The sequence below is a fragment of the Streptomyces sp. NPDC014889 genome (genome assembly GCF_043081205.1).
Taxonomy (GTDB): domain Bacteria; phylum Actinomycetota; class Actinomycetes; order Streptomycetales; family Streptomycetaceae; genus Streptomyces.
The window spans coordinates 1-56,406 of the sequence record NZ_JBIBWH010000004.1 but is presented as its reverse complement, the minus strand read 5'-3'; the positions used below and the strand labels follow the sequence as shown (position 1 = coordinate 56,406).

52 protein-coding genes and 1 pseudogene (1 of these 53 only partly in view) are annotated in these 56,406 nt (G+C 72.6%); 22 read left to right on the top strand and 31 right to left on the bottom strand.

Features of this window, described 5'->3' with window-relative positions:
• From ACF09J_RS09095 to ACF09J_RS09070, 6 genes are all read right to left on the bottom strand, one after another.
• Positions 1–640: the 5' portion of an RNA polymerase sigma factor gene (locus ACF09J_RS09095; protein ID WP_392304730.1), read on the bottom strand. The gene continues 23 nt to the left of window position 1, outside the view; the window shows 640 of its 663 coding nt (coding positions 1–640); its start codon is at positions 638–640; its stop codon lies beyond the left edge, outside the window.
• A 326-nt stretch (positions 641–966) separates the two neighbouring features.
• Positions 967–1,566, bottom strand: a complete 600-nt coding sequence (locus ACF09J_RS09090; protein WP_392304729.1) for an RNA polymerase sigma factor — start codon at positions 1,564–1,566, stop codon at positions 967–969.
• 129 nt (positions 1,567–1,695) lie between these two features.
• Positions 1,696–2,091 carry a hypothetical protein gene (locus ACF09J_RS09085; RefSeq protein WP_392304728.1) on the bottom strand — a complete coding sequence of 132 codons (396 nt, stop codon included), beginning with the start codon at positions 2,089–2,091 and terminating at the stop codon, positions 1,696–1,698.
• 192 nt (positions 2,092–2,283) lie between these two features.
• A complete protein-coding gene (locus ACF09J_RS09080) occupies positions 2,284–2,895 on the bottom strand; it encodes a hypothetical protein (protein ID WP_392304727.1) in 612 nt (203 codons plus the stop codon).
• 177 nt (positions 2,896–3,072) lie between these two features.
• The gene (locus ACF09J_RS09075; RefSeq protein WP_392304726.1) at positions 3,073–3,837 is read right to left on the bottom strand and encodes a DUF4328 domain-containing protein; all 765 of its coding nucleotides are present in this window, start codon (positions 3,835–3,837) and stop codon (positions 3,073–3,075) included.
• A gap of 107 nt (positions 3,838–3,944) precedes the next feature.
• Complete coding sequence (locus ACF09J_RS09070; protein ID WP_392304725.1) at positions 3,945–5,504, bottom strand: glycoside hydrolase family 20 protein; 1,560 nt, start codon at positions 5,502–5,504, stop codon at positions 3,945–3,947.
• A 232-nt stretch (positions 5,505–5,736) separates the two neighbouring features.
• Between ACF09J_RS09070 and ACF09J_RS09065 the strand changes: the two genes are divergently transcribed.
• The 10 genes from ACF09J_RS09065 (at position 5,737) to ACF09J_RS09020 (ending at position 12,827) form a co-directional block, all read left to right on the top strand.
• A complete protein-coding gene (locus ACF09J_RS09065) occupies positions 5,737–6,225 on the top strand; it encodes a 2-oxo-4-hydroxy-4-carboxy-5-ureidoimidazoline decarboxylase (protein WP_392305104.1) in 489 nt (162 codons plus the stop codon).
• A gap of 148 nt (positions 6,226–6,373) precedes the next feature.
• Entirely contained in the window at positions 6,374–6,754 is a 381-nt protein-coding gene (gene sdhC / locus ACF09J_RS09060; protein WP_388473617.1) for a succinate dehydrogenase, cytochrome b556 subunit, read from the top strand.
• A gap of 5 nt (positions 6,755–6,759) precedes the next feature.
• Positions 6,760–7,242, top strand: coding sequence for a succinate dehydrogenase hydrophobic membrane anchor subunit (locus tag ACF09J_RS09055; RefSeq protein WP_225078968.1), 483 nt, complete (start codon positions 6,760–6,762; stop codon positions 7,240–7,242).
• Positions 7,243–7,267: 25 nt separating this feature from the next.
• Positions 7,268–9,022, top strand: coding sequence for a succinate dehydrogenase flavoprotein subunit (sdhA, locus tag ACF09J_RS09050; RefSeq protein WP_392304724.1), 1,755 nt, complete (start codon positions 7,268–7,270; stop codon positions 9,020–9,022).
• Positions 9,022–9,783, top strand: coding sequence for a succinate dehydrogenase iron-sulfur subunit (locus ACF09J_RS09045; RefSeq protein ID WP_141359142.1), 762 nt, complete (start codon positions 9,022–9,024; stop codon positions 9,781–9,783). The genes sdhA and ACF09J_RS09045 overlap by 1 nt, the downstream gene beginning before the upstream one ends.
• Before the next feature lie 162 nt (positions 9,784–9,945).
• Positions 9,946–10,353 carry a VOC family protein gene (locus tag ACF09J_RS09040; RefSeq protein WP_392304723.1) on the top strand — a complete coding sequence of 136 codons (408 nt, stop codon included), beginning with the start codon at positions 9,946–9,948 and terminating at the stop codon, positions 10,351–10,353.
• A 102-nt stretch (positions 10,354–10,455) separates the two neighbouring features.
• Positions 10,456–10,863 carry a hypothetical protein gene (locus tag ACF09J_RS09035; RefSeq protein WP_392304722.1) on the top strand — a complete coding sequence of 136 codons (408 nt, stop codon included), beginning with the start codon at positions 10,456–10,458 and terminating at the stop codon, positions 10,861–10,863.
• A gap of 5 nt (positions 10,864–10,868) precedes the next feature.
• Entirely contained in the window at positions 10,869–11,363 is a 495-nt protein-coding gene (locus tag ACF09J_RS09030; protein ID WP_392304721.1) for a thiol-disulfide oxidoreductase DCC family protein, read from the top strand.
• Positions 11,364–11,372: 9 nt separating this feature from the next.
• Complete coding sequence (locus tag ACF09J_RS09025) at positions 11,373–12,128, top strand: TetR family transcriptional regulator (RefSeq protein ID WP_392304720.1); 756 nt, start codon at positions 11,373–11,375, stop codon at positions 12,126–12,128.
• 90 nt (positions 12,129–12,218) lie between these two features.
• Positions 12,219–12,827 (top strand): Uma2 family endonuclease, encoded by a 609-nt coding sequence (locus ACF09J_RS09020; protein ID WP_392304719.1) that lies wholly within the window; start codon positions 12,219–12,221, stop codon positions 12,825–12,827.
• Here the strand turns inward: ACF09J_RS09020 and ACF09J_RS09015 are convergent.
• Positions 12,799–15,231 carry an MMPL family transporter gene (locus ACF09J_RS09015; RefSeq protein ID WP_392305103.1) on the bottom strand — a complete coding sequence of 811 codons (2,433 nt, stop codon included), beginning with the start codon at positions 15,229–15,231 and terminating at the stop codon, positions 12,799–12,801. The two genes, ACF09J_RS09020 and ACF09J_RS09015, sit on opposite strands and share 29 nt — an antisense overlap.
• Positions 15,232–15,388: 157 nt before the next feature.
• Between ACF09J_RS09015 and ACF09J_RS09010 the strand changes: the two genes are divergently transcribed.
• Complete coding sequence (locus tag ACF09J_RS09010; protein WP_392304718.1) at positions 15,389–16,129, top strand: response regulator transcription factor; 741 nt, start codon at positions 15,389–15,391, stop codon at positions 16,127–16,129.
• Positions 16,126–17,580, top strand: a complete 1,455-nt coding sequence (locus tag ACF09J_RS09005) for a sensor histidine kinase (RefSeq protein WP_392304717.1) — start codon at positions 16,126–16,128, stop codon at positions 17,578–17,580. Before ACF09J_RS09010 ends, ACF09J_RS09005 begins: the two co-directional genes overlap by 4 nt.
• A gap of 3 nt (positions 17,581–17,583) precedes the next feature.
• Here ACF09J_RS09005 and ACF09J_RS09000 read toward each other — a convergent pair whose 3' ends face one another.
• The 3 genes from ACF09J_RS09000 to ACF09J_RS08990 form a co-directional block, all read right to left on the bottom strand.
• Positions 17,584–19,140, bottom strand: a complete 1,557-nt coding sequence (locus ACF09J_RS09000) for an ABC transporter substrate-binding protein (RefSeq protein WP_392304716.1) — start codon at positions 19,138–19,140, stop codon at positions 17,584–17,586.
• A gap of 169 nt (positions 19,141–19,309) precedes the next feature.
• Complete coding sequence (locus ACF09J_RS08995; protein ID WP_392304715.1) at positions 19,310–20,746, bottom strand: metallophosphoesterase; 1,437 nt, start codon at positions 20,744–20,746, stop codon at positions 19,310–19,312.
• Positions 20,747–20,818: 72 nt separating this feature from the next.
• Entirely contained in the window at positions 20,819–21,058 is a 240-nt protein-coding gene (locus ACF09J_RS08990; protein ID WP_392304714.1) for an SCO4848 family membrane protein, read from the bottom strand.
• A gap of 91 nt (positions 21,059–21,149) precedes the next feature.
• On the opposite strand from ACF09J_RS08990, the gene ACF09J_RS08985 reads away from it, so the two are divergent.
• Positions 21,150–22,403: a D-alanyl-D-alanine carboxypeptidase family protein gene (locus ACF09J_RS08985; RefSeq protein ID WP_392304713.1), complete on the top strand. Its 1,254-nt coding sequence runs from the start codon at positions 21,150–21,152 to the stop codon at positions 22,401–22,403.
• Here the strand turns inward: ACF09J_RS08985 and ACF09J_RS08980 are convergent.
• The gene (locus tag ACF09J_RS08980) at positions 22,351–23,313 is read right to left on the bottom strand and encodes a YihY/virulence factor BrkB family protein (RefSeq protein ID WP_392304712.1); all 963 of its coding nucleotides are present in this window, start codon (positions 23,311–23,313) and stop codon (positions 22,351–22,353) included. The two genes, ACF09J_RS08985 and ACF09J_RS08980, sit on opposite strands and share 53 nt — an antisense overlap.
• Positions 23,314–23,398: 85 nt before the next feature.
• On the opposite strand from ACF09J_RS08980, the gene ACF09J_RS08975 reads away from it, so the two are divergent.
• Positions 23,399–24,163: a decaprenylphospho-beta-D-erythro-pentofuranosid-2-ulose 2-reductase gene (locus tag ACF09J_RS08975; protein ID WP_392304711.1), complete on the top strand. Its 765-nt coding sequence runs from the start codon at positions 23,399–23,401 to the stop codon at positions 24,161–24,163.
• Positions 24,164–24,227: 64 nt separating this feature from the next.
• On the opposite strand, the gene ACF09J_RS08970 is transcribed toward ACF09J_RS08975, so the two are convergent.
• The 3 genes from ACF09J_RS08970 to ACF09J_RS08960 form a co-directional block, all read right to left on the bottom strand.
• Positions 24,228–24,809, bottom strand: coding sequence for a 2'-5' RNA ligase family protein (locus ACF09J_RS08970; protein WP_392304710.1), 582 nt, complete (start codon positions 24,807–24,809; stop codon positions 24,228–24,230).
• A gap of 163 nt (positions 24,810–24,972) precedes the next feature.
• Positions 24,973–25,986 (bottom strand): tryptophan--tRNA ligase, encoded by a 1,014-nt coding sequence (trpS, locus tag ACF09J_RS08965; RefSeq protein ID WP_392304709.1) that lies wholly within the window; start codon positions 25,984–25,986, stop codon positions 24,973–24,975.
• A gap of 109 nt (positions 25,987–26,095) precedes the next feature.
• On the bottom strand, positions 26,096–27,550 hold the full coding sequence (locus tag ACF09J_RS08960; RefSeq protein WP_392304708.1) for a glycine hydroxymethyltransferase: 1,455 nt from the start codon (positions 27,548–27,550) through the stop codon (positions 26,096–26,098).
• Between the two features lie 221 nt (positions 27,551–27,771).
• Between ACF09J_RS08960 and ACF09J_RS08955 the strand changes: the two genes are divergently transcribed.
• Complete coding sequence (locus ACF09J_RS08955) at positions 27,772–28,626, top strand: hypothetical protein (RefSeq protein ID WP_392305102.1); 855 nt, start codon at positions 27,772–27,774, stop codon at positions 28,624–28,626.
• Positions 28,627–28,657: 31 nt separating this feature from the next.
• On the opposite strand, the gene ACF09J_RS08950 is transcribed toward ACF09J_RS08955, so the two are convergent.
• Complete coding sequence (locus ACF09J_RS08950; protein ID WP_392304707.1) at positions 28,658–30,076, bottom strand: PLP-dependent aminotransferase family protein; 1,419 nt, start codon at positions 30,074–30,076, stop codon at positions 28,658–28,660.
• A 47-nt stretch (positions 30,077–30,123) separates the two neighbouring features.
• Between ACF09J_RS08950 and ACF09J_RS08945 the strand changes: the two genes are divergently transcribed.
• Positions 30,124–30,654 carry a carboxymuconolactone decarboxylase family protein gene (locus ACF09J_RS08945; RefSeq protein ID WP_392304706.1) on the top strand — a complete coding sequence of 177 codons (531 nt, stop codon included), beginning with the start codon at positions 30,124–30,126 and terminating at the stop codon, positions 30,652–30,654.
• A 75-nt stretch (positions 30,655–30,729) separates the two neighbouring features.
• On the opposite strand, the gene ACF09J_RS08940 is transcribed toward ACF09J_RS08945, so the two are convergent.
• The 12 genes from ACF09J_RS08940 to ACF09J_RS08885 form a co-directional block, all read right to left on the bottom strand.
• Entirely contained in the window at positions 30,730–31,683 is a 954-nt protein-coding gene (locus tag ACF09J_RS08940; RefSeq protein WP_392304705.1) for an ABC transporter substrate-binding protein, read from the bottom strand.
• A gap of 1 nt (position 31,684) precedes the next feature.
• Positions 31,685–33,628: an ABC transporter permease gene (locus ACF09J_RS08935; protein WP_392304704.1), complete on the bottom strand. Its 1,944-nt coding sequence runs from the start codon at positions 33,626–33,628 to the stop codon at positions 31,685–31,687.
• Positions 33,628–34,764: a glycine betaine/L-proline ABC transporter ATP-binding protein gene (locus ACF09J_RS08930; protein WP_392304703.1), complete on the bottom strand. Its 1,137-nt coding sequence runs from the start codon at positions 34,762–34,764 to the stop codon at positions 33,628–33,630. Before ACF09J_RS08930 ends, ACF09J_RS08935 begins: the two co-directional genes overlap by 1 nt.
• The gene (locus ACF09J_RS08925; protein WP_392304702.1) at positions 34,764–36,290 is read right to left on the bottom strand and encodes a GMC family oxidoreductase; all 1,527 of its coding nucleotides are present in this window, start codon (positions 36,288–36,290) and stop codon (positions 34,764–34,766) included. Before ACF09J_RS08925 ends, ACF09J_RS08930 begins: the two co-directional genes overlap by 1 nt.
• Positions 36,291–36,401: 111 nt before the next feature.
• Positions 36,402–37,928, bottom strand: a complete 1,527-nt coding sequence (locus tag ACF09J_RS08920; RefSeq protein WP_392304701.1) for an aldehyde dehydrogenase family protein — start codon at positions 37,926–37,928, stop codon at positions 36,402–36,404.
• Between the two features lie 192 nt (positions 37,929–38,120).
• Positions 38,121–39,047 carry a hypothetical protein gene (locus ACF09J_RS08915; protein ID WP_392304700.1) on the bottom strand — a complete coding sequence of 309 codons (927 nt, stop codon included), beginning with the start codon at positions 39,045–39,047 and terminating at the stop codon, positions 38,121–38,123.
• Between the two features lie 11 nt (positions 39,048–39,058).
• A complete protein-coding gene (locus ACF09J_RS08910) occupies positions 39,059–39,412 on the bottom strand; it encodes a hypothetical protein (protein ID WP_392304699.1) in 354 nt (117 codons plus the stop codon).
• A 24-nt stretch (positions 39,413–39,436) separates the two neighbouring features.
• Positions 39,437–41,185 carry a hypothetical protein gene (locus tag ACF09J_RS08905; protein WP_392304698.1) on the bottom strand — a complete coding sequence of 583 codons (1,749 nt, stop codon included), beginning with the start codon at positions 41,183–41,185 and terminating at the stop codon, positions 39,437–39,439.
• Between the two features lie 221 nt (positions 41,186–41,406).
• Positions 41,407–42,396: a malate dehydrogenase gene (locus tag ACF09J_RS08900; RefSeq protein WP_392304697.1), complete on the bottom strand. Its 990-nt coding sequence runs from the start codon at positions 42,394–42,396 to the stop codon at positions 41,407–41,409.
• A gap of 440 nt (positions 42,397–42,836) precedes the next feature.
• Entirely contained in the window at positions 42,837–44,267 is a 1,431-nt protein-coding gene (locus ACF09J_RS08895) for a helix-turn-helix domain-containing protein (protein ID WP_392304696.1), read from the bottom strand.
• Positions 44,268–44,762: 495 nt separating this feature from the next.
• Positions 44,763–45,266, bottom strand: coding sequence for a DUF3017 domain-containing protein (locus ACF09J_RS08890; protein ID WP_392304695.1), 504 nt, complete (start codon positions 45,264–45,266; stop codon positions 44,763–44,765).
• The gene (locus tag ACF09J_RS08885) at positions 45,256–46,110 is read right to left on the bottom strand and encodes a bifunctional methylenetetrahydrofolate dehydrogenase/methenyltetrahydrofolate cyclohydrolase (protein WP_392304694.1); all 855 of its coding nucleotides are present in this window, start codon (positions 46,108–46,110) and stop codon (positions 45,256–45,258) included. Before ACF09J_RS08885 ends, ACF09J_RS08890 begins: the two co-directional genes overlap by 11 nt.
• A gap of 252 nt (positions 46,111–46,362) precedes the next feature.
• On the opposite strand from ACF09J_RS08885, the gene ACF09J_RS08880 reads away from it, so the two are divergent.
• The 4 genes from ACF09J_RS08880 (at position 46,363) to ACF09J_RS08865 (ending at position 49,898) form a co-directional block, all read left to right on the top strand.
• Positions 46,363–46,959 (top strand): hypothetical protein, encoded by a 597-nt coding sequence (locus tag ACF09J_RS08880; protein ID WP_392304693.1) that lies wholly within the window; start codon positions 46,363–46,365, stop codon positions 46,957–46,959.
• Positions 46,960–47,083: 124 nt separating this feature from the next.
• Positions 47,084–47,830: an FHA domain-containing protein gene (locus ACF09J_RS08875; RefSeq protein ID WP_392304692.1), complete on the top strand. Its 747-nt coding sequence runs from the start codon at positions 47,084–47,086 to the stop codon at positions 47,828–47,830.
• Positions 47,827–49,416 (top strand): protein kinase, encoded by a 1,590-nt coding sequence (locus ACF09J_RS08870; RefSeq protein WP_392304691.1) that lies wholly within the window; start codon positions 47,827–47,829, stop codon positions 49,414–49,416. Before ACF09J_RS08875 ends, ACF09J_RS08870 begins: the two co-directional genes overlap by 4 nt.
• A 125-nt stretch (positions 49,417–49,541) precedes the next feature.
• Positions 49,542–49,898: a hypothetical protein gene (locus ACF09J_RS08865; protein WP_392304690.1), complete on the top strand. Its 357-nt coding sequence runs from the start codon at positions 49,542–49,544 to the stop codon at positions 49,896–49,898.
• 74 nt (positions 49,899–49,972) lie between these two features.
• On the opposite strand, the gene purH is transcribed toward ACF09J_RS08865, so the two are convergent.
• Both purH and purN read right to left on the bottom strand, forming a co-directional pair.
• Entirely contained in the window at positions 49,973–51,538 is a 1,566-nt protein-coding gene (gene purH, locus ACF09J_RS08860; protein WP_392304689.1) for a bifunctional phosphoribosylaminoimidazolecarboxamide formyltransferase/IMP cyclohydrolase, read from the bottom strand.
• Positions 51,535–52,164: a phosphoribosylglycinamide formyltransferase gene (gene purN / locus ACF09J_RS08855; RefSeq protein ID WP_392304688.1), complete on the bottom strand. Its 630-nt coding sequence runs from the start codon at positions 52,162–52,164 to the stop codon at positions 51,535–51,537. The genes purH and purN overlap by 4 nt, the downstream gene beginning before the upstream one ends.
• A 367-nt stretch (positions 52,165–52,531) precedes the next feature.
• Here purN and ACF09J_RS08850 point away from each other — a divergent pair, with 367 nt between their 5' ends.
• Positions 52,532–53,329, top strand: a complete 798-nt coding sequence (locus ACF09J_RS08850) for a hypothetical protein (RefSeq protein WP_392304687.1) — start codon at positions 52,532–52,534, stop codon at positions 53,327–53,329.
• Here ACF09J_RS08850 and ACF09J_RS08845 read toward each other — a convergent pair.
• Positions 53,319–55,151 (bottom strand): DUF6350 family protein, encoded by a 1,833-nt coding sequence (locus ACF09J_RS08845; RefSeq protein ID WP_392304686.1) that lies wholly within the window; start codon positions 55,149–55,151, stop codon positions 53,319–53,321. The two genes, ACF09J_RS08850 and ACF09J_RS08845, sit on opposite strands and share 11 nt — an antisense overlap.
• Before the next feature lie 96 nt (positions 55,152–55,247).
• On the opposite strand from ACF09J_RS08845, the gene ACF09J_RS08840 reads away from it, so the two are divergent.
• Positions 55,248–56,147 (top strand): RNA polymerase sigma factor, encoded by a 900-nt coding sequence (locus ACF09J_RS08840; protein ID WP_392304685.1) that lies wholly within the window; start codon positions 55,248–55,250, stop codon positions 56,145–56,147.
• Between the two features lie 126 nt (positions 56,148–56,273).
• Here ACF09J_RS08840 and ACF09J_RS08835 read toward each other — a convergent pair.
• A pseudogene (locus ACF09J_RS08835) lies at positions 56,274–56,406 on the bottom strand (succinate--CoA ligase subunit alpha); the annotation flags it as partial.

Below are 56,406 nucleotides of genomic sequence, written 5' to 3'. Positions count from 1 at the left end.
GACGCATATGCGTCACACCGGCGGACGTCACCGCGCGGCCCCGCGGTTCTCGCGGAGGCGGCAGCGCGTCGAGCGCGTGAGGGGATTGCGGACTGTCACCGAGGAGTTCCGCGAGCCGTTTCAGACCGCGGTGCGCGGCGGTGCGCACGGCGCCCGGGCGCTTGCCGAGCGTCTCGGCCGCGGTCTTCGCGTCGAGACCCACGACCACCCGCAGCACCACGGCCTCGGCCTGGTCCTGCGGGAGCCGGGCGATGAGGGAGAGGGTGCTTCCGGTGGCCAGGGCCTCCATCGCCTCGCCCGCGGTGTCGGACTCCGCGGCCCGGCCGGCCAGCTCCGTCTCGTCACCGCCGATCGCGGGACGGCGGCCGCGCATGCGTATGTGGTCCAGGGCGCGGTTGCGGGCTATCCGGGCGGCCCAGCCGCGGAACCGGTCGGCGTCCCCGCTGAACCGCTCCAGGTCACGGGCGATCTGGAGCCAGGCCTCGGACGCCACGTCCTCGGCGTCGAATTCGCCGACCAGCGTGCGTATGTATCCGAGCAGCCGCGGGTGCACGGCACGGTACACAGTCCGGAACGCGGTCTCGTCCCCGTCCTGCGCCGCAAGCACCGCGGCGGTCAGCTCCGCGTCGTCCCCCAGCACCCGTGGTGCCCTTCCTTGCGACTGAACCGGCACCGCTGGCGCGGACCGGGCGCTCACCGTCGTGATTCCTCAGTTGTGGTTGCGGTGTTCGAGGCGGCAGATCGTTGCGGTGTCCATGCCCGCCGCGCCTCGGCGCGAAAGGCACGTTACGGCCTGAAACCGTCTTCCGTCCATGACCGTACAACGTGCAACCACCCGGAGCGGGGTGAGGTGTGACAGAAACCGCACCCCCGGCGCTGTAAGAAGTACGGGCCGCGCGGCCCGTGCCGCGCGACGGCCGGGGCCTCTCCTGTGGGGGGTGGCGGCCCCGGCCGTTGCCTCGGTGCTCACCCCTCTCCCGCCCCGCCCCGGGCCTCCTCCTCGAGCTGTCGCGCCAGCCGTTTCAGACCCCGGTGGGCCGCGGTGCGGACGGCGCCCGGCCGCTTGCCGAGGACGCGCGCGGCGGCGGGGCCGTCGAGGCCGACCACGACCCGCAGGAGCACGGCCTCGGCCTGGTCGCGGGGCAGCCGGCGGACGAGGTCGAGAGCGCGCTCGGTGGTCATGGCCTCCAGGGCCTGGTCATGGGTGCTGTGCGGGCCGGGCAGCTCCAGGATGTCCTGCTCCAGCGTGGTGGCCCGGGGCCGTACCCGTTTCCGGCGCAGATGGTCGAGCGCCCGGTGCCGGGCGATGGTCGCCGTCCAGCCGCGAAAGCCCGCCCCGTCGCCCCGGAACCGGCCGAGGTCCCGCGCGATCTCCAGCCAGGCCTCGGAGGCCACGTCCTCGGCGTCGTCGCCGACGAGACCGCGCAGATACCCGAGCAGTCCTGGCTGCACCAGCCGGTACGCGACGGCGAAGGACTCCTCGTCGCCCTCCTGGGCCCGCGCGACGGCCGCACCCAACTCCCCGTCGTACGCCTGCGCGCGGCGGGGTTCCCCTCCGTGGCCCAAGAACCGTCCTCGTCCGTAGCGAGTCCCCAGGCGTGCGCACCGCCGACCGGCCGTGTCCACGCCCCCACGGTCATCAGCGTCGGCTCCCACAGAAATGTCACAGCTCGTCAGCGGCCCACCGGCCACGGCTCAGACGCGGTCGGCCCCCATGGCGTCCCGGCACAGCAACCGCAGCGACCCCTGGCCCGTGAAGCACCGGCCTGCCTCCTCGATGGGGTCCCACAGCCGTCCGTCCACGGTGCGCACCCAGTGCTCGCCGCCGCTCGCCCACCACTCGGCCCCGCCGCCGTGACGGACGATCACCTCTCCGGCGTACGCGCCGAAGCCGCGCAGCACGCTCCGCACGGCGGCGTGCGGCGTGCCCTCGCGCCGTATCTCCTCGATGGTCCGGTCGACGCGCCACAGGCTCTGCGCCGAGTAGTCCAGGCGCAGCCGAGCGCCCTCACGCATGGCCGTCACGGTGTCCGCCGCCCACCGCACCGGTTTGGTGGCGGCCTGCGGCCTGCTCTGCTGCTGAGTCGTCACATGCTGGACTGTCACATAGGGAAGAGCGCACTCCGCCCGCGGTTCGTCACCCGCGATCGCGGACTTCCCCACAACCGGCGCAGGACCGGCGCAGGACCGCCGCACCACGCCCGCAGGACGCTCACAGATGCCCGCCGCGGGCCCGTCCGCCCGGAGGCCTGGGCTCGCACCCGGTCCGTCCAGGGCTTGGGCTCACACCCGGCCGCGGGCCCTGCGGGAGACCACCGCGCGCAGGACGCGGCGCCCCTCCGTGGAGACCTCCAGGGCCTGGCGGAGTCCGGCACGGCCGTGCCCGGCGACCAGTTCAAGAACGGTGATCTGGCGGCGCAGTTCGCCGGCGACCAGCGGCGACATGCCCTCGGCGGAACCCGGGGCCGGGCTCTCCCCGGCGCGGACCGAGTCCAGCGCCTCGGGGAGGTGGTCGGTGGGGGCGCCGCCGTCCTCGGCCGGGTCGAGGAGCCGGTGGATCCGGAGCGAGGCGACCGAGCAGGCGTCCGCCCACTGCCGCACCTCCGCCGCCGACCGGGCGGCCGGCGCGGCGGACAGCATCCGGCGGGCCAGCACCGCGGCCTCGTCCCCGGTGCCCTCCTCGCCCATCGCCTCCAGCGCGCCGCGCGCCTGCTGGAGCCGCTCGGCCCAGTCGCCGTCCGAGGAGTGGGCCGCGTCCTCGGCGAGGCTCCCCCACAGCGGCCGCAGGACCTCGTCGTCGCCGCCGAGCAGGGGCACGCACCGATCCAAACAAGCCAGACCGCTGGCTGCCAGCCCGCGCTCGTCGGCCTGCGCGATCAGTTCCACCAGACTCATCAACGCCTCCTCAAAGGGCGCCGACCTCAACGGAGCCAGCACTTGCCCTTACTGCGTGCGATCGGCCGGTAGTGTCACACGGGTCGCCCACGGAGTCGAGCGAGTTGGCATAAGAAAGCTTTCGGCCAATGGCGGAGGTGGACGGCCGACGCGCGGGAAGCGGGGGTGAAGCGGGGGTCAGGCCGTGGCCGGCGCCGGCCCCCGCAGTGCCTTCTCGTGCTGCATGCGGGTCAGCCGGAGCACGACGAGTACGGCGAGCACGGCGGCGACGATGTCGAGGGCGTCGGAGAGCATCATCTGCCCGCCGGCCCTGTGCAGTTCCTCGGCCGTGTCGGCCCGGTTGTAGGCGGTGGCCGCGACTCGGTCCACCAGCAGCCCGATGAGCCACAACGCCCACCAGACGTCGACCAGCCGGTGCGACCCGGACCTGTCCGCCGGGCTGCTGGCGTCCCAGATGTCCGCGGTGATCCTGCGCGGGTACCACAGGTTGACGACCGGGGTGAACCACGCGCCGATCGCCCAGCCGCGGGACTTGCTGTGCGCGGAGGGATCGAACACATCGGCGTTGACCCGCACCCGGTGGAACCAGCACAGGAAGACGACACAGCTGGCGAGCAGCGTGAGCACCTGAACGACGCCCGCGACGGCGTAGAGCCGGTCGGCGTCGTCGGCCCGGCGCATCACGTCCCCGCCGACCGAGCCGTTCATGAGGTCGCCCGAGACGTCGTACATGAAGACGTCCGCGCCGATGGCGAACAGGTCGCCGGCGACGACGAGGAGAAGCATCGCGACGGCGGCCCGGCCGAGTCCGACCGGCGAGCGCAGCCGGAGGGACGGCACCCCCGGGTACGGCGGGGCGGCCGACGCCGAAGCTGCCGAGCAGCCGGCACACAGGGTGCCTCCGGGAACCACCGCGAAGTGGCGGCAGCGTGCGCAGATCATGGTGGGCCCCCCGGGTGTCGTGACGGAGCCGGCGCGGCTCCCCCGGAGTCCGGCCCGGCACCCGAAACCTACGGCGCCCTCTCTTCGCACGTCCACTCGATCGGGCGTCAACCCAGCTTGGCGGCAAGCTCCTTGAACTCAGCCCAGGACATCGCCGGTTCCTCGGGGTCCCACAGCTTCTGGACGGTCGCCCGCAGCGGCAGCCGGATGCCGGCCGCCACCTGGTCCTGCGTCTGGGAGTTCGCCAGGTCGCACCACACGGCGAACGAGCCGCCGAGTATCTGCGCGTCGTACCGGGCGGGCACCGCCTCGGTGCCGCGCAGCACGCGCGGGTTCCACTTCTCGTAGATCCGCCGGCCGTCCGGGTAGACGAAGGTCTGCGGCTCGCCGAGGACGTAGTAGAGGAACTCGTCGTTGTAGTTGAGCACCTTGCGGCCGGCGTCGAGGTACTCGCCCGGCCGGCGGGCGCCGTACTCCTTGCCCGTCCAGTAGGCGACCTCGATGTCCCGGGCGGGCGGCACCGACGAGCTGCGGAAGAAGCCGTCGTTCCACGCGCGCGGGGTGCGGTCGTGCTCTCGGACGGTGGTGGCGCGGTCGTTCAGCCAGCCCGTCGTCAGGTCGGCCACGTTGCCGCCGGAGCCGTGGGCCTTCCGCGCGGCGGCGGCCAGCTGCGGGTAGGCCGCCTGGGGGTCGCGCGCGGCCAGCGCCTGGTACTCGTCGCCGCCGAGGTGCCAGAGGCCGCCGGGGAAGAGGTCCGCGTACTCGTCGAACAGGTCGTCGAGGATCGCCGCCGATGTGGGCTCGGAGATGTCGACGGCGCCGCGCGTCGCCACGCCCTGCCCGTTGCGCAGCTGCGTCTCGGGATGCGCGGCGATCACCGCGCCGAGGTGGCCGGGCGAGTCCAGCTCGGGGACGACGGTGATGTGCCGGCTCGCGGCCAGGTCGACCATCCGCTTGACCTGGGCCTTGGTCAGGTGGTCCGAGGAGACGACCTCCGGGTGCGTGTCGGACTCGATGCGAAAGCCCTGGTCGTCGGAGAAGTGCAGGCCGAGCTCGTTGAACTTCAGGTCGCCGAGTTCCCGTATGCGGTCCTCCAGCCAGTCGGCCGTGAACGGCTTGCGGGCGATGTCCAGCATGAGACCGCGCCGCGGCTTGGCGGGCGCGTCCTCGACGACCCCCTCGGGGGCCGTGCCGCCGCCGTGCACCTCCTGCTTCAGGGTGCGGGTGCCGTAGAAGACGCCCGCGTCGGCCGGCCCGCTGATGGTGACCCGGCCGTCGCGCACGGTCATCGTGTACGACTCGGGGTTCCCGCCCGTGCCGCCCTTGCCCAGCGCCAGCCGTACGTCCCCCGGGCGGTCGTCGTCGCGCCGGCCGGCGTAGGCCAGACCGAGTTCGCCCGCGATCAGCTTCCCCTCGTCGGCGAGGGAGGCGTCGCTCACCACGACCCGGGAGCCGGACTCCGGGCGCCAGCCGGGACCGCGGGCCGCGGTGTGGGAGCGCACGGCGGGGATGGTCCGCGGTGCCTTCGACAGCGGGTAGCTGCGGGTGGGGCCCGGACTCGCCGAACCGGGGGACGCGTCCGGGCCGCCCGACGGGGAGCCGTCGCCCCCGAAGGTCCACGCGGCCACTCCCGCGCCCAGTACGACAACGGTGACTAATGTGCCCACGACGGCGGCACGCGTGCGTCGCGGCTTGGGTGCCGGAGCCCGGCGCCTGTGCTTGCTCACGCGGCCAACCTAACGGCCCATGACTGCCGCGGGCGTCCACCGCACGTTCTCAAACTCTGCCGTCCGAGTGAAATTCAACCACCCGTCGAACACGTCATGAGCACACCCGATAACGTACGGCACATCCTTCACGGATCCCCCTGCCTACCTCCCAGCCGACCTAGGACCCACGCTGCCCGCGCAGACCCTGGAGCGCTTCAACACCGCCCACGCCGCCGAGGCCCGCAGGACCCTCCTGACCTGCCTGCACAGCCCCCGCTGGGCCCACCGCGTCGCCGCCCACCGCCCCTATCCGGACCTGCCGTCCCTCCTGGCCGCGGCGGACGAGGCGACGTACGACCTGGGCCCCGAGGAGCTGGCCGGGGCCCTGGCGGAGGAGCCCCCGCCCAAGCTGCCCGCCCACCCGTACGCGGCCGCCTCCACGGCCCTGAGCGCCGCCTACGCCGCCTATGAGGCCAGATTCGGCCACACCTTCGTGATCTGCCTGGACGGCACCGACCCGGACGAGGCCCTGGACCGGGTCCTGCCGGCGATCAGGTCACGGCTGGCCAACGATCCGGAGGACGAGCGCGGCGTCGCCCGGGAGGAGCTGCGGGGGCTCGCGCACGGGCGGCTGCGGGGCCTGCTGGGCGCCGCCACCGAGCCGTCGGTGCACCTTTGAGAGCGGGTTCGATCACACGGGCGGACCCCCCGTAAGGCCCCCGCCAGCACCTCGGTACGATACTGGGGGCCGGTGGACCGTACCCGGCCGGGCCCGACCGACAGTGAAGCCGGCGCGGCCCTAGTCCCCGCTCCCGGAGGGTTCTTCCGTGCCGGCTGGAACGCTGTACCGCGGCCGGGAAGGAATGTGGTCCTGGGTGGCTCACCGAGTCACCGGCGTCCTCATCTTCTTCTTCCTGTTCGTCCATGTGCTGGACACCGCACTCGTGCGTGTGTCCCCGGAGGCCTACGACAAGGTCGTGGCCACCTACAAGACGCCGATCGTCGCCGTGCTGGAGTACGGCCTGGTCGCCGCCATCCTCTTCCACGCGCTCAACGGCCTGCGTGTCATCGCCGTCGACTTCTGGGCCAAGGGCGCCCGGTACCAGAAGCAGATGCTGTGGACGGTGGTCGGCGTCTGGGTCCTGCTCATGATCGGGGCGATCTACCCCGTCCTCGGCCACGCCGCTCGTGCAGTATTCGGGAGCTGACGCACATGTCCACCACTGAAACCACCGCTTCCGGCATCGGCCCGGTCGAGGGCGGCTCCGTCTACGGCGTGGACAACCCCGCCCCCCTTATCGAGGCCCCGCGTCAGCGCACCCGGAAGACCCCGAAGTCGACCCGGGGCAACTTCGAGATGTACGGCTGGCTGTTCATGCGGCTGTCCGGCATCGTCCTGGTCGTCCTCGTCATCGGCCACCTGCTGATCCAGCTCGTCCTGGACGGCGGCGTCTCCAAGATCGGCTTCGCCTTCGTGGCGGGCCGCTGGGCCTCCCCCTGGTGGCAGGTCTGGGACCTGCTCATGCTGTGGCTGGCGATGCTGCACGGCTGCAACGGCCTGCGCACCGTCATCAACGACTACGCGGAGCGCGCGAACACGCGACTGTGGCTGAAGGGCCTGCTCTACACCGCCACGGTATGGACCATCCTGCTGGGCACGCTGGTGATCTTCACCTTCGACCCGAACATCCGCTAGGCCCCGGGACCGAGGTATTTTCCTGATGAAGATCCACAAGTACGACACCGTCATCGTCGGCGCCGGTGGCGCCGGTATGCGGGCCGCCATCGAGGCGACCAAGCGCAGCCGCACCGCGGTCCTGACCAAGCTCTACCCCACCCGCTCCCACACGGGCGCCGCGCAGGGCGGCATGGCCGCCGCGCTGGCCAACGTGGAGGAGGACAACTGGGAGTGGCACACCTTCGACACGGTCAAGGGCGGTGACTACCTGGTCGACCAGGACGCCGCCGAGATCCTGGCGAAGGAGGCCATCGACTCGGTCCTCGACCTAGAGAAGATGGGGCTGCCGTTCAACCGGACGCCCAACGGGACGATCGACCAGCGGCGCTTCGGCGGGCACTCCCGCAACCACGGCGAGGCCCCGGTCCGCCGCTCCTGCTACGCGGCCGACCGCACCGGCCACATGATCCTCCAGACGCTGTACCAGAACTGCGTCAAGGAGGGCGTGGAGTTCTTCAACGAGTTCTACGTCCTGGACCAGCTGATCACCGAGGTCGACGGCGTCAAGAAGTCGGCCGGCGTGGTGGCGTACGAGCTGGCCACCGGCGAGATCCACGTCTTCCGGGCGAAGTCCGTGATCTACGCCTCCGGCGGAACCGGCAAGTTCTTCAAGGTGACGTCGAACGCGCACACCCTGACCGGCGACGGCCAGGCGGCCGTCTACCGGCGCGGGCTGCCGCTGGAGGACATGGAGTTCTTCCAGTTCCACCCGACCGGCATCTGGCGCATGGGCATCCTGCTCACCGAGGGCGCCCGCGGTGAGGGCGGCATCCTGCGCAACAAGGACGGCGAGCGCTTCATGGAGAAGTACGCGCCGGTCATGAAGGACCTCGCCTCCCGCGACGTCGTCTCCCGCTCCATCTACACGGAGATCCGCGAGGGCCGCGGCTGCGGTCCCGAGGGCGACCACGTCTACCTGGACCTCACCCACCTGCCGCCGGAGCAGCTCGACGCCAAGCTGCCGGACATCACCGAGTTCGCGCGGACCTACCTGGGCATCGAGCCGTACACCGACCCGATCCCGATCCAGCCCACCGCGCACTACGCCATGGGCGGCATCCCGACCAACGTCCAGGGCGAGGTGCTCGCGGACAACACCACGGTCGTGCCGGGCCTGTACGCGGCCGGCGAGGTCGCCTGCGTGTCCGTGCACGGCGCCAACCGCCTGGGCACCAACTCGCTGCTGGACATCAACGTGTTCGGCAAGCGGGCCGGCATCGCCGCCGCGGAGTACGCCGAGAAGGCCGACTTCGTGGAGCTGCCGGAGGACCCCGAGTCCCTCGTGGTCGAGCAGATCGAGCGGCTGCGGACCTCCACCGGCACCGAGCGGGTGGCGAACATCCGCCGGGAGCTGCAGGAGACCATGGACGCCAACGTCATGGTGTTCCGCACCGAGCAGACGATCAAGACGGCGGTCGAGAAGATCGCCGAGCTCCGGGAGCGCTACAAGAACGTGGCGATCCAGGACAAGGGCAAGCGGTTCAACACGGACCTCCTGGAGGCCGTCGAGCTGGGCAACCTGCTGGACCTGGCCGAGGTCATGGCGGTCTCCGCCCTGGCCCGCAAGGAGTCCCGCGGCGGTCACTACCGCGAGGACTACCCCAACCGCGACGACGTCAACTTCATGCGCCACACCATGGCGTACCGCGAGGTCGGCGCCGACGGGTCCGAAACCGTCCGTCTCGACTACAAGCCGGTCGTCCAGACCCGCTACCAGCCGATGGAGCGTAAGTACTGATGGCAACCCCCGTTCTGGACAAGGTGGAGGCGGAGTCCGCCGCCTCCCCCTACATCACCGTCACCTTCCGCGTCCGCCGGTTCAACCCGGAGGTCTCGGCCGAGGCGACCTGGGAAGACTTCCAGCTGGAGATCGACCCCAAGGAGCGCGTCCTCGACGGTCTCCACAAGATCAAGTGGGACCTCGACGGCACGCTGACCTTCCGTCGCTCCTGCGCGCACGGCATCTGCGGCTCGGACGCCATGCGGATCAACGGCAAGAACCGTCTGGCCTGCAAGACGCTGATCAAGGACATCAACCCCGAGAAGCCGATCACGGTCGAGCCCATCAAGGGCCTCACGGTCCTGAAGGACCTGGTCGTGGACATGGAGCCGTTCTTCCAGGCGTACCGGGACGTCATGCCGTTCCTGGTCACCAAGGAGACCAACGAGCCGACGCGGGAGCGCCTGCAGTCCGCGGAGGACCGCGCCCGCTTCGACGACACGACGAAGTGCATCCTGTGCGCGGCCTGCACCTCGTCCTGCCCGGTCTTCTGGAACGACGGCCAGTACTTCGGCCCGGCGGCCATCGTCAACGCCCACCGGTTCATCTTCGACAGCCGTGACGAGGCCGGTGAGCAGCGCCTGGAGATCCTCAACGACAAGGACGGCGTCTGGCGCTGCCGCACCACCTTCAACTGCACCGACGCCTGCCCGCGCGGCATCGAGGTGACGAAGGCGATCGCGGAGGTGAAGCGGGCGCTGATCACGCGCCGCTTCTGACCTTCCCGCGCACGCGACGCCGAGGGCCCCGTTCCGTCCGGAACGGGGCCCTCGGCGTGCGGTGCCGGCCGTCGCCGGGCCGTCCGGCCCGAACGAGTGACCCGGCGCCCGCTCCGCGCTCGGCCTCCCGGTCCGGGCGCGTCGCCCACCTAATCTGATGGCATGTCAGATGACGAGTCGTACGAGCTGCTCGGGTTCGACAACGTGCTGCTGCCCGTGGGGGATCTGAGCGAGGCCGTGGGGTTCTACGAGCGGGCCGGGTTCGCGGTGGCGTTCCACCTCCGGGAGGCCGGCATCGCACTGCTGAAGGTCGGGGGCGAGACACCGGGGATCCTGCTGCGCGAGGAGGAGTCCGGGCACCGTCCGCCGCCGTGGCCCTCGCCGCGGGTGTGGCTGGAGGTGCCGGACGCGCGCACGGCGGCGCGCGCCCTCAGGAAGGCCGGGATCGAACTGCTCGACGAGCCCTTCGCCGTGGCGACCGGCTGGACCGTCGAGATCGCCGATCCGTGGGGCAACATCCTGGGCTTCACCGACTACGGCAAGCGCCCGGAGCTGGGGCGCAGACCGTAGGTGGGACGCCCCCTGCGCCCACTGTGTTGAACGCGTTCAAAAATGGGTCTAGAGTCTCTCACGCCAGCGTTTTGAACGCGTTCAAAAGAAGGGGTGGGGGGCATGGACCGCACGGTCATCGCCTACGTCATCTATCTGTTCGTCAGCATCGGCCTGACCGTCTGGGTGGCCCGCACGCTCAGCAGGAACGGGCGGATCTTCCTCGCCGACGTGCTGCACGGCGACGACAGGCTCGCCGACGCCGTGAACCACCTGCTGGTGGTCGGCTTCTACCTCGTGAACCTCGGCTTCGTCGCGCTGTACCTGAGCGGCGACCAGCGCATCGACGACACGCGCGGCATCTTCGAGGCCCTGTCCACGAAGCTCGGCGTGGTGCTCCTGGTGCTCGGCGCGATGCATCTGGGCAACGTGTACGTGCTGAACCGGATCCGCCGCCGCGGGGTGCTGGAGCGCGAGCAGGTGCCGCCGGTCGCGCCGCAGGACTGGGCCGCCCCCTCGGCCGGGGTGTGAGCGCGATGACGGCCACCGCCGGCCGGGACCGGGACGCCTCGGGGGGCGTCCCGGTCCGCGGGCTCACCGTCCTGTACGACGCCGAGTGCTCGCTGTGCGCGTCCGTGCGCGACTGGCTCGTCAGGCAGCCGCAGTTGGTACCGCTGGAACTGGTCCCGGCCGGCTCCGAGCAGGCCAGGCGGCGTTTCCCCGGCCTCGACCACGGCACCACCCTGGACGAGGTCACGGTCGTCGGCGACTCGGGCCAGGTCTACCGGGGCGCCGCCGCCTGGATCGTCGTCCTGTGGGCCCTGCGCGAGCACCGGCCGCTCGCGCACCGGCTCAGCACCCCGGCGGGCGCGCGGCTCGCCAGGGGCGCGGTCCTGGCCGCCGCCAAGTGGCGCGGCGGCCAGTGGGGCGGGAGCGCGTACCGGCGCGGGGACGGGTGGTCCTACGACCCCCGCCTCGGCTGGACCTACGACCCACCCGGCTGCGACGGCGGCGCGTGCGCCACTGGCTAGGCTCTGTGCGTGCCCCTGAAGAACGACGACGACGGCCCCGGTGAGGGTGTGCCCGCCAGCAAGTCCGAGCAGACCCGCGCGCTCATCCTGGAGACGGCCATGCGGCTGTTCCAGGAACGCGGCTACGACAAGACGACCATGCGGGCCATCGCCAAGGAGGCCGGGGTCTCCGTCGGCAACGCGTACTACTACTTCGAGGGCAAGGAGCACCTGATCCAGGGCTTCTACGACCGGATCGCCGCCGAACACCGGGCGGCGGTCCGTGAGGTCCTGGCCCGGGAGACCGACCTGGAGGCGCGGCTGGCGGGCGTGCTGACGGCGTGGCTGGACGTCGCCACGCCGTACCACGAGTTCGCGGTGCAGTTCTTCAAGAACGCCGCCGACCCCGACAGCCCCCTCAGCCCCTTCTCCGCCGAGTCGGAGCACGCGCGCGCGGAGGCCATCGGCATCCACAAGGAGGTGCTGCACGGCGCGCGGACCAAGGTCCCGGCGGACCTGCGGGAGGCGCTGCCCGAGCTGATGTGGCTCTCCCAGATGGGGCTCGTCCTGTACTGGATCTTCGACCGGACCGAGGGGCGTGAGCGCAGCTACCGGCTGGCCGAGCGCGGCGCCCGGCTCACCGCCCGCGGGGTGTCCCTGGCCCGCTTCCGCGTCCTGCGCCCCCTGGTGCACGAGGTGCACGACCTGTTCACGGACTTCCTGCCTGGAATGACGAGGATGATGCCGGACCCGGCGAGCAGGGGGCGGGACGCTTCGGTCGAGTGATCACGTCCGGGTGAACGGGCGCGAAGGGGACACCCGGCGCGCGGCCTGCCTACGATGATGCTCTCGACACCAGCCCCTAGGAGGCACGCGATGTCCGCCGCATCCGTCGAGCAGTCCCATGGCGACCGTCCGTTGATCGCGGAAGCCAACCGGCTCATGGACCGCAACCCGGGGTACCGCGTCGAGATCATCGGAGGCCAGATCCTCGTGTCCCCGCCGCCCAACGCCGCTCATGCCCGTGCTTTGTCGAGGTTGAGGGCGGTCTTCATCGCCTCCGGTCTGGGCGACGGGGAAAGCGAGGTTTTCGAAGGCATCGGGCTCTGGCTTCCCACGGGAACCGAGGACTACGCGATCCCCGACCTGGTGGTCGTCGATGCCGATATCGACGACCACCTCGTCGAGAACAACTGCTACGCCCCCGTCTGCTTCCGCCTGGTCCTCGAAGTCACCTCCAGCAACTGGAAGACCGACCTGCGGAACAAGGTCAAGGCCTATGCAGGCGCCAAGATCCCGGTCTATGTGATCGTCGACCGCAAACACCAGCGCCTCCATGTCCTGACCGACCCCGTCGGCGACGACTACGAGAACCACCGCCCGTGCTCCCCCGGCGAGGACGTCACCCTGCCCGCCGTCATCGGCGCCGAGGTCACTCTGAGTGTCGACGAGATCCTCAAGGCCGGCCAAGTGCGGATGGGTTGACCGCGTCGGCCTCCTCCTCCGTGAGTTCCACGTCGTGGACCAGGGGGCCGTCGGTCACGACGACGTGGTGGGCGCGGGAGCCATGGAGGGAGGCCGTGGCCGCCAGCAGATAGGTGCCCGGGCCCGGTACCGCGACGATGTACGAGCCGTCGGCCAGGGACGCCACCCGGTCCAGTTGGCGACCGCCCTTGGACAGCAGGGTCACGGCCGCGCCGTGGACCGGCTCGCCCTCCTCGGTGCGGATGAAGCCGTGGACCACCGAAGCGGGGCCCGGCCGAGGCGCAGGTGCCTCCTGGGGCTCCTCCGCCGGCTCGACGGCCAGATGCGGCAGACGGCGCTCCAGCCAGGCCGGCAGCCACCAGTTGGCCCGGCCGAACAGGTGCATCGCCGCCGGCACCAGCGCCGTCCGCAGCACGAACGCGTCCAGCGCGACCGCCGCCGCGAGGCCCACACCCGCCATCGCCGCGCCCTGGTTGCCGCTCAGGACGAAGGCGAGGAAGACACAGACCATGATCAGGGCCGCGGAGTTGATGACCCGGCTGGTCTCCGCGAGGCCCACCCGGACCGCGCGCGCGTTGTCCCGGGTGTGCACCCACTCCTCGTGCATCCGGCTCACCAGGAAGACCTGGTAGTCCATCGACAGGCCGAACAGCAGGGACAGCATGATGATCGGCAGGAACGCCTGGATCGGTCCCTCCTTGCCGAGGCCGAGCAGTTCCAGGCCCCAGCCCCACTGGTAGATCGCCACCAGGACGCCGAACGACGCGGCGGCGGCGACCAGGTTCATCACGGCCGCCGTCAGCGGCACCAGCAGGGAGCGGAAGGCGACCAGCAGGAGCAGGAAGCCGAGGCCGACGATGGTCGTGACGAAGTACGGCAGCCGGTCGCCCGTGACGGACGCGAAGTCCTTGGAGACCGCCGTGACACCGCCGACGTGCGCCCGAGCTCCCGTCCCGGGGATCACCTCGTCGCGCAGGGTGTCGATGAGCCGGTCGGTCTGCTCGGACTGCGGCGAGGTGGTCGGGACGACCTGGATGACGGTGACGCCGTTCGCGGGCGGCAGCGGTGCCACCCGGGCCACCCCGCGGGTACCGGCGATGCCCTTGACCAGCGCGGTGGTGTCACCGTCGGCCGAGACCACCTGGAGCGGCCCGTTGAAACCGGGTCCGAAGCCCTCGGCCAGCAGGTCGTACGCCTTGCGGGTCGTCGTCGAGGCGTCGTCGTTGCCCTGGTCGGTGGCGCCCAGCCGCAGCGACAGCACCGGCAGCGCGAGGAGGACCATGACGACCAGCGCCAGGCCCGCGATCCAGCCGGGACGCCGCTGCACCGTGCCCGACCAGCGGGCCGCGAGCGAGCTCGCCCGCTCCTCCCGCACGGGACCCTCGGCCGCGAGCCGCCGCCGCTGGCGCCGGCTGAGCACCCGCGGCCCGAGGAAGCCGAGCAGGGCCGGCAGCAGCGTGACCGCCGCGAGCACGCTCAGCACCACCGTGAGCGAGGTGCCGATGACCACGCCGTCCAGGAAGCGCAGATTGGTCACCAGCATCCCGGCGAGGGCGATGCACACCGTGCCGCCCGCGAACAGCACCGCACGGCCCGAGGTGTTGAGGGCGACCGCCGCCGACTCCTCCGGTTCCAGACCGCGCAGCAGGCCCCGCCGGTGCCGGGTGACGATGAACAGCGCGTAGTCGATGCCCACTCCGAGACCGATCAGCGAGGCGAGCAGCGGGGCGATGTCGGGCACGTCCGTGACATGACTGATCAGCTGGGTGGAGAACAGGCCGATGCCGACTCCGAAGACCGCCACGGCGATCGGCAGGAGCATCGCGAAGAGCGAGCCGAAGGCGAGGAACAGCACGAGCGCCGCCGCCGCGAGGCCGACCAGCTCGGACAGACCCGTGGGCGGCTCCTGGATCCGGGTGATCGCCTGGCCGCCCAACTCCACCCGCAGACCGTCGCGTTCGGCCGCGCGTGCGGTGTCGACCGCATCCTGCACGAGCTGCTTGGGCACCTCGTTCGCCCGCTCGGTGAAGGTGAGCTGCGCGTACGCGATCGTCCCGTCCCGGCTGACCTGCGTCGCGCCCCGCGCGCCCGTGTACGGGCTGCTGACCGCGCCGACCCCCGGCATCCGGCCGATCTTCTCCAGGGCGGGCTCGATCCGGTCGCGTACCGACGCGTCCCGTACCGATCCCGCCTCGACCTTCCACACCACCGTGTCGGTGTCGCCCGCGGCCTTCGGGAACGCCTTCTCCATCAGGTCGAACGCGGACTTGGAGTCCGTGTCCGGCAGCGAGAAGACGTTCGCATAGGCCGTGCCCCCCGCGGACGCCCCGGCGCCCACCCCGATCAGCGCCACCACCCACAGCAGCAGGACCAGCAGCCGGTGCCGGTAGCACCACCGCGCCAATGTCGTCACTCTCTCCGCTCCTTCATCCGGGTCCCCCGGGTCCTGGGTCTCCAGCATCCGCAGCGGCGGGCGCGGACGGGCACGTGCCGCCCCGACTCTCAAGGAACTCCAAAGCACCCGCGGCCCCGCCGCCGGTCCCGCCGCGGATACTGGGGACATGACCGTCAACGAGGCAGCGCACGAAGGGGCGACGGTTCTCGTCGTCGAGGACGAGGAGTCCATCGCGGACGTCCTCGCGATCGCCCTGCGCTACCACCGCTTCCAGGTGATGACCGCGGGCACCGTCCGCGAGGCGTGCGCGCTCGCCGAGCGCACCCGGCCCGACGTGGCCCTGCTGGACGTGATGCTGCCGGACGGCGACGGCCGGGCGCTGGGCCGTGAACTGCGCACCCGCTGCCCCGACCTGGCGCTGGTCTTCGTCACCGCGCGGGACGCGCCCGCGGAGGTCGTCGGCGCGCTCGGCTTCGGCGACGACTACATCACCAAGCCGTTCAACATCGACGAGGTCGTCGCCCGCGTACGGGCCGTCCTGCGCCGCACCCTCCCCCACGCTCGAACGAGCTCGCGCGGGGGCACCCCCATCGCCGACGTCCTCCCGCACCGCCCGCCGCTGCGCTACGGTGACCTGGAGCTGGACGAGACGACGTACTCGGCGCACCGCGCGGGCCGTACGGTCGAGCTCACCCCCACCGAGTACGCGCTGCTGCGCTTCCTGGTGCGCAACGGCGGCCGGATCGTGCCCAAGGACCAACTCCTCAGGCACGTCTGGCAGTACGAGCACACGCCGCCCGAGTCGACCGTCGTCGAGACCTACATCAGCTATCTGCGCCGCAAACTGGACATGCTCGGACCGCCGTTGATCACGACCCGGCGGGGCGTCGGATACGGGCTGGCATGAGGCCGGGCAGACCGCGTCCGCGGCGCCGCAGGGACGGGCTCCACTCGCTGCGCGGCAAGCTGACCCTGGCGAACGTCGGGCTGCTCGCCGTGGGGGTCGTGGTGGCGACCGCCGCGAGCCTGATGGGCATGCGGCACTATCTGCTCGGCCAGATCGACAACCAGCTGATCAAGACCCGTGACTCCGTGGTGGACTCCCGGCTCGCCATGCCGCAGATCGACTCGCTGGCCGCGCTGACCCTCATCCGGGACCACTTCATCCAGCCCCCCGCCAACAGGCGCCGCCCGGAGTCCGTCTTCACCGCCGTCGGCAGCGGGGGCGAGGCCATGCCCATCGCCGGTTTCGTGCCGACCGACGCCCAGCGGTCGCTGGCCGCCGCGGTCGGCGACCCGCGCGCGCTCGCCGCCGACCGCGCACCGCACGAGGTGAAGCTGCACGGCGGCACCTACCGGGCGACCTCCGCCCGTCTGACCGACGGCAACTACCTCCTGTTCGCCACCTCCACCGACTCACTGCACCAGGGCATCGCCAAGGCCCTCAAGCTGGACCTGGGCGTCGGCACGCTGCTGCTGGCGCTGCTCGCCTGTCTGACGATGTTCAGCGTGCGGGTCCGGATGCGCCCGCTGGAGGACATGGTGGAGACCTCCTCGGCCATCGCCGAGGGCGACCTGACCCGGCGCGTGCCCTCGAGTCACCATCCCACCCGGGAGGTGGAACAGCTGCGCGTCGCGCTGAACTCCATGCTGCACCAGGTGGAGTCGGCGTACCGCACCCGCGAGCGCAGCGCCGCCCAGCTGCGCCGCTTCGTCGCCGACGCCTCGCACGAGCTGCGCACCCCGCTGTCGGCGATACGCGGCTATCTCCAGCTCTACGACAAGGGGATGCTGACCGAGCCCGGCGAACGCAGGCGCGCCTGGGACCGGATGAACGCCGAGGCGGACCGCATGGGGCGGCTCGTCGACGAACTGCTCACCCTGGCCCGCCTGGACCAGCGGCCGCAGCTTCGGCTGCGGAACGTCGACGTCGTCCGGCTGGTGCGGGACGCCGCCGAGGACCTGCGCGCACAGCAGCCCGAGCGGCCCGTGACGGTCGGCGCCGAGGGCGTCCTCCTCGTCCGCGCCGACGAGTCGGGGCTCCGGCAGGTGCTCGGCAACCTGGTCGCCAACGTGCGCGTCCACACGCCCGCCGACGTCCCGGTGCGACTCACGGCGGAACGCGCCGACGGTGTCGTACGGCTGTGTGTCCGGGACAAGGGGCCGGGGCTGGCGGAGGAGGACGCGGCGCGCGTCTTCGACCGTTTCTTCCGCGCGGGCGGCGGCGCGGGCAGCGGCCTCGGCATGGCCATCGTCCAGGGGGTGGCCGAAGCGCACGGCGGGCAGGTGGCCGTCCGCACGAACCCCGGGGAGGGGTTCGCGGTGACGGTCACGCTGCCCGCGCAGTCCTGTGCGTAGCGGTCAGATCCAGTCGAGCTTCCAGAGCCGGAAGCTGCCTGTGCCGTCCGACAGGTACTGGCCGCCGCCGACGTCCTCGCTGCTGACCACGTACTCCTTGCGCTGCCACAGCGGGATCAGCGGCACGTCGGTGGCGACGTTCGCCTGGAGGTCGCGGAAGTCCGCCGCGATCTTGCCCCGGTCGGCGTACTGCTGGGTGTCCCGGATGAGGTTGTCGACGGTCTTGCTGCTGTAGCCGGTCCTCATCGTGCTGCCGGTGCCGACGAGGGCGCCGCCGAAGGTGTCGGGGTCCGGGTAGTCGGCCACCCAGCCGACCGCGTACGCGTCGAGCTTGCCGCCCGCCCAGAGCTTCTGGAAGTCGGACCACTCGTAGCCCTTGAGGTCGACCTTGAACAGGCCGCTCGCCTCGAGCTGCCGCTTGAGCTCCGCGGCCTCCTCGCCGGCGGCGCCGCGCCCCTGGCCGTAGCCGTAGGTGAAGTGCACCGGGACGGACACGCCGGCCTCGGTCAGCAGCTCGCGGGCCTTCTGGGCGTTCTGCGTCGGGTAGGCGTCGAAGAAGGACGTGTTGTGGCCCGTGATGCCGGCCGGGATCAGCGAGTACAGCGCGTCGACGGTCCCGTCGTACACGCCGCCGGCCAGCTTCTCGCGGTTGATCAGCCAGGCGACGGCCTGCCGGACGCGGGTGTCGTGCAGCGGCGAGGAGGCACGGGTGTTGAGGTACAGGTTGCGGGTCTCGGAGCTGTCGGACACCGACACGCGCATCGCGGGGTCGCTGGGGTTGAGCCCGGCGAGGAGCTTCGGGGGCAGGTTGCGCGTGGCGACGTCGATCTGCTTGCCCGTCCACGCCTTCTCCAGCTCGGCCGGGCTCTCGAAGTAGCGCAGCGCGACCGGTCGCCCGGTGCTGCTGATGGCGCCCTTGTAGGCGTCGTTCGGTACGAGGTCCGCGCTCTTGTCCTTGGCGTACCCCTTGAGCCGGTACGGCCCGGTGCCGTCGGCCGCCGTGCCGGTGCGCAGTCCGTTGGCCGGGTAGCGGGTGTGGTCGACGATGGAGCCGGCGCCCGTGGCCACCTTCAGCGGGAAGGTGGCGTCCGGGGTCGACAGGTGGAAGGTGACGGTCATGCCGTCGGTCTCCACCGAGCCGAGGGTCGACAGCAGCGAGGAGGGGCCGACGTCGGAGTTGATCTTCTTGATCCGGTCGAAGGAGAACTTCACGTCCTCGCCGGTCATCGTGCGCCCGCTGGGGAACTTGATGCCCTCGCGCAGTTCGCAGCGGTAGGTGCGCAGTCCACCGCCGGTGAAGTTGCAGTTCTTGGCCGCGTCCGGCACGGGTGTGACACCACCCGGCTCGAAGGTCAGCAGGGACTGGAACACGTTGCTGAACAGAGCCCAGGAGCCCGCGTCGTACGCTCCTGCCGGGTCCAGCGACGTGACGGCGTCCGTCGTGCCCACGACGATCGCGTTGTTCTTGTCGTCCTTCGACGGCAGCAACTGCCAGCCGCCCACCCCCACGACCGCCAGCACCACCAGCGTCGTGAGGATCCGCATGCGAACCGACCGCATCCGTACCCTCCCCAGACCCCTTTTGGGCCCTTCTGCATAAGCCACACACCTGAGTGGCGCCCGTTACCTAATCACACGCATTTCGCCAGGGGGAAGCCGGGTCTGGGGAGAATGAGAAGAAGTTACGAAGACTTGTTGTTCGAGCGTTTCGGGGTGGGATCCGCGGTCTCTACGCCTGCCTGGAGGCGAGCTGGACGACGGTGATGTCGGAAGGTGCGCCGACCCGTGTGGGCGGGCCCCAGGCGCCCGCGCCGCGGCTGACGTACAACTGGGTGTCGCCGTACCGTTCCAGGCCGGCGACCGTCGGGTTGGCGGCGGCCGCGAGGAGGCTGCCGGGCCAGAGCTGGCCGCCGTGGGTGTGGCCGGAGAGCTGGAGGTCCACACCGTGCCGGACGGCCTCGTGGATCTGCACCGGCTGGTGGGCGAGCAGCACGCACGCGCGTGCGGTGTCCCGGTCGCCGAGCGCCCGCTGGAAGTCGGGGCCCTGCCCCTCGCTCTCCCCCCGTACGTCGTTGACGCCGGCCAGGTCGAAGGCGGGCAACTCGGTGCGCGCGTTCTCCAGGGGAAGCAGGCCGAGCCGCCGCACCTCCTCCACCCACTGCTCGGCGCCGGAGAAGTACTCGTGGTTGCCCGTGACGAAGTACGCCCCGTGCCGCGCCCGGAGCCCGGCCAGCGGCGCCGCGGCCGGCCCGAGGTCCTTCACGCTGCCGTCCACCAGGTCCCCGACGACGGCGACGAGGTCGGGCTGGGTCGCGTTGACCGTGTCGACGACCTTCTGCGCGAAGCCGCGCCCGAGGACGGGTCCGAGGTGGACGTCGCTGACGACGGCGATCCGGTACCCGTGCGCCGCCCGCGGCAGTTTCGCCAGCGGCACGGTGACCCGCTTCACCCGCGGCCCGCGCAGCACCCCGTAGGTCCCGTACCCGACGGTCCCGAGAGCCACCGCGGCGGCGCCCGCGCCGGCCACCCGCGACACGAACAGCCGCCGGCTGGGAAGGTCACGCGGGGCCGGTGACGCGCCCGCGGGTGCCCGCCGTTCGCCGGCGCCCGCCGGCGCCTCGGCCGCGAGGGCGACCGCCTCCGGCCCCGACTGCTTTTCGCCACCGGGCACGGGCACCCGGCCGGAGCCCGTACGGACCTCGTGCGCGGGCCGATCGCCCGCCCCGGCCTCGGAACGGGAAACCGGCGGGCGACCGGGCACCGGCGCGGCGGCGGACTCCAGTGCCTCGGAAGGTTCCTGTGCGGCGGGCGGCGGGTCGCCCGGACCCGGGGCAGCCGGCCGCGGGCCCGTGGGCAGGAGGCGGCGCAGGAGGGGCCGGAGGACCTCCGTCGCCAGGGTGGCCAGGAGCAGGTACAGCGCCAGGGGGAGCCAGAGGAAGCCGGGCCAGGCCAGGGTGCGCTGGAGCCAGAAGGGGGCGCCGGCCTGTTCGGTGACGAGGGCTCCGACGGCCAGGAGCCAGCCGCCCGCGATCAGGACCGCGCCCGCCCGGCGTACCGGACCGGGCCCGCGGGTGGTGTCGCGGAACAGGCGACGCCACAGATACCAGTTGGCGGCCACCACCCCGCTGAGCACGAGCAGCGCAACGAGCACGAAGACGACCACCATGCCGTCCGTTCCTTCCGCCTGATGCCTGGTGGGCCGGCCCCTGCCGAAGGCCCCGTGGAGCTGTTCGAAACGCTATGACGTCCGGCGCAGTGCGCGCAGTCCCCGCAACCCGATGCCGCCGATGACCGTCCCCAATACGAAGGAGACGACGGCGAGCGTCAGATGCACCCAGAAGTACGCCGTCGGGTGCCCGTGGTCGAACGCCAGACCGCTGCCGTCCTTGATGAGATTTTTAACGAAAGTGACCCAAATGACCCAACTCCACACCCCGAAGGCGAGCAGGAACCAGGAAACGGGACGGCTGAGCTTCATACGTTCAGTATCACCGTCCGGAACCCGGCTCCGCGTCCGGGGTGGGAGGGCGGGCGGCACGCCACTGCCCGCGCCCGGTACGTTTCCGACCGTGCCCGCACCCAATAAGATCATCAGGCGATCGCTCGCGATTGCCCTGCTGTCCGTCTCGCTGACCGCGCCCGCCGCTCTCGCCGCGCCGGTCCCCTCGGCCACTCCACCGGCCGGGATGTCCACCGTCGGCGGTGCCCGCCTGGGCCTGCCCGGCACACAGGTCGACCTCGGCGACGGCGCCCCCGTACTGCCGAAGGGCCTCACCGCGCGCTCCTGGATCGTCGCGGACGCCGAGTCCGGCGCGGTGCTCGCCGCGCACAACGCGCACTGGCGGCTGCCTCCGGCCAGCACGCTGAAGATGCTGTTCGCCGACACCGTGCTGCCGAAGTTCCCGCGTACGCAGACGCACAAGGTCACCCCGGCCGACCTGGCCGACGTGGGCGCCGGGTCCAGCCTGGTCGGTATCAAGGAGAACGAGACCTACACGGTCCACGACCTGTGGCTGGGCGTCTTCCTGCGCTCCGGCAACGACGCCGTGCACGTGCTGTCCGCGATGAACGGCGGCACCGAGCCGACCGTGGAGGACATGAACGCGCACGCGCAGGAGCTCCAGGCGCTCGACACGAACGTGGTGACCCCGGACGGCTACGACGCCGACCATCAGGTCTCGTCGGCGTACGACCTCACGCTGTTCGCCCGTTCGGGGATGCAGAAGAAGGACTTCCGCGAGTACTGCTCGACCGTGCGGGCGTCGTTCCCGGGCGAGACGAAGAAGAACAAGAAGGGCAAGACCTCCCGCGGCTCCTTCGAGATACAGAACACCAACCGGCTGCTGAGCGGCGACTACGACGTCTCGGTGTACCAGGGCATCGCCGGGGTGAAGAACGGCAACACCACCCACGCGGGCGCCACCTTCACCGGCGTCGCCGAGCGCGACGGCCGGGTGCTGCTCGTGACGGTGATGAACCCGGAGAAGAAGGACCACAACGAGGTCTACAGGGAGACCGCCAAGCTCTTCGACTGGGGCTTCGCTGCCCTGGACAAGGCGCGCCCGGTGGGCGAGCTGGTGCCGCCGAGGAGTGCCGCCGAGGCGAAGGCACAGCCGGGCGCCGAGCCCTCCGCGGGCCGGACGGGCGAGAGTGACCCGTCCCCCGCGGCCGCGACGCACGCGTCCGTCGGGAACGGCTCCAACGGGGTGGGGATCGCCCTGGGGGTCGCCGGTGGCGTGCTGGTCCTGCTCGCGGCCGGCGCGTTCCTGGTCAACCGCCGCTGGCCGCTGCCGGACCTGATGCGCCGCCGGACCCGCCCCTGAGATCGACGGCCCGGCCGCCGTCGCCGTCACCGTCCTTGCCGGGCGCACCGGTCCCGTCGCCCGTACCGCTCTGCGTCGCCGTCCAGGCGGCGCAGTACAGGACCAGCTTGGACGTGAAGTTGATCCACAGCAGCAGGGCGACGGGGACCCCGAAGGCGCCGTACATGCTCTTCGCCGCCACGCCCTGGATGTAGCCGCTCAACATCAGCTTCAACAGCTCGAAGCCGACCGCGCCGAGCAGCGCGGCGACCAGCAGCCGGTGGCGCGGCGGCTCGACGCCGGGCAGCAGGGTGAGGACGTACAGCAGCACCAGGAAGTCGGCCAGTACGGCGACCGCGAACGCGATGATCCGCAACACGACGCTGCCCCAGCCGTGTTCGGCCAGGCCGATCTCCCGGGAGAGGTAACCGACGGCGGCCGAGGCGACGGTGGACACGGCGAGGGTGACCAGCAGCGCGCCACCGAGGCCGATCAGCACGCCCGCGTCCTTCACCTTGCTCATCAGCGGGTTCTCCTCCGGGTCGGGCAGCTCCCAGACCGCGCGCAGGCAGTCCCGCATCTGGGCGACCCAGTTGACACCGGTCAGCAGCAGGGCGGCACCGGCGATGAGCCCGACCGTGCCGGCGTTCTGCACCAGGGCGCTGATGTCCAACTGCTGCCCGAGGCCCGGGAACTGCTGGACGATCTTGTTCTGGAGCGTGTGCTGCTGCTGCGGACTGAGTGTGGCCGCGCCGATCGCGGCGGCCACGGTCAGCAGCGGGAACAGCGCGACGAAGCTGATGAACGTCATGGCGGCGGCAAGTCGCGACCACTTGACCCGGTCCAGGCGTTCGTACGACCGCCAGGCGTGCGTGGTCATCAGGCGGGCCGCCCACGGCCCGACGACGGGAAGCTTCTTCAGCCAGTCCATGATCCGACTGTGCCCGCTGGGCCGCCATGTGAACACCGCGTTTCTGCGTCAAAACACGCATAACCGGACGATACAGTCGTCTGCCGTGAAGGATGCCTCCGGTCTCCCGCGTCTTCCCCGGTCCCTGCTCGTCCTCGGCGGCACATCCGAGATCGCTCTGGCCACCGTGCGCCGCCTGATCGCCCGCCGCACCCGTACCGTGTGGCTGGCCGGCCGGCCGTCGCCGGCCCTGGAGGAGGCCGCCGCGCATCTGCGCGCCCTGGGCGCGGAGGTGCGCACCGTGCCCTTCGACGCACTCGACTGCGCCTCCCACGAGACGGTCCTCGGCAAGGTCTTCGCCGAGGACCGTGTCGACATGGTGCTGCTGGCCTTCGGCGTCCTCGGCGACCAGGCGTACGACGAACGGGCACCGCTGAACGCGGTCCGGGTCGCGCAGACGAACTACACCGGGGCGGTGTCCGCGGGACTGGTGGCCGGACAGGGGTTGCAGAACCAGGGGCACGGCTCGCTCGTGGTGCTCTCCTCGGCCGCCGGCGAACGCGCCCGCCGCGCGGACTTCATCTACGGCTCGAGCAAGGCCGGTCTCGACACCTTCACCCAGGGCCTGGGCGACGCGCTGTACGGCACCGGGGTGCACGTCATGGTGGTACGCCCCGGGTTCGTGCGCTCCAGGGCGACCGCCGGCCGCGAGGCGGAACCCTTCAGCGTCACCCCGGAACAGGTCGCCACCGCCGTCGAACTCGGCCTGCGCAGACGCTCGGAGACGGTGTGGGTGCCCGGTGTGCTCCGGGTGGTCACGACCGTGCTGCGGCATCTGCCGCGCGCGGTCTACCGGCGGCTGCCGTTGTAGTCGCCCGCGTCGCGCCTGTTCGCCGCCGGGTGCGGGCCCGATCCGGTGCGGCCGGGCGCGGCGCCTACCGGGCGGGCAGCGTGCCGCGGTCCACGGGGGCCGCCTGCGGGGGCACCATCGTGCTGCCGCCGAAACCGAACTCCCGCAGCTTGCGCCATACCCCGTCGGGGCCCTGCTCGTGCAGGGCGAACCCGGTGCACGTCCACTCGGCCTCGTACCCGGCGAGCTCCTCGAAGGCGCGGTCCATCGCCGCGTCGTCGATGCCGTGCGCCACCGTCACATGCGGGTGGTAGGGGAACTGGAGTTCGCGCGCCACCGGCCCGGAGGAGTCACGGACCTGCTTCTGCAGCCATGCGCACGCCTCGGCGCCCTCGACGACCCGCACGTAGACCACCGGGGACAGCGGCCGGAAGGTGTCCGTGCCGGACAGCCGCATGGTGAAGGGGCGCCCGGCCGCGGCCACCTCCGTCAGATGTGCCTCCACGGCCGGCAGCTCCGCGGAGTCGACCTCCGTCGGCGGGAGCAGGGTGACGTGCGTGGGGATGCCGTGAGCCGCGGCGTCGCCGAAGCCCGCGCGCCGCTGCTGGAGCAGGCTGCCGTGGGGCTCCGGGACCGCGATCGACACGCCGATCGTTACGGTCCCCACGTCGTCTCCTTCGTCGTGCCGGATGTGTTCTTCTGTTTCGTTCTCAGCCGTTTCGTCACCGCCGTCCGGCTATGACTGTACGACCACGGCACCGTTGTGGGCAGGCGCAGCCGTAGTGATGTGCAGCGCTCTGCCCCGCGGTGCGCGTGTGCGGTGGTGCGCCTCAGTGCTTGGCGGGCAGGAAACCCACCCGCTCGTACGCCTGGGAAAGGGTCTCCGCGGCGACCGCGCGCGCCTTCTCCGCGCCCTTGGCCAGGATCGAGTCCAGGGTCTCCGGGTCGTCCAGGTACTGCTGGGTCCGCTCCCGGAACGGGGTCACGAACTCCACCATGACCTCGGCGAGGTCCGTCTTGAGCGCACCGTAGCCCTTGCCGGCGTACTTCTCCTCCAGTTCGCCGATACCCGCGCCGGTCAGCGTCGAATAGATCGTCAGGAGGTTGCTCACGCCCGCCTTCGTCTCCGGGTCGTACCGGACGACGGTGTCGGTGTCCGTGACCGCGCTCTTGACCTTCTTGGCGGTGGCCTTCGGGTCGTCGAGCAGATTGATGAGGCCCTTCGGCGTGGACGCCGACTTGCTCATCTTGATCGTCGGGTCCTGTAGGTCGTAGATCTTCGCCGTCTCCCTGAGGATGTACGCGTCCGGGACGGTGAAGGTCTGGCCGAAGCGGCCGTTGAAGCGCTCGGCGAGGTCGCGGGTGAGTTCGATGTGCTGACGCTGGTCCTCGCCGACCGGCACCTGGTTGGCCTGGTACAGCAGGATGTCGGCGACCTGGAGGATCGGGTACGTGAACAGGCCGACGGAGGTCCGGTCGGTGCCCTGCTTGAGGGACTTGTCCTTGAACTGGGTCATACGGCCGGCCTCGCCGAAGCCGGTGAGGCAGTTCATGACCCAGGCGAGCTGGGCGTGCTCGGGGACGTGGCTCTGGACGAACAGCGTGCAGCGGGCCGGGTCCAGCCCGGCGGCCAGCAGCTGGGCGGCGGCGAGCCGGGTGTTGGCACGCAGTTCGGCCGGGTCCTGCGGGACCGTGATCGCGTGCAGGTCGACGACCATGTAGAAGGCGTCGTGGGTCTCCTGGAGGGCCACCCACTGGCGTACGGCGCCGAGGTAGTTGCCGAGGTGGAACGATCCAGCGGTGGGCTGGATTCCTGAGAGCACGCGGGGTCGGTCAGTCGCCATGCCCACCATTCTCTCAGTTGACTGCTCCCCTCCCTAAACGGGAGGGGATTCCTGGCTCGGGCCACCTCCTGGAGCAGCGTCCAGGAGGTCCTGCGCCCTCGGAGCCGGGTCAGCCGAGGTCGATCTCCGGGTAGAGGGGGAAGCCCGCCACGAGGTCCGTGGCCCGGTGGGAGATCTCGTCCGCGATCTTCGGGTCGAGGACGTGCTGGGCCTTGGAGGGGGTGCCCTTGCCGGTGGTGCCGGGCTCGGTGGCCGTCAGGACGCGGTCGATCAGGCCGGCGACCTCGTCCATCTCGGCGGTGCCCAGACCACGGGTGGTCAGGGCGGGGGTGCCGACGCGGATGCCGGAGGTGTACCAGGCGCCGTTGGGGTCGGCCGGGATCGAGTTGCGGTTGGTGACGATGCCGGACTCGAGCAGCGCGGCCTCGGCCTGGCGGCCGGTGAGGCCGTAGGAGGAGGCGACGTCGATCAGGTTGAGGTGGTTGTCGGTACCGCCGGTGACGAGGGTGGCGCCACGGCGCGTCAGGCCCTCGGCGAGCGCGCGGGAGTTGTCGACGATGCGCCGGGCGTAGTCCTGGAAGGAGGGCTGCCGGGCCTCGGCCAGGGCGACCGCCTTGGCGGCCATGACGTGCGGGAGGGGGCCGCCGAGGACCATCGGGCAGCCCCGGTCGACCTGGTCCTTGAGGGAGTCGTCGCACAGGACCATGCCGCCGCGCGGGCCGCGCAGCGACTTGTGGGTGGTGGTGGTGACGATCTGGGCGTGCGGCACCGGGTCGAAGTCGCCGGTCAGGACCTTGCCGGCGACCAGGCCCGCGAAGTGGGCCATGTCGACCATGAGCGTGGCGCCGACCTCGTCGGCGATCTCGCGCATGATCCGGAAGTTCACCAGGCGCGGGTAGGCGGAGTACCCGGCGACGATGATCAGCGGCTTGAACTCGCGGGCGGAGGCGCGCAGGGCCTCGTAGTCGAGGAGACCGGTGGCCGGGTCGGTGCCGTAGGAGCGCTGGTCGAACATCTTCCCGGAGATGTTCGGGCGGAAGCCGTGGGTGAGGTGGCCGCCGGCGTCCAGGGACATGCCCAGCATGCGCTGGTTGCCGAAGGCCCGGCGCAGTTCGGCCCAGTCCGCGTCGGAGAGGTCGTTGACCTGGCGGACCCCGGCCTTCTCCAGGGCGGGGGCCTCCACGCGCTGGGCGAGGACGGCCCAGAAGGCGACGAGGTTGGCGTCGATGCCGGAGTGCGGCTGGACGTAGGCGTGGCGGGCGCCGAACAGTTCCCTGGCGTGCTCGGCGGCCAGCGACTCGACGGTGTCGACGTTGCGGCAGCCGGCGTAGAAGCGGCGGCCGACGGTGCCCTCGGCGTACTTGTCGCTGAACCAGTTGCCCATGGTCAGCAGGGTGGCCGGGGAGGCGTAGTTCTCGGAGGCGATCAGCTTGAGCATCTCGCGCTGGTCGGCGACCTCCTGGCCGATGGCGTCGGCCACGCGCGGCTCGACGGCGCGGATCACGTCGAGGGCGGCGCGGAAGGCGGTGGACTCGTTGGACAGGGGCGCGGTGTTCTCAGGCATCGGGACCTCCGGACGTGGCGTCGGCGTTCACGTTACGGCCCAGGCGCACGGCACACTTTCCGCTCGGGCCGCTCCCCGATGGTCGGTCCCATCCCAGCGCGCCAGTCACGGCCCGCCGCCAGCGTACCGGGAGCACCCCGCGGCATCGGTCCCGTGTCCGCCATGCGGGCGAGCACGGGAAGGAGGGCAACTGCGTCTAGAGTCGCCTCGTGCTCTTCGGAATGGTCTGCGCTCTCGGTGCGGCGGTGTGTTTCGGCACGGCGACGGTGCTCCAGGCGATCGCCGCACGCGCCGCGGCGGACACCGGCAGGGGCGGGGACGCGGCGCTGCTGCTGCGGGCGGTGCGGCAGTGGCGGTATCTGGCGGGCCTCGGGCTGGACGGCCTCGGGTTCCTGCTCCAGATCGCGGCCCTGCGCTCGCTGCCGATCTACGTGGTCGGCGCGGCCCTCGCCGCCAGCCTCGCGGTGACGGCGGTGACCGCGTCCCGGCTGCTGCGGGTGCGGCTCAGCGCGCTGGAGTGGTCGGCGGTGGGCGTCGTCTGCGCCGGTCTGGCCATGCTGGGCCTGGCCTCGGGCACGGAGGGCCACGAGGACGGCTCGGCGGCACTGAAGTGGGCGATGCTCGGCGCGGCGCTGGCCGTGCTGCTGCTCGGAGCGCTCGCCGGCCGTCTGCCCGAGCGTGTCCGTGCCCTGCTCCTTGGCCTGGGCGCGGGCTTCGGCTTCGGCGTGGTCGAGGTGGCCGTGCGGCTGATCGACTCGCTCGTCCCGTCGGTGCTGTTCACCAATCCGGCGGCCTACGCGCTGCTCATCGGCGGAGGCGCCGCCTTCCTGCTGCTGACCTCGGCTCTCCAGCGCGGTTCGGTGACCACGGCCACCGCGGGCATGGTGATCGGCGAGACGATCGGCCCCGCGGCGGTCGGCGTGGTCTGGCTGGGCGACCGCACCCGCGAGGGCCTGGCCTGGCTCGCGGTGCTCGGCTTCGCGGTGGCGGTGGCGGGCGCCCTGGCGCTGGCGCGGTTCGGGGAGGCGCCGGTCGAGACGGAGCCGGTCGAGAAGGCGCCTGCCGCGCAGGGGTGACCACCGCTCGCCCGGGCCGCCCGACGGGACGTCAGGGCAGCACCCGGCACAGGGCGTCCAGGGCCGCCGCCCACGCGTGGTCCGGTGGGGTGCCGTAGCCGACGACCAGGGCGTCCAGCGGTGCCACGGCGGCCTGCTCGTGGCGGAAGCGGGACAGTCCGTGGAGGGCGAGTCCCTGCCAGGCGGCCGCCTGCACCACCGCGGACTCGGTGCCGGGCGGCAGCCGCAGCACGGCGTGCAGACCGGCGGCGATACCGGTGGGCCGGACGTCGGGCGCGCGGGTGGCGAGGGCCTCGACCAGGGCGTCGCGGCGGCGGCGGTAGCGCAGGCGGGCCGCGCGCACATGGCGGTCGTAGGCGCCGGAGGTGATGAACTCCGCGAGCGTGAGCTGGTCCAGCACGCCGCAGGTGTCGGAGGCACCCTTGGCGGCCGTGGCCTCCTCCATGAGGGACGGGGGCAGGGCCATCCAGGCCAGGCGCAGTCCGGGGGCCAGGGACTTGCTCGCGGTGCCCAGATGGACCACGCGGTCGGGGTCCAGTCCCTGGAGCGCGCCGACGGGCTGCCGGTCGTAGCGGAACTCGCCGTCGTAGTCGTCCTCCAGGATCAGGCCGCCGGTGCGGCGGGCCCAGTCGGTGACGGCGGCGCGCCGGTCCGGGTGCAGGGGCACGCCCATCGGGAACTGGTGGGCCGGGGTGAGCAGGACCGCTCCCGGGTCGGTCAAGTCGCCGATGACCGTGCCGAGTTCGTCGAAGGGCAGGGGCCGGGTGCGCAGGCCCGCCCGGGCCAGGATGTCCCAGTGCACGTCGAGGCCGTAGGACTCGACGGCGACCGTGGTCACGCCGCGGGCCCGCAGGACCGTGCCGAGGATCCGCAGCCCGTGCGCGAAGCCCGCGCACACCAGCAGGTGGTCGGGGTCGGTGCGGACGCCCCGGACCCGCGCGAGATGGCCGGCCAGGGCGGTGCGCAGTTCGGGCCGGCCGCGCGGGTCGCCGTAGCCGAGGGCGTGGTGGGGGGCGGTGGCCAGGGCGCGGCGGGCGGCCTTGAGCCACTGTGTGCGGGGGAAGGAGGCGAGGTCCGGGGTGCCGGGGACGAGGTCGTGGACCGGGCGGGGGCGTTCGCGTGGGTGCCGGGCCGTGCCGGTCCGCCCGGCGTCCGCGTTCGGCGCCGGCCCGAACGGCGAGGCGGGTGCTCCCAGGGCCACGCGCGTGCCGGAGCCCTGGCGGGCGGTGAGCCAGCCCTCGGCGACCAGGTCGGCGTAGGCGTCGGCGACCGTGTTGCGGGCGACGCCCAGGTCGGCGGCGAGGTTCCGGGAGGAGGGCAGCCGGGTTCCGGGGACCAGACGGCCGCCGCGGACCGCCTCGCGCAGGGCGTCGGTGAGGCCGCGGCGCACGCCGGGACCGGCCGGTTCCAGATGCAGGTCCACGCCCAGAGTGGCCCATGATTCCGCCATGGAAATGGACCATACTCCTGGGCTGCTTCGCTCATAGGGTCGGGCGTATGGCTACGACGACGAACACCGGCGAATCCACGGACACCACCGGAGGCGCCCCCGCGTACGCGCCCGAGCACGAGCCCCGTACGCAGTGGGCCAAGCACGCCCCCGAGGTCTACAAGGCCATGGTCCGGCTGGACGCGGCCGCGGGCCAGGGTCTCGACCCGCGGCTGCGCGAGCTGGTCAAGATCCGCGCCTCGCAGCTCAACCACTGCGCGTTCTGCCTGGACATGCACACCAAGGACGCGCTCGCGGCCGGCGAGAGCGTGGAGCGGATCGTGCAGCTGGCCGCATGGGAGGAGTCGCGGCACTTCTACTCGGAGAAGGAGCTCGCGGCGATCGAGCTGACCGAGGCCGTCACCGTCCTCACCGACGGCTTCGTGCCGGACGAGGTGTACGGAAGGGCCGCAGCGCACTTCGACGAGGCCGAACTGGCCCAGCTGATCGCCTCGATCACGGTGATCAACGCCTGGAACCGCTTCGGTGTGACGACCCGCGCGGTCCCGGGCCACTACACGCCGGGGCAGTACAAGTGAGGACCCCGGTCCAGGGGCCTGCCGGGCTGCCTGCCGGGCCCCTGGACCGGGTGGCCCGGCGGGTCCCGTCCGCGCTCAGTGCAGCCACTCCTTCCACGTGGACTCGTGGCCGTCCACCCACTTCTTCGCCGCCTCCGCCGGGGTGAGTCTCTGGTCGGCGATCATCAAGGAGACCTCGTTCTGGTCCTCGGTGGTCCACTTGAACTTCTTCAGGAAGGCGGCCGCCGTGCCGCCGGACCGGGCGAAGTCGGCGTTGAGGTACTTCCGCAAGGCCGTGTGCGGGTAGGCGCAGGCGACCGCGGCCGCGTCCGCGTCGCAGCCCTCCTTGTACGGAGGCAGCCGCACCTCCGTCATGGGAACCTTCTCGAACAGCCACTGCGGCGCGTACCAGTACGTCAGGAAGGGCTTCCTCTCCTTGGCGAACTGCTTGATCTGGGTGATCTGCGCCGCCTCGGAACCGGCGAAGACCACCTGGTAGTCCAGCTTCAGGTTGCGCACCAGCGCCTTGTCGTTGGTGACGTAGGACGGGGAGCCGTCCATGAGCTGGCCCTTGCCGCCGCTCTCCGCGGTGCGGAAGAGGGAGGCGTACTTGTCGAGGTTCCTCCAATCGGTGATGTCCGGGTACCGCTCGGCCAGGTACGTCGGGACGAACCAGCCGATGTGCCCGGTCACCCCGAGCTCGCCGCCCCGCGCGATGGTCTTCTTGTCGTCGACGTAGCGCTTCTCCTGGTCGGGGTGGCCCCAGTCCTCCAGGATGGCGTCGACGCGGCCCTGGCTGAGCGCGTCCCAGGCGGGGACCTCGTCGACCTGGACGGTGTCGACGCGATAGCCCAGCTCGTGTTCGAGGAGGTACTGGGCGACGGCCACGTTGGACTGGGCGCCGACCCAGGACTGCACGGACAGGGTCACGGTCTTCGAGCCCCGGGCGCCCGCGAACGGCGACGCCTGCCGGGTCATGTCGGCGGCCCCGCAGCCGCTGGTCAGCGCCAGCACCGCCACGACGGCGGTGAGAGTCGTACGGCGTCCCATGTCAGGCTCCCTTCCCGGGGCGGCGGCCGGTCGGCTGGGTCACCCGGTCGAGCATCAGGCCGAGGCAGACGATCGCCGCGCCGGCGACCAGACCGGTCGCCAGGTCGCCCTGGGCGAGGCCGAACACCACGTCGTAGCCGAGCGCGCCGCCACCGACCAGGCCACCGATGATCACGACGGCGAGGACGAGCACCACGCCCTGGTTGACGGCGAGCAGCAGCGCCGGGCGGGCCAGCGGAAGCTGCACCTGGCGGAGCTGCTGGCCGCTGGTCGCGCCGAGCGAGCGGGCGGACTCCAGGGCGGCCGGATCGACCTGGCGCAGGCCCTGCGCGGTGATCCGGACGACCGCGGGGAGGGCGTAGACGACGGCTGCGGCGACGGCCGGGGCGCGACCCACGCCGAACAGCGCGACCACCGGGATCAGGTACACGAACTGCGGCATCGTCTGGAAGACGTCCAGGACCGGGCGCAGCAGCTTCTCGAAGCGGTCGCTGCGGGCGGCGGCGACGCCGGTCGCGAAGCCGAGGACGAGGGTGACGGCGACGGCCGCCAGTACCTGGGACAGGGTGTCCAGGGACGGCTTCCACACGCCGAGCACACCGATGGCGGCCATGGCGAGGACGGCGGTCAGCGCGGTGCGCCAGGTGCCGATCAGCCAGGCGAGGGCGGCGACGATCAGCAGCACCGACCACCACGGAAGCCACTGGAGGCCGGAGCGGACCGGGTCCAGGATCCAGGTGGTGAAGCGGCCCGCCCAGTCGGCGGTGCCGCCGATGTACGGGACGCCGGAGTACAGGTGGGCGGTCATCCAGCCGACGGCCCGGTTGACGGGCTCGGCGATGCCGGCGGTCCAGCCGGCGGGCCAGTCCGGGCGGCCCGCCAGGCGCGCGAGGAGGGCGACGGCCACGGTGGCGACGGCGGCGCAGGCCCAGGGGCGGACGCCCTGCCGCTCCTGCCCGAGGCGCTCTCCGGCGGCCCCGGTCACCCGGTCCAGTACGACGGCCAGCAGCACGATGGGGATGCCGGCCGCGAGGGCTGCGCCCACGTCGACCGAGGCGAGCGCCTGGTAGACGCGGTCGCCGAGGCCGCCGGCGCCGATCACGGAGGCGATGACCGCCATGGACAGCGCCATCATGATCGTCTGGTTGAGGCCGAGGAGGAGTTCCTTGCGGGCCAGTGGGATACGGGCGGTCAGCAGCCGCTGGCGCGCGGTGGCGCCGAGGGAGTCGACCGCCTCCAGCACCTCCGGGTCCGCGCCGCGCAGGCCGAGCGCGGTCAGCCGCGCCATGGGCGGGGCGGCGTAGACGACCGTGGCGAGGACGGCGGCGGGTACGCCGATGCCGAAGACCAGGACGACGGGCAGCAGGTACGCGAACGCCGGGAGCACCTGCATGGTGTCCAGGACCGGCCGCAGGACGCGGTCCATGCGGTCGGACAGGCCCGCGGCCAGACCGAGCAGCATGCCCACGAGCACGGAGGCGAGCACCGCGACCACCATGAGGGCGAGCGTCTGCATGGTCGGCACCCACATGCCGAGCAGTCCGCAGGCGAGGAAGGCGGCGGCCGTGCCGAGGGCGAGCCGGACACCGGCCACGCGCCATGCCACGAGGGCGGCACCGGCCGTGACGCCCGCCCAGCCGGCGGCGAGGAGCGTGAGGTAGACGGCGCGCACGGAGATCACGACCGCGTTGCTGACGTGGCCGAGGAAGTAGAGGAACAGCGGGTGGCTGTCGCGGTTGTCGATGATCCAGTCGCTGGCGCCGGCGAGCGGCCGGGACAGGTCCACCGTCAGCTCGTGCGGCCAGGTGCCGCTCGCCCAGCGGCTGTGGGCCAGCGGGACGAGCACGGCGGCCAGGACCGCGAGGACCAGGAGTTTCCGCGCGGCGGGGCGTTGGAGCACGCCGGGCAGACCGGCGCGCGGGGCCGGTACGTCGATCGTGGCCATCAGACGGCTTCCGGAGTGACGCCGGCGTCGTCCGGGACCGCTTCCCTGGGCCCGCGCGGCACCGTGGCGTCGGTTCCGGCCACCACGGACAGCAGCGCGTCCGAGTCGACGACGCCGACACAGCGGCCCGCGTCGACCACGCGTGCCGGTGCTCCGGCTCGCGCCACGGCCTCGATGGCCTGCGCGACCGTCGCCTCCGGGGGGACCGCCGGACCGTTCCCGGCCTCGTCGGCGGAGGCCGGGCGCATGGCGCCGCGGACGGTCAGGACCTGCTCGCGCGGGACGTCCCGGACGAACTCGCGGACGTAGTCGTCGGCCGGGGAGCCCACGATCTCCTCGGGGGTGCCCAGCTGGACGATGCGGCCGCCGCGCATCAAGGCGATGCGGTCGCCGAGCCGGAGGGCCTCCTGGAGGTCGTGGGTGATGAAGACCATCGTCCGGCCCTCCTCCCGGTGCAGGCGGACGACCTCCTCCTGCATGTCCCGCCGGATGAGCGGGTCGAGCGCGCTGAACGGCTCGTCGAACAGCAGCACTTCGGGGTCCACGGCGAGGGCGCGGGCCAGGCCGACCCGCTGGCGCTGGCCGCCGGAGAGCTGGGCCGGGCGGCGCTCCTCCAGGCCCGTCAGGCCGACCTTGGCGACCATCTCGGCGGCCCGCTCGCGCCGTTCGGACCGGGCGACGCCCTGGATCTGCAGGCCGTAGGCCACGTTGTCGAGGACCGTGCGGTGCGGCAGCAGGCCGAAGTGCTGGAAGACCATCGCGGCGCGGTGCCGTCGCAGGGCGCGCAGCCGGGCCCCGTCCATGGCGCGCACGTCCTCGCCGTCGATGGCGATGGTGCCCGCGGTGGGCTCGATCAGCCGGGTCAGACAGCGCACCAGCGTGGACTTTCCGGAGCCGGACAGGCCCATGACGACGAAGACCTCGCCCTTGCGCACGTCGAAGGAGACGTCGCGGACCGCGGCCGTGCAGCCGGTGCGCTCGCGCAGTTCGGCGGCGCCGAGCGCGCCGAGTTCCCGGTCGGCGGGGACCCGGCCGGCGCGGGGGCCGAAGACCTTCCACAGGCCGTCCACCGAGAAGACGGGGGTGGCCTCGGAGCCGTCGGTGGGAGGTTTGCGGGTGGGGACGGCGAGAGCCATCAGCGCTCACCCCCGAGCAGGTCGACGGCCTTCTCCCCGACCATGAGCACACCGATCATGGGGTTCACGGCGGGCATGGCGGGGAAGACGGAGGCGTCCGCGATCCGGATGCCGTCCAGTCCGCGGATGCGCAGCTCCGGGTCGACGACCGCGAGTTGGTCGTCGACGGCGCCCATCCGGCAGGTGCCCGCCGGGTGGTAGACGGTGTGCGCGGCCTTGCGGGCGTACTCGCTCAGCTCCGCGTCGCCGAGGATCTCGGGACCGGGGCACACCTCCCGCTTCAGCCAGCCGGCCAGCGGTTCGGTCCTGGCGATCCGGCGGGCGGTGCGGATGCCGTCGACGAGCGTGCGGGCGTCGTAGTCGTCCTCGTCGGTGAAGTAGCGGAAGTCCAGGGCCGGTTTGACGGACGGATCGGCGCTGGTGAGGTACAGCCGGCCCCTGCTCCTAGGCTTGGGGATGTTCGGGGTCATCGACACGCCGTACTGCGGGCGTTCGTAGCCCAGCCGCTCCGGGTTGTCCGTGAACGGGATCTGGTAGAAGTGGAACATCAGGTCCGGTCCCGCGCTCTCGGGGTCGCGGCGCACGAACAGGCCGGCGTCGGAGTCCATCGCGGAGTTCTCCGGTATGGGGCCGTTCGTCTCCCACACGATCACCGACTCGGGGTGGTCTAGCAGGTTCTCGCCGACGCCCGGCAGATCGTGGACGACGGGGATGCCGAGCTTCTCCAGGTCCGCCTTCGGGCCGATGCCGGAGTGCAGCAGCAGCCGCGGCGAGTCGACGGCGCCCGCGCAGAGCACGACCTCGCGGCGGGCTCGTACGAGGTGTTCGGCGCCGTCGTTGGTGCGCACGTGGACGCCCTCGGCGCGGGTGCCGTCGAGCTGGAGCCGGTACGCCCAGGTCTCCAGCAGGATGGTCAGGTTGGCGCGCTCGTCCATCACCGGGTGCAGATACGCCACTGAGGCGCTGGAGCGCTTGTTGTCCTCCGGGTGGTAGGCGAGGTCGAAGAAGCCGACGCCCTCGTGGAACGGCTTCTTGTTGAAGCCCTCGACGCGCGGCACCGCGAGCGCGGCCTGCGCGGCGTCGACGAAGTCGCGGGCGATGGCGTTGCGGTCCTTGTCGTCGACGGCCACGATGTTGTTCTTGAGCCGGGCGTAGTACGCCTCCATCGGGACCGCGCCCCAGCCCTTGGCGCCGGCCGCCTCCCACTCGTCCCAGTCGGACGGCAGCGGCTTGAACGCGATGAGCGTGTTGTGCGAGGAGCAGCCGCCGAGGACGCGGGCGCGGCTGTGCCGGATGTGGGAGTTGCCGCGTGGCTGCTCGGTGGTGGGGTAGTCGTAGTCCAGTTCACCGCCGAGCAGGCCCATCCACCGGCGCAGGGTCAGCACGTCGTCGCGGCCGACGTCGCTGGGGCCGCCCTCGATGACGGCGACGGTGACGTCCGGGTTCTCGGTGAGGCGGGAGGCGATGACGGAACCGGCCGTGCCGCCGCCTATGACGACGTAGTCGAACTCATGGGTGTCGGGCATCGGGATCCACTCCAGTGGGGGGTCGGGAGATCCGGGGACTTCGGAGGTCTGCGGTGGTGCCGGACGCATGCGGCCGCGATGACGGGCGCCCCGCCCGCGGCCCGCGGGGGCTCAGCCCGCGAACCAGCGCACCGGCCTGGGGGCGAGGTTCTGGTAGACGTGCTTGGTCTCGCGGTACTCGGCGAGCCCGGCGGGGCCGAGCTCGCGGCCGACGCCGCTCTTGCCGAAGCCGCCCCATTCCGCCTGCGGGAGGTAGGGGTGGAAGTCGTTGATCCAGACGGTGCCGTGCCGCAGCCGGCCGGCCACGCGCCGGGCGCGGCCCGCGTCGGCGGTCCACACGGCGCCCGCGAGCCCGTACTCGGTGTCGTTGGCGAGCGCGACCGCCTCGTGCTCGGTGCGGAAGGTCTCGACGGTGAGGACGGGTCCGAAGACCTCCTCCCGGACGACCTTCATCTGGCGCGTGCAGTGGTCGAGGACCGTCGGCTCGTAGAAGTAGCCGGTGGCGGGCCGGGTCTCCGCGGGCTCGGGCCGCTTGCCGCCGCAGCGCGGTACCGCACCCTCGGCGAGCGCGGAGGCGACGTACGCCTCGATCCTGGCGCGCTGCCGCTCGGAGACGAGCGGGCCGCACTCGACGCCGGGCGCGGTGCCACGGCCCAGGCGGATCCTCTGGGCACGGCGGGCGAGTTCGGTGACGAAGCGGTCCCGGACGGACTCCTCGACGATGAGCCGGGCCCCCGCGGAGCAGACCTGGCCGCTGTGCAGGAAGGCCGCGTTGAGGGCCTGGTCGACGGCGGTGTCGAAGCCCTCGTCGGTCGCGCAGGCGTCGGCGAAGACGATGTTGGGGTTCTTGCCGCCGAGTTCGAGGGCGACCTTCTTGACCGTGTCGGCGGCGGCCCGGGCCACCTTGGCGCCGCTGACCAGGCCGCCGGTGAAGGAGACGAGGGCGACGTCGGGGTGTTCGGCGAGCCGGACGCCGACGGTGTGGCCGGGTCCTGTGACGATGTTGGCCACGCCCGCGGGCAGGCCGGCCTCGACGAGCAGGCCGATCAGCGCGACGGTGGTCAGCGGGGTGATCTCGCTCGGCTTGATCACGAAGGTGTTGCCGGCGGCGAGCGCCGGGGCGATCTTCCAACTGGCCTGGAGCAGCGGGTAGTTCCAGGGCGTGATCAGCGCGCAGACGCCGACCGGCTCATGCACGACGACGCTGTGCACATCGGGCGTGCCCGCGTCCACGACCCGGCCGGGGGCCTCCGCGGCGGCGAGGTCGGCGAAGTAGCGGAAGGCGTCGGCGACGCAGTCGACGTCGACGCGGCCCTCCTCCGCGGTCTTGCCGGTGTCCCGGCTCTCCAGCAGGCCGAGCTCCTCCCGGTCGCGCACCAGGAGGCCGGCCACCCGGCGCAACAGGGCGGCGCGCTCGGCGACCGGGGTGCGCGGCCAGGCGCCCTCGCCGCCGTCGAAGGCGCGCCGGGCGGCCTCGACGGCCACGTCCGCGTCCTTCTCGTCGCCCTCCGCGACCACGGCGAACGGTGCCGCGTCCGCGGGATCGAGGATCTCGCGTGTGGCGCCGCCGATCGCCTCGCGCCACTCCCCGCCCGCGTGGATGGTGCCGCGCGCACCGTGTCCCGTACTGTCCGCCATGATCGGTACTGCCTTCCGCTCCCGCTCAGTTGCCCTGCGTCATGCCGTGCCCTGCGCAGGAAGAGTGAGCGGGCACCTGCCCCCTTCCTCGGGGTCCATGCCCTACCGGTGACCGGAAGTGTTCCGGGTCACGGAACTTGGGGACATCGCGGAACAAAAGGGACGACAGGGCGTACCTGGAACGACGGCGGCTCAGCCTCCGCAGGTGGCGGAGGAGGGGCAGAACCAGTCCAGCGCCGCCGCCAGAACCCCCCGCTCGTCGTCGCGGCCGTCGGACTCGGGCCCGTAGGAGGCGAGCGCGTACAGCCTGCCGTCGGCGGCCTGGAAGCGTTCGTCCACCACGTACCAGGTGCCGATGTCCGGTTCGCCCCTGAGGGAGTCGGCCAGGTACTCCAGCCGGGAGCCGGTGAAGTCGCCGCTGTCCAGGTTCACCCGGGACAGCGTCCGGAAACCCGGGGGCTTGGGCACCGCCTCGGACAGGTACAGGTCGAACGACTCGTCCGGGGAGAACTCCCGCACCTCGTACACCTGGAGCCGGTGACGGCCCGTGGAATCACGGTAGTTGACGATGTCCATGCCGTACTGGGAGGTCACGGTGGACCGCTGGTGCTGCCAGCCCTCGGGCACGGCGATGCGGAAGCCCTCCGGGTCGTCGTAGGCGGTGTAGCCGGCCGGCGGCTCGTCGGCCGACGGGGACGGCGTCCCGGTGTCCGGTTCCGGTGAGACGTACGTGGCCGGGGGCGGTTCGGACACGGCGGGCGTGCCGCTCGTCGTGGCGGCCACCCGGTCGCCGCCGTTCCTTCCGCCGCCGAGGCCGAGGGTCACCACCAGGGCGACGGCGACGCCGACGGCGGCGGACGCGCCGATCACCGCCCAGACGGTACGGCGGCTGTGCCCGCCGGGCACGGCCGGCGGCGCGGGCGGGGCCGGCGGCGCGGGCGGGGCCACCACGGGCCACACGTCGGTGGGTGCGTCGGGATCCCGGACCCCACCCGGCGGCCACGCCGGCAGAGGGCCCGGCCGGGCGGGCGGCGGCGGGGTCGCCCGCGCCACGTCCCGTGTGCCGTCCTCCCAACGCTGGGTCTCGTCGTTCCAGTGCCGCCCGTCCCCGTTCACCACGGTGTTCCCCCTCACATCCCGAGCAGGCCGGCCACCGTCCCGGCCGACGCGAGCAGGGTCAGCACCGACTGGGCGTCGGTGAGCAGTTCGCGCAGCCGCTGCCGCCTGCTCGCCCCGGCGGCGCCGGTGCGGGTGATCTCGTCCTCGGTGTCGGCCAGCGTGGCGTCCAGGTCCCGGGTCTGCTCGGTGCTCCGCAGGCGCCTCAGATCGGCGCGCAGCTCCCGTACGGCCTGGAGCAGTTCCTCGTCGGCCGGGTCGCGCGGGGCCGTGTGGTGGTGACTCTCGGCATGCGCGTGGCTGCCGATGGCGAAGGTGCTGTGGGAGACGTCGCCGAGGCTGACGCCCGGCTCATCCGCGGTGGTCATCGCTGCCGGGTCCCTTCTGTCCGGTCACTGACCGTCGGTGGTCGGGGAGGTGGTGCGGGGGGTGTGCGCGCCGTCGCCCGCGGTGGAGGCCGCGTGGGCGTGCTCGCCGATCGCGAACGTGCTGCGCGCGACCGAGTCGATGTGCACGCCGCCGTTGCTGATGTTGACGACCTTCTGGACGAACTCACCCGTCCGGTAGCCGTGTTCGGTCAGTGCCGTGCGCACGCCGTGTGCGATGCGGTCCTGGATGCTGCGCAGGTAGCGATCGACGTCCATCTGCTGGAACAACGAGCGGGAACGGGCCGCGCCCAGCTCCCGTACGGACACGGCCGGACCCTCGGGCAGGGCGTTGCCGTAGCCGCCGGTGAGCAGCTGCCAGCCGTGGCCGGCGGCACGGAACAGGGTGAACAGGGAGCGGACCGCCGAGACGGGCACCTGTCCTGCGGCCCAGGTCGCCCTGCCGAACGGGCTGTTGTTGCGCAGCTGGTGAGCCATGCGGTCGGCGTCCTTGAAGTCCTCCCGGATCGGCATCAGCACATGCGGGGCGATCTCCAGCATCAGCATCCGCCCCTGGGTGTGGACGCGCACGTGGACCGTGACGACCAGTTCCTCCTCCCAGCCGCCGACCCGCACCCGCAGGAAGTGCCGCCGTTTCTCGGCGCCCTCCTCCACGGCCCGGTCCCGGTGCGCCTCGAAGGCCTCCCGGCCGTACGGGGCGTCCTCACGGCGGGTCATGCCCTCGGCGGGCAGGAACACGCACTCGTCCAGCTCCAGCCAGCGCAGCCGGTCGCGGACCGCGTGCCCCGCGTACTGGGGGGGCAGCCGCAGGCCCTCCAGGAGCGACCGAACGGTGTCCAGGACCGTGCGGTTGCTCAGCGGGCGCGGTTCCCTCCCCTCGGCGGGACGCATCTGGACGGCGAGCACCCAGGTGTCGTGGGCCTTGCCCGCGCCGCAGAACGGGTGCGACTCGCGGTACATGACCAGCGGGGCGTGCTGTTCCAGCCGGATGCGCTCCTTCAGCCGCTGGAAGCGCGGACTCTCCGCCCGCTCCGCCGGGTCGGAGGCGGCGTCCGGGAAGCGCTCCGGGGCCAGTTCGCCGCCCAGGGCGCGGGCGAACTGGCTGCGCTGGACGCCCGCGCACACGGCGACGGCCAGGAACAGCACGAGCGCCAGCCAGGCCTGCAGCGCGCCGATCGTGCCGTGGCCGCCGAGCATGCCGGACAGCCCGGGCAGCAGGCCAAGCAGGAGGCCCTTCGGTCCGTCGACGTAACCGTGGCGTGCGGCTTCGGCCTCCTCCTTGCCGGAGAACGCGGCGACCACCGTGGCGAGCAGCAGGACCGCGAAGACCAGGCGGCCCAGCCAGCGCATGGCGAGCGCCGCCGCCTTGCGTCCCGCCGGCTCGCGCGGGTCGTCGCCGCGGACGGCCACGCCCGTCGCCAGCAGCAGGCCGGGCAGGAGGTAGACGGCCATCGCCCCGCCGGTCAGCGGCCAGCCCACGATCCACAGACCCACGATCGCCGCGGCCCAGCCCACCTCCACGCGGCGTGCGCGCAGGGCGTGCGCCAGCACGCGCGCCGCGTCGAAGCCGAGGGAGGGGGCCACGATCCGCTGTTCGTTCAGGTGCAGTTCCTCGATGACGCGGTCCCGGAAGACGGGGTCCAGATAGGTCCCCGCGCACAGCAGCCGGGTGGCCTCGCTCGCGTGCGGCGGCATGGGCGGGGGCGCGTCCGGGGGCGGCGGCTGCGGTTGCTTCGGCACGGATGCGGTGCTCACGCGACTCCCCCGAGATGCGAAAGGTCCTCAGTTCCACAGAACTGATGAACCATCAGCATAGAGGGGCGGAAAGCCGCGAGGGAAGCGAATTGTCAAGAGGGCACCACGGTGACACGAGCCACACCCGACGGCCGTCTCCTTCCGTCCCGATCGGGCGGCACGAACACACAGGCCCCGCTCCGGACGGATCCGGAACGGGGCCTGCGGACAGGTGCGGTGGCTCAGATCAGGCCGAGGGAGCGGACCGCCTCGCGCTCCTCCTCGAGCTCCTTGACGGAGGCCTCGATGCGGGCGCGGGAGAAGTCGTTGATCTCCAGTCCCTGGACGATCTGGTACGAGCCGTCCTTGCAGGTGACCGGGAAGGAGGAGATCAGGCCCTCGGGGACGCCGTAGGAGCCGTCCGACGGGATGCCCATGGAGGCCCAGTCGCCGTCGGCGGTGCCGTTGACCCAGGTGTGCACGTGGTCGATGGCGGCGTTGGCGGCGGAGGCGGCCGACGAGGCGCCGCGGGCCTCGATGATGGCCGCGCCGCGCTTGGCGACGGTCGGGATGAAGTCCTCGGCCAGCCACTTCTCGTCGTTCACGACCTCGGCGGCGTTCTTGCCGGCGACCGTGGCGTGGAAGATGTCCGGGTACTGGGTCGCGGAGTGGTTGCCCCAGATCGTCAGGCGCTTGATGTCGGCGACCGTCGAACCCGTCTTCTTGGCGAGCTGGGTCAGCGCGCGGTTGTGGTCCAGGCGGGTCATCGCGGTGAAGCGCTCGGCGGGCACGTCCGGGGCGGCGGCCTGGGCGATCAGCGCGTTGGTGTTCGCGGGGTTGCCGACGACCAGCACCTTGACGTCGTCCGCGGCGTGGTCGTTGATGGCCTTGCCCTGCGGCTTGAAGATGCCGCCGTTGGCCTCGAGGAGGTCGCCGCGCTCCATGCCCTTGGTGCGGGGGCGGGCGCCGACGAGGAGGGCGACGTTGGCACCGTCGAAGGCGACGTTCGGGTCGTCGCTGATGTCGATGCCCTGAAGCAGCGGGAACGCGCAGTCGTCGAGCTCCATGGCCGTGCCCTCGGCGGCCTTCAGCGCCGGCGTGATCTCCAGGAGGCGCAGTTTGACCGGCACGTCCGCGCCGAGCAGCTGGCCGGAGGCGATGCGGAAGAGCAGGGCGTAACCGATCTGGCCGGCCGCGCCGGTGACGGTGACGTTCACGGGAGTGCGGGTCATGGCGTTCTCCGTATGACAGCTGGCGGTGGGGCGTCCCTGCCCCGGGGTGCGGGATCCCGCCGCCGGCCGCTGACCGGCGGCGCCGCGATGACCGATCACTCAACGGATGATCGATCTCTTGGCGTCAAGAGAGATCCAGCCGTCAGGCTATCGCCTCTCCGGGATCTCGGACGGCCGGGCCCCTGTGGCCCGGCCCACAGAGCGACCCGGTGACGTGGGAGAGGCGGCCGCCCGTCCGGGAGAGGAGGGACGAGGGCGGCCGCCGTATGGGGGTTGCCGGAAAACCGGACTCCCGTGGGGGTACTGTCCGCGTGCCCGGTTCGGCGGCCCCCACACCTGCCCCGTGCGACTTGTCATCCGGACGGCCCCGTACCGCCACCGCGGTCACGGCACCAGCCGGTGCACCCCGTCTGTACCAGCGCCGGTGCACCCCGTCTGTACTAGCCGGTGCACCCCGTCTGTCCCGAGGCCAGCGTCGCGCACGCCTTGGCCTGCTGCGCGTCCCGCACCGCGACCATGGGCGTGTACGCGATCGTCTCGCCGTCCGCCGCGAGCGCGCCGCGTTCCGTGCGCGCGCCGACCGTGACCCGGACCTCGTCACCCTGGACCGCCTGGGTGATACGGGCCCAGGCGGCGCCGCAGGTCCTGCTGTAGCGGACCTCGAGCAGGGTCGTGCCGACGGTGACGCTGTCGGCCGTGCTCACCAGGTTGCCGCTGCACCCCATGGCCTCGGCGTCCTTGCCGGTGCAGCCGTCCGCGACGCACTTGACGCCGGCCGGCAGGCTGACGTCGGCGGAGGGAGAGGGCGACTTGGGCGCGTCCGCGGCCTTCTTGCCGTCCCCGCCGCCGGTGAGGAGGAAGACGGCGCCGATCACGGCCAGGGAGCTGGCCGCTCCCGCGAGGAACATCATCACCTGCCGCTTCCGTCCCCCGCCGCCCGAGGAAGCGGGACGGGGAGAGCGCGGGGGCTCGCCCTGCGGGCCGGGGGAGGCCGGGGTGTACGGGCCGCCCGGGTCGCTCTGGGCGTACGGACCGGCGGAGACCACGGGCTGCGGGCTCGTGAGTCCGGCGGCCGGCCCGGCGCCCCCGGCCGCGGGCGCCTTGACGTCGGGGGTGCGTCCGCCCGTCCGGGACGGTCCCTGGTAACCGGCCAGCCCCCAGGAGTTGCCACCCGACGACGTCTGGGTGCCGGGAGCGGAACCGGCACCGGCCCCGGTGGATCTGGTGGCTCCGGTGGTTCCCGCGGCCGAGCCGGCGCGGGTCCCGGATGCCGGGTCGAGGTCCGGACTCTCGCCGGGAGCGGCGGGCCCGGGCGCGGTGGCCGGGAGGTGAGCCGTCGCCACGGCGTCCTCCGGGGCCGGCGGCGCCTTCCGCGCGGTGCCCTCACGCGCGTCCGCGTCGGACGCCGTCGGCTGCACGGGCACCGCGGGGGACACGCCCGCCGGGCCCGCGCTCCCCGGTTCCGCCGTGGCGACGCCGTTCCTGCGGGCGGGCTTGCCTCCACCCGCCTCGGCGCCGGGTGACCCCGCGCCCAACTCCCCGAGCTCGGCCCGCGCCTGGGCTATCCGGATGGCCTCCATGGTCCGGTCGTGGCGCAACTCCGCCCGGCTCCAGGCCCGTTCGGCCAGCTCCCACATGGTGGTGAGGTGGACCGGATTGGTGCCGGTGACCTCGGCGAGCGCCACGACCGCGCCCTTGGGCGCCAGGAGCCGTCCGTTGAGGTACCGCTCCCAGGACGTCTTGCTGTAACCCGTGCGATCGGCGAGCGCAGCGACACTCAGGCCGCCGCGGTCCACGAGCCGGCGCAACTGACTCGCGAACTCCCTGATCTGTGGATCGAGTTCATCGGGCAAGGCCTTCCAACGAGGCATCGCTTCCCCTTCCCCCCGGTACGTGCTGGTTGTTCCCCGCGCGTGACGCCTGTGCCGAGTCGCTGTTCTCGCTGCCCAGTTCTCGCTACCCACAGGAGCGCGCCCCGCCAGGATCTCAGGTCCCGCATCAGGGGCGCACGGGAGCACTCGGGCCGGAGCGCGCGCCCGGTGCGCCGACTGCCCACGCTAGCCGGACGGGTGGATCGCTCTCAGCCGCACGGCGGACTCTGTCGACACCTCGGCACATCCCGGATCCGGGCGTGACCTCGTGCGTCCCAGCGGTCCCCGGCGCCTCGGCTCTCCGGCCCTCCGGCCGAGGCCGAGTCCGGTCCGGGGTCCTGTGGCAGAGCGCGGACACCGTAGCGGAACGGTCACTTCCGTGCCACAGCGCACGGAAAGGCGTTGAACGGCCCGTTCGCCGTGCAGGAGGCTTGGTCCCGGCGGCGGCCCGTCCTGACTCGGGGGAGAGGACGGGCCGCCGTACGCACCGTGGTGCTAGCCGTTGCGGACCGTGAAGTGCAGCGCGTCGTCCAGGAACGGGATCTCCAGCCAGGGCTTCGGCTGGGCCATCAGCGCAAGCAGGACGATGGCGCAGCCCAGCAGGCCGAAGGTGACGATGTCCGTGAAGCGGGAACGGACCGCGAGCATGCCGACCCGGGGCAGGAACCAGCGCAGCCCGGCCCCGCCGAGCAGCGCGAGGCCGATCAGCAGCAGACCGACCCTGAAGGCGTCGAAGGCGGTCACCAGCAGCCCGAGCCCCACCGTGCCCAGCACGGCCAGCAGCGGCCACTGCCGAGCGGGCGCCGGTGCGTCGCCGGGCGCGGCCCGGCCGCCGCCCTCCGGCCGCGCGGTGTCCCGCGTGAACAGCGGGAAGCGGCGTGTGCCACGGCGCGCCCTGCCCGAGGCGTCCACGACAGCCACCGGGTCCCGTACCTCTACCTCTGTCTCCGGCTCCGCGGGAGCGGCCTCCCGCCCGGTGCCCTCCGTCTCAGCCGACACTGCGCTCCGCCGCCTCGACCACGTTCACCAGCAGCTCGGCCCGGGTCATCGGGCCGACCCCGCCCGGGTTCGGGGACAGCCAGCCGGCCACCTGGGCCACGTCCGGGTGGACGTCGCCCACGATCCGGCCCTCGGCGTTGCGGGAGACACCGACGTCGAGGACGGCCGCGCCGGGCTTGACGTCCTCGGCGCGGATCAGGTGCGGGGAACCCGCCGCGGCGACGATGATGTCCGCGCGGCGCAGGTGCGCGGACAGGTCGCGGGTGCCGGTGTGGCACTGGGTCACCGTGGCGTTCTCGCTGCGCCGGGTCAGCAGCAGCGGCATCGGTCGGCCGATGGTCACGCCGCGGCCGACGACCACGACCTCGGCGCCCTTGATCTCCACCCCGTGGCGGCGCAGCAGCGTCAGCACGCCGTTGGGAGTGCAGGGCAGCGGGGCGGGCTCGTTGAGGACGAGCCGGCCGAGGTTCATCGGGTGCAGGCCGTCCGCGTCCTTGTCCGGGTCCATCAGCTCCAGGACGCGGTTCTCGTCGATGCCCCTGGGCAGCGGAAGCTGGACGATGTAGCCGGTGCAGGAGGGGTCCTCGTTCAGCTCCCGGACGACCGCCTCGATCTCCTCCTGGGACGCCGTGGCCGGCAGTTCCCGCTGGATGGAGGCGATGCCGACCTGGGCGCAGTCGCGGTGCTTGCCGGCGACGTACTTACGGCTGCCGGGGTCGTCCCCGACCAGGATCGTGCCGAGGCCGGGCGTGACGCCCTTCTCCTTCAGCGCCGCCACGCGGGCGGTCAGATCGGATTTGATCTCGGCTGCGGTGGCCTTGCCATCGAGAATCTGGGCGGTCATGTCCTTATCCTCGCGGATGACCGGCTCCCGGTTCCAATCCGGGTGGTCCGCCGGGTTCCCCGCACGCCCGTGATCGGTGACGTTGCCGTTGCGCAACAGCTGGGGCACGTGGCTGGACAAGTAAGCCCGTGGTAAAGAACCATGGGCAGCACAGTGCCGCGGGCAGTACCGGGGGGACCGACCGCTTCCGATTTTCCTCCGAACCATGCTGCGCGTTGTCCCCGCACTCGAGGCAACGGAGGAAAGATCGCCATGAGCTTCGGCGACCCGAACAACCCCTACGGTCCGCCGCAGGGCCAGCCCGGCCAGCCGCAGGCCCCGCAGGGCCAGCCCGCTTACCCGCAGGCCCCACAGGGCCAGCCCGGCTACGGGTACCCGCAGGCGCCGCCCGTCGGCCAGCCGTACGGCTACGGCCTTCCGCCCGAGATGCCGGGCCTGATCAAGACCGCCCGGGTGCTGCTGTTCATCCTGGCCGGTTTCCAGTTGCTGGTCGGCATCATCGTCGGCATCGCGGGCGCGGCCCTCCAGGACGCCTCCAACGGCCTCGGATCCGGGGACACCACCAGCATGGCGACCGGCCTCGTCATCCTGATCGCCCTCCTGATGCTGGTGATCGGCAGCCTGTCGATCTTCCTGGGTGTCAAGTTCAAGAACGGTGGCAGCGGCATCCGCATCACGACCATCGTGTACGCGTCGCTGATGATCCTCGGCAGCGTCGTCAACATCGCCAACGGCCAGGGCGGTTCGGTCACCTTCGGCGGACTCGTCTCGCTCGCCTTCGGCGGCATCATCCTCGCCGCGATGGTGAACAGCGCGGCCTCCGCCTGGTTCAGCCGTCCGCGCTACTGACCGGGACGGTCGCATTCGCGCCATTCATCCTCAAGGGCCGTGTCTCACCCCGTAAGGGGGGACACGGCCCTGGTGCGTCGCCCTAGTCTGGATTCCGTAGCCGTCAGGCACGGGGAGACGCACCTTGTACAGCATCATCGTGGTACCTCCGCCGACCACGGGGGACGGACGACACAGCACCCAGTTCCGGCTCGCGCCCTGCGAGCGCCTGGCCTTCGGGCGCTCCGCCCCGGACAACGACCTGGTGATCGCGCACGACGGGGTGTCCCGCCGCGCCGGTGAGATCACCGCGCACGGGGCGTTCTGGATATTGAGCAACCTCTCCGCCCGCCACACGTACGTCGTGGAGAACCCGGAGGGCGCGGGCGAGCACATCAAGGTCGCGCCGGGGCGGCTGGACGCGCCGGTTCCCTTCGAGTTCTCCCGGATCGTGCTGCCCGCGGCCGGTGACCTGCTGCCCATCGAGGTGTGGGCGCCGCGGCACGACTATCTGAGCGGCGCGGACGGAACCGAGGGCGAACCCACGGCGCCGGCGTTCTCCGTGGACCGCAGCAAGCGCTACTTCGCGGTGCTCGCCGCCCTGTGCGAGCCCCGGCTGCGCGGGGACCCGCACGCCGCGGCGCCGACCGTCGACCAGGTGGTCGAACGGCTGCGCCCGGCCTGGCCGGCCGCTTCGCGTACCTCGGTGCAGTGGAACATCGACTACCTGGCCGTGAAGCTGCGGCTGAAGCCCGGCCCGGAGACCGCCGAGACCGGTCCCCGCCTCAACGGGAAGAAGGAGTCGCTGGTCTCCCTGGCCCTGCGCTTCGACCTGGTGCGGGAGGACGACCTGGCCGTCCTCGCGGGCCGGCCGAGCCGGGTGTCCCGGTGACCGAGCCGTACGCCGTGCCGGTGCCCCGCGGGTACCGGGTCGGCGTCTGGGAGGTGTGCAGACCCATCGCCACGGGCGCCTTCGGCAGCGTCTACGAGGGGCGCCGCACCGGAGGCGACGGGACGCTGCCGCGCACGGCCGCCCTGAAGTTCCTGCCCACCGGCACCGGCACCCCGCGCCAGCTCACCCACCTGCGCGAACTCGTCGAGCGCGAGGTCGCGTTGCACCGCAGGCTGCGCCGCCCTCGGCTGATCCGGATGTACGAGACCCTGACCGTGGACGACCCGGCCCGCCCCGCCCTGGACGGCGCCACCGTGCTCGTCCTGGAGAAGGCCCGGGGCTCGCTGGCGGCGCTGCTCGACGCCGGGCCCCTGCCCGGCACGGGACCCGTGCTGCTGGCACAGATCTGCGAAGGGCTCGCCCAGTTGCACCGGGCGGGCTGGGTGCACGGGGACCTGAAACCGGCCAACGTGCTGCTGATGCCGGACGGTTCGGTGCGTCTGGCCGACTTCAACATGGCCGCCGAACTGGAGGGCACCCACGCCTACACGCCGGCCTTCTGCACCCCCGACTACACCCCGCCCGAACTGCTGTGGTCCGAGATCGGCGAACGCGGGCGCCGGATCCGCCCGTCCACCGATGTATGGGCCTACGGCGTCCTCGCCCATCTGGTCCTCACCGGCGCCTTCCCGCTGCCCGGCGCCACCCCGACGCTCCGCAGGGACGCGGCCGCCGCGTACGCCGGCGGCGCTCAGGAACTGCGCCTGTCCCCCGAACTCCCCGACGCCTGGCGGGAGATCGTCGGCGGCTGCCTGGCCCGTACGCACGAGGACCGCATCGGCACCGAGGCCCTGCTGCGCCGGGTCTCGGCGGCGGCCGGGACCTCCCGGCCGCCCCGCATCGCGCGGATCCCCCGAATCCCCCGGATTTCCAGGGTTGCCGGGATTCCCCGAGCCCGCCGCCGGCACCGCGCGGCCGTCCTGGGCGCGGCGCTCGCCGTGGCGGCCGCGGCGGTGCTCGTCCACGGCCTGGGCACCCGCGCCGACCGCCCGCCCGACGCCGAGGAAGCCGCACCGTCGGCGACACCCGCCGCGTCCGCCTACGGCGCCGCCGAACTCCGAACCGACCGCGGCGTCCCCGTCGTCCACCGGCGGCTGATCGTCGACGCCGCGCACGGCTGCGACAAGCCGGACGTCACACCCGCGCTGATCGCCGCCATGCTGAAGGTGGAGAGCGACTTCGACCCCGGCCTGTCCGACCCGGCCGCGGACGAGTACGGCATCGCCCGGTGGACACCCGCGGTGCTGCGCTGGTGGATGCGGTCCGACGGGCAGCCGGCCCCCTCGGTCCCCCGGCCTCCCTTCTCCCCCGCCGTGTCCGTCCCGGCCATGGGCCGCTACCTGTGCTTCATCGAGCCACGGCTGGAGCCCGGGCTGACCGGTGACCGGCGGGTGCTGATCGCCGCCGCCTACCGGACGTCGTACCGGAAGGTGAACGCGGCGGGCGGAGTCCCCCCGAAGTACCGCGACTACGGCGCCCGTGTCGCGCACTACCTCAAGGAGTACACGCCGCCGGGCGGGAAGTGACCCTGGGACGTCCGAGGTACCGCGGCCGCCCTGCCCGCGGCACGGTGGAGCCGTCCACCCACCCCACGGGGTGGCAGGACCTCGACCAGGTCCTCGACTCGGGCAGGAACAAGGGGGAAACAGTCATGACCATCATCCGCAAGGCGCTCGCCATGGGCGCCGCCACCGTCACCGCCGGCGCCGCTCTCGCCCTCGGCATGGCGGGCAGCGCCCAGGCCGCGTCGCCGTGCTGGAAGAGCGGCTCCGTCTGGTACTGCAACAACGCCAGCGGCGCCAACGTCTACAAGAGCACCAACACGGGGACCGTCGTGGGCCGCATGTACTCCAACCCGTCCTGGTTCGTCTGCAAGTTCGACGGCGGGCAGAACCACGGCGGGCCGCACCCCACCCGCTGGGTCTACACCCAGGCGGACAACGGGGCCTGGGGCTGGATGAGCGACAACAACATCGCCTCGGAGACCAACCCGCTGCCCACGTGCTGAGGCCGGCGTGAGCGCGGCCTCCGGCTCTCTCGTGGAGAGGGCCGGAGGCCGCGGCCGTCAGGGGCGTTCGCCGGTCAGTGGAAGAAGTGGCGGGTCCCGGTGAAGTACATCGTCACGCCCGCCTTCTGCGCGGCCTCGACGACCTGGTCGTCGCGGATCGAGCCGCCCGGCTGGACGATCGCGCGGACGCCGGCAGCGATGAGGATCTCGGGGCCGTCGGGGAACGGGAAGAAGGCGTCCGAGGCCGCGTAGGAGCCGCGGGCACGCTCCGCGCCGGCCCGCTCGACCGCCAGCTTGCAGGAGTCGACGCGGTTGACCTGGCCCATGCCGACGCCGACCGAGGCGCCGTCCTTGGCGAGCAGGATCGCGTTGGACTTCACCGCCCGGCAGGCCCGCCACGCGAAGGCGAGGTCGGCCAGCTCCCCGGCCGACAGCGCCTCGCCGCTGGCGAGGGTCCAGTGGGCCGGGTCGTCGCCGTCGGCCTGGAGCCGGTCGGTGGCCTGGAGCAGCACGCCGCCGTCGATGTGCTTGGCCTCCACCCGCGCGCACGGGCCGTTCGGGGCCTTCAGCACCCGGATGTTCTTCTTCTTGGCGAGGGCCTCCAGCGCGCCGTCCTCGTAGTCCGGCGCGACGATGACCTCGGTGAAGATCTCCGCGACCTGCTCGGCCATCTCCTTGCTGACCGGGCGGTTGACCGCGATCACCCCGCCGAACGCGGACAGCGGGTCGCAGGCGTGCGCCTTGCGGTGCGCCTCGGCGACGTCCGCGCCGACCGCGATGCCGCACGGGTTGGCATGCTTGATGATCGCCACGCACGGCTCGTCGTGGTCGTACGCGGCACGGCGGGCGGCGTCCGTGTCCGTGTAGTTGTTGTACGACATCTCCTTGCCGTGGAGCTGCTCGGCCTCGGCGAGTCCGCCGGCCGGGCCGCCGGTGTAGAGGGCGGCGGGCTGGTGCGGGTTCTCGCCGTAGCGCAGGGTGTTCTTGCGCACGTACGTGGCACCGAGGAAGTCCGGGAAGGAGGAGTCGTCGGCGGGCGCGTAGGAGGAGGCGAACCAGGAGGCGACGGCCACGTCGTAGGCGGCCGTGTGCTGGAAGGCCTCGGCGGCCAGCCGCCCCCGGGTGGCGAGGTCGAAGCCGCCGTCCTGCACCGCGGCGAGGACGTCGGCGTACCGGTCCGGGCTGGTGACGACGGCCACGGACGGGTGGTTCTTGGCGGCGGCGCGGACCATCGAGGGGCCGCCGATGTCGATCTGCTCGACGCACTCGTCGGGCGAGGCGCCGGAGGCGACCGTCTCGCGGAACGGGTAGAGGTTGACCACGACGAGGTCGAAGGGCTCGACACCCAGCTCGCCCAGCTGCCGCCGGTGGTCCTCCAGGCGCAGGTCGGCGAGGATGCCCGCGTGCACCTTGGGGTGCAGGGTCTTGACCCGGCCGTCCAGGCACTCGGGGAAGCCGGTGAGGTCCTCGACCTTGGTGACGGGCACGCCGGCCGCGGCGATCCGGGCGGCGGTGGAACCGGTGGAGACGAGTCCGACGCCGGCTTCGTGCAGCCCGCGGGCGAGCTCCTCCAGGCCGGTCTTGTCGTAGACGCTGACGAGCGCGCGCCGGATGGGCCGCTTGTTGCTCTCGGCGGTCACTGGATAACTACCTTTCGTCCCTCGATGCGATAGCCGTTGCGGGCGAGCCGCCCCACGACCTCGACGAGCAGCCTTCGCTCGACTTCCTTGATGCGCTCGTGCAGCGCGCTCTCGTCGTCCTCGTCCCGTACCTCGACCACGCCCTGGGCGATGATCGGGCCGGTGTCGACGCCGTCGTCGACGAAGTGGACGGTGCAGCCGGTGACCCTGGCCCCGTACGCGAGCGCGTCCCGCACGCCGTGGGCCCCGGGAAAACTGGGCAGCAGGGCGGGGTGCGTGTTGACGAACCGCCCGCCGAACCGCGCGAGGAACTCCTTCCCCACGATCCTCATGAACCCGGCGGAGACGACGAGGTCGGGCTCGTGGGCGGCGACGGCCTCGGCCAGCGCCGCGTCCCACTCCTCGCGCGTGCCGTAGTCCTTGACCTTCCGCACGAAGGTCGGCACCCCTGCGCGCTCGGCGCGCGCCAGCCCCTCGATGCCGTCGCGGTCGGCGCCCACGGCGACGATCTCGGCACCGTAGGCCTCGACTCCCGCGTCGGCGATCGCGTCGAGGAGCGCCTGGAGATTGGTGCCGGATCCGGAGACCAGCACGACGAGGCGCTTGGCCACGGGCTTGGCGGCCACGATGGGGCCCTTTCTCGGGGGAGCTGTTTTGTACGGTCGTACAAATGCTTCGCGCCCCCGGATACGGGGAAGCCTACGAAGCGGCCGACCGTCAGCAACGATACCGGCACATCGGACGGCCCCCATGGGACGGGGGCGTGGCCGGAAGGTAGCGTCTGGGGGGAGCTGGTACGGGAACGCAACACACGCACCGTGCGTTGACGCGGTGAGAGATCCCGGACCATGGGCCCAGTGCCCTTGAGGGGCTCTCCGCACCAGCAACCTCCGTGCCCGCACGGTCGTGCCGGACCAGCCGTGCCGGACGGGCCGTGCCGGACCAGCCCGTGCCAGACCATTCGTGACTCACCAAGGGGAAGACGCTCACTTGATGCCGGACCGCAGCCTGCGACTCTCCACGCTCCCTCCGCAGCCGGCGCAGGGAGGGCGGCACAGCGCCGTATTGCTGCGGGAGCGCCCGTCCACACCTCCGGACGCGGCCTCGGACGGGCGGTCCCCGGACGGGCGGGACGGCGCCGGACGCGGCAGCGCCGCCCCGGACGACAACCCCTTCGCACCGCCGCCGGAGGGCACCCCCGACCGCCCGTGGCAGCCCCGGCCCCAGTCCGGCCGTGACGCCTCCTCCGAGGGCGGTTCCGACGGGTCCGGCGACGGTGGCGGCCACTGGGGCAGCCAGTGGAGCGACCGCCAGCCCGGCCGCTCCCCCAGCGGCTTCGGCGAGCGCCCGCAGCGCCCCGGCGGCCCGCAGAACCCGAGCGGCGGCCCCAGCCCGCGCTGGGACCCCACCGACCCCGCCCAGCGCCGCGCGCGGTACGCCCTGCTGTGCGGCATGTGGGCCTTCTTCTTCGCCCTGTTCGGCTGGCCGTACGTGGCCCTGCTGCTGGGCGCGCTCTCCCTGTACTGGGGCGCCAGCTCGCTGCGCGCCAAGTCGCGCGGGCACGACCGCAACGGCCCGGCCCCCGAGGGCCGCCCCCAGACGACGGCCGCGATCAGCGGTCTGGTCACCGCGTCCCTGGCGCTCGCCCTGGTCGCCGTGAACTTCACGGCGCAGATCGTCTACCGCGACTACTACTCCTGCGTGAACGACTCCCTCACCCACGAGGCGAAGCAGTCCTGCGACCAGCATCTCCCGGCGGAGCTGCGGGGCGTGCTGGGGATCAGCGACTGACGGGAGCGTCCGGCGCGGGGGGCTCCTGCGCGCCGGGTTCCTGTGCGGAAGGCTCCCGCCGGGCGGGCGGGGCCACCGGGTTCCCGTGACCGGGGGCCGCGGGGGGATCCACCGGCTCCCCTGTTCCTGCCGGCTTCGTGCTCTCCTCCTCCCCCACCGCGGTCTCCCGCGGTGCCTCCGTGCCCGCCGCCGCTTCCCTCAACGCGGTCCAGCGGGCCTGCCGGGCCCCGTCCTCGTGCCAGGAGGGGACTCCCGGCACCGGCGGGTCGAGGAGCAGGACGTCGTACGGCTCGAGGAGATCGTCGTAGGGGACGGGCACCGGTGCGGGCCGCGGGGACCGGGGCTTCGAGGTCTTCGCCCGCAGGAGCCGGCCCCACCTGCTCACCCGCGCGCGCACGGCCTCTGCGGCCGACGGCCGCGGCACCGTGACGGTGGTGCCCGCCTTGGCCTCGGCGGTCTTCGGCCGGGCCGCGACGCTCACCGGTCCCCGGGCGAAGCGGCAGCGCCACGCCCGCAGCACCACCGCCGTCGGCACGGCCCCCACCGAGGTCCACACCAGCGCCGCCGCGCCCACCTGCCACCCCACCGGCCCGAACCGGGCGAGCGCGGCGTTCCCGAGCGGGCCGCCGGCGAGTGCCGCGAGCGCCCCGAGAACCGCCGCGCACAGCAGACAGGCCAGTCCTGCGCCGGCCACCGTCCGCCGCCACGACCAGGCCCGCAGGCCCGCACGCGACTCCCCGCCGCCCCGCTCCCCGCCGCCGCGCTCCTCCCGTACCGCCGCCCTGGCCACGAACCAGCCCATCGTCAGCCCCGCCACCACCGGCACCGACGCCGTCACCCAGTCCAGCTCGGTGCCGGGTCCGGGGTCCGGCACCGCGGCGAGCAGCGGGAAGGGCGGCAGCAGCGGGGCCGGGTCGGAGACCGGCGGACCGACGACATGGCCGGCGCCGAGCACGAAGCCTGGGCCGAGGGAGTACGCAGCCGCCCACAGCACCGCGTTCGGCAGCAGCGCCAGGCACAGCAGCAGTACGGCGAACCGTCCCGACCAGCCTTCGGTCAGCTCCAGGAAGGCCCGCTCGACCGACCCGGCGTGCGCCACCAGCGACACCGCGAGCAGCACGGCCCCGCCGCCGGCGAACACCATGGCCCCGGCGCCCGCCGCCCGCGCCGCGGCACCCAGGCGCGCCCGCGGACCAGGCCCGAGGAGCAGCCGCCGCGCACCGCCCGGCAGCAGGCGCAGCGCCCGTTCCAGGGGGGCGCGGGGGCAGCCGTACGCCGTCCACACGCCGCTGCCCGCCGCCGCCGCCGTGACCAGCGGTACGCACACCGCCGCCCACGCCCACGAGGGCCGCAGCGCACCGCCGGCCGCGTACGCGACAGCACCGGATCCGACGGCGAGGTAGCCGAGGACGACGCCCGCCCAGGCAGTGCGCGGGGGGACGAGCGGCCCGCCGTCGCCCCCGTCGGTCGTGTCCCGGGCCGCCCGGTGCACCAGCAGCACGGGCAGCGCGAGCAGCAGCAGCGGGGTCACGCCGACGGGCGCGGGGACCCCGGTGAGGGTCTCGGTGCGGATCAGTTCGGAGCCGTGCGCCAGCAGCCACAGCGCGGCGGCGACACGCAGCGCGCCGCCGGGCCCGCTGTCCGGATACGGCGAGCTGATCCACAGGACGATGACGAGCACGGCGAACGAGCCGAGGCCCAGCCCCGCCGCGACCGCACCGCCCAGGAACCCGGCTCCGAGGCCGGGTGAGCGGTCCCTCAGGCGGATGCGGAGGCGTGACAGCGGGGGACGTCGGCGGGTCGTCTGGATCACGGCCTCCATGCTCCCAACGGCACACGCTTTCCGGGCGCAACAGGCGAACCTCCGCCGTGTCACTCAATATACGATTATGTGCCTATTCACACGGAGGGACGCATCATGACGATTAGTCATGCGAACCCGCTGCCATCCCCCACGGCGGACCGGCGCTCCGGCGCGACCGCCTCCCTGACGCGGGATCAGGCCCTCGACGCGGCGGACGCCCCGCTGACGCCCGTTCAGGCCTTCGACGCCCTGTACGCGTTCTGCGCCCCGGCCCTCGTACGCCAGGCCTATCTGCTCACGGGCCGGCACGAGCGGGCGCGCGAGTCCGTGGAACAGGCCTTCCAACTGGCCTGGCAGCGCTGGCCGGAGGTGGCCCACGACCGGGACCCGGCGGGCTGGATGCGGGCGACGGTGTACGAGTGCGCGCTGTCTCCCTGGCACCGCTTCCGCCGGCGGGGCCGCACCCCCGACCCACCGGCCGACCCCGCGGACCGCGCGCTGCAACGCGCCCTGATGCTGCTCCCGCCGTCGTACCGCCGCACCCTGGTGCTCTACGACGGTGTCGGCCTCGACCTGCCCGAGACGGCGGCGGAGACGGAGGCGAGCACCCCGGCCGCGGCGAACCGGCTGATGCACGCGCGCGAGGCGCTCGCCGCGTGCCTGCCCGAGCTGGCCGACCCCGCGGAGCTGCACCGGCGGCTGGTCCGCCTGGCCTCGACGGAACGCCTCGGGGCGGGCGAGCCGGCCGGCGTGCGCACGACCGGGGAACGCCGGACCCGGTTCTGGACCCGGTCCGCCATCGCCTTCACGGCCACCATCATCGGCGCGACCACGCTCACCCTGCGCACCGCCCCCACGCACTACCTGGCCCCGGTCTCGCCCGGGCACGCGATCCACGGGCTGCCGGTGCAGGGCCTGCTCGGCCCGCTCCCGCCGGAGGCGCTCAAGGTGCGCGCCGAGCTGAGGAAGGCGTCGGCGGGCGGGCCGGAGCGGCTGGCCCCGGACAGCAGATGACAGGAACGGCCGGCGCCGGACGACTCGGCCGGTCCGCGCACGGAAACGCCGGTGGGCCCGCCCCCATCTGGGGACGGGCCCACCGGACCGGCTCCGGAGAGCTCAGCCGCCGAGGGCGGCCGGTGCTCAGCTGCCGAGGATGGCGCGGGCCAGCTTGGCCGTCTCGGTCGGGGTCTTGCCGACCTTGACGCCCGCGGCCTCCAGGGCCTCCTTCTTCGCCTGCGCGGTACCGGAGGAACCCGAGACGATGGCGCCCGCG

Bases quoted from the DNA above. Each gene is read 5' to 3' on its own strand.
- ACF09J_RS08885 (WP_392304694.1), bottom strand. From the start codon at position 46,110: ATGACCGCCCAGATTCTCGATGGCAAGGCCACCGCAGCCGAGATCAAA.
- ACF09J_RS08930 (WP_392304703.1), bottom strand. From the start codon at position 34,764: ATGGCTCTCGCCGTCCCCACCCGCAAACCTCCCACCGACGGCTCCGAG.
- ACF09J_RS08950 (WP_392304707.1), bottom strand. From the start codon at position 30,076: ATGGCGGAATCATGGGCCACTCTGGGCGTGGACCTGCATCTGGAACCG.
- ACF09J_RS08990 (WP_392304714.1), bottom strand. From the start codon at position 21,058: ATGAAGCTCAGCCGTCCCGTTTCCTGGTTCCTGCTCGCCTTCGGGGTG.
- ACF09J_RS09055 (WP_225078968.1), top strand. From the start codon at position 6,760: ATGTCCACCACTGAAACCACCGCTTCCGGCATCGGCCCGGTCGAGGGC.
- ACF09J_RS09030 (WP_392304721.1), top strand. From the start codon at position 10,869: ATGACGGCCACCGCCGGCCGGGACCGGGACGCCTCGGGGGGCGTCCCG.
- trpS (WP_392304709.1), bottom strand. From the start codon at position 25,986: ATGGCGACTGACCGACCCCGCGTGCTCTCAGGAATCCAGCCCACCGCT.
- ACF09J_RS08850 (WP_392304687.1), top strand. From the start codon at position 52,532: ATGCCGGACCGCAGCCTGCGACTCTCCACGCTCCCTCCGCAGCCGGCG.
- ACF09J_RS09075 (WP_392304726.1), bottom strand. From the start codon at position 3,837: ATGATCTGCGCACGCTGCCGCCACTTCGCGGTGGTTCCCGGAGGCACC.
- ACF09J_RS09080 (WP_392304727.1), bottom strand. From the start codon at position 2,895: ATGAGTCTGGTGGAACTGATCGCGCAGGCCGACGAGCGCGGGCTGGCA.
- ACF09J_RS08980 (WP_392304712.1), bottom strand. From the start codon at position 23,313: ATGGACTGGCTGAAGAAGCTTCCCGTCGTCGGGCCGTGGGCGGCCCGC.
- ACF09J_RS09020 (WP_392304719.1), top strand. From the start codon at position 12,219: ATGTCCGCCGCATCCGTCGAGCAGTCCCATGGCGACCGTCCGTTGATC.
- ACF09J_RS08945 (WP_392304706.1), top strand. From the start codon at position 30,124: ATGGCTACGACGACGAACACCGGCGAATCCACGGACACCACCGGAGGC.
- ACF09J_RS08925 (WP_392304702.1), bottom strand. From the start codon at position 36,290: ATGCCCGACACCCATGAGTTCGACTACGTCGTCATAGGCGGCGGCACG.
- ACF09J_RS08880 (WP_392304693.1), top strand. From the start codon at position 46,363: ATGAGCTTCGGCGACCCGAACAACCCCTACGGTCCGCCGCAGGGCCAG.
- ACF09J_RS09035 (WP_392304722.1), top strand. From the start codon at position 10,456: ATGGACCGCACGGTCATCGCCTACGTCATCTATCTGTTCGTCAGCATC.
- ACF09J_RS08840 (WP_392304685.1), top strand. From the start codon at position 55,248: ATGACGATTAGTCATGCGAACCCGCTGCCATCCCCCACGGCGGACCGG.
- ACF09J_RS08910 (WP_392304699.1), bottom strand. From the start codon at position 39,412: ATGACCACCGCGGATGAGCCGGGCGTCAGCCTCGGCGACGTCTCCCAC.
- ACF09J_RS08995 (WP_392304715.1), bottom strand. From the start codon at position 20,746: ATGGTGGTCGTCTTCGTGCTCGTTGCGCTGCTCGTGCTCAGCGGGGTG.
- ACF09J_RS08935 (WP_392304704.1), bottom strand. From the start codon at position 33,628: ATGGCCACGATCGACGTACCGGCCCCGCGCGCCGGTCTGCCCGGCGTG.
- ACF09J_RS08865 (WP_392304690.1), top strand. From the start codon at position 49,542: ATGACCATCATCCGCAAGGCGCTCGCCATGGGCGCCGCCACCGTCACC.
- ACF09J_RS08895 (WP_392304696.1), bottom strand. From the start codon at position 44,267: ATGCCTCGTTGGAAGGCCTTGCCCGATGAACTCGATCCACAGATCAGG.
- ACF09J_RS08955 (WP_392305102.1), top strand. From the start codon at position 27,772: ATGGTCTGCGCTCTCGGTGCGGCGGTGTGTTTCGGCACGGCGACGGTG.
- ACF09J_RS08900 (WP_392304697.1), bottom strand. From the start codon at position 42,396: ATGACCCGCACTCCCGTGAACGTCACCGTCACCGGCGCGGCCGGCCAG.
- ACF09J_RS08920 (WP_392304701.1), bottom strand. From the start codon at position 37,928: ATGGCGGACAGTACGGGACACGGTGCGCGCGGCACCATCCACGCGGGC.
- ACF09J_RS09010 (WP_392304718.1), top strand. From the start codon at position 15,389: ATGACCGTCAACGAGGCAGCGCACGAAGGGGCGACGGTTCTCGTCGTC.
- ACF09J_RS09045 (WP_141359142.1), top strand. From the start codon at position 9,022: ATGGCAACCCCCGTTCTGGACAAGGTGGAGGCGGAGTCCGCCGCCTCC.
- ACF09J_RS08960 (WP_392304708.1), bottom strand. From the start codon at position 27,550: ATGCCTGAGAACACCGCGCCCCTGTCCAACGAGTCCACCGCCTTCCGC.
- ACF09J_RS09000 (WP_392304716.1), bottom strand. From the start codon at position 19,140: ATGCGGTCGGTTCGCATGCGGATCCTCACGACGCTGGTGGTGCTGGCG.
- sdhA (WP_392304724.1), top strand. From the start codon at position 7,268: ATGAAGATCCACAAGTACGACACCGTCATCGTCGGCGCCGGTGGCGCC.
- ACF09J_RS09005 (WP_392304717.1), top strand. From the start codon at position 16,126: ATGAGGCCGGGCAGACCGCGTCCGCGGCGCCGCAGGGACGGGCTCCAC.
- ACF09J_RS08845 (WP_392304686.1), bottom strand. From the start codon at position 55,151: ATGGAGGCCGTGATCCAGACGACCCGCCGACGTCCCCCGCTGTCACGC.
- ACF09J_RS09040 (WP_392304723.1), top strand. From the start codon at position 9,946: ATGTCAGATGACGAGTCGTACGAGCTGCTCGGGTTCGACAACGTGCTG.
- ACF09J_RS08940 (WP_392304705.1), bottom strand. From the start codon at position 31,683: ATGGGACGCCGTACGACTCTCACCGCCGTCGTGGCGGTGCTGGCGCTG.